Annotated in this window: 60 protein-coding genes and 1 pseudogene (2 of these 61 only partly in view); 34 read left to right on the top strand and 27 right to left on the bottom strand. The window is 63.5% G+C overall.

Annotated elements, in window-relative coordinates; all coding sequences use genetic code 11:
* On the top strand, positions 1–106 hold the 3' end of the coding sequence (locus SLT36_RS11065; protein ID WP_432287432.1) for an agmatinase. 806 nt of this gene lie to the left of the window's left edge; only the last 106 of its 912 coding nucleotides appear in the window; its start codon lies beyond the left edge, outside the window; it ends in the stop codon at positions 104–106.
* 230 nt (positions 107–336) lie between these two features.
* Here SLT36_RS11065 and SLT36_RS11060 read toward each other — a convergent pair whose 3' ends face one another.
* Complete coding sequence (locus SLT36_RS11060; RefSeq protein ID WP_432287430.1) at positions 337–771, bottom strand: Kazal-type serine protease inhibitor domain-containing protein; 435 nt, start codon at positions 769–771, stop codon at positions 337–339.
* Between the two features lie 434 nt (positions 772–1,205).
* Here SLT36_RS11060 and SLT36_RS11055 point away from each other — a divergent pair, with 434 nt between their 5' ends.
* From SLT36_RS11055 to SLT36_RS11040, 4 genes are all read left to right on the top strand, one after another.
* Entirely contained in the window at positions 1,206–1,418 is a 213-nt protein-coding gene (locus tag SLT36_RS11055; protein ID WP_067959476.1) for a cold-shock protein, read from the top strand.
* Positions 1,419–1,625: 207 nt separating this feature from the next.
* On the top strand, positions 1,626–2,036 hold the full coding sequence (locus SLT36_RS11050) for a hypothetical protein (RefSeq protein WP_432287428.1): 411 nt from the start codon (positions 1,626–1,628) through the stop codon (positions 2,034–2,036).
* Positions 2,037–2,217: 181 nt separating this feature from the next.
* Positions 2,218–2,430, top strand: a complete 213-nt coding sequence (locus SLT36_RS11045) for a cold-shock protein (protein WP_018428999.1) — start codon at positions 2,218–2,220, stop codon at positions 2,428–2,430.
* Positions 2,431–2,634: 204 nt separating this feature from the next.
* A complete protein-coding gene (locus tag SLT36_RS11040; protein ID WP_067959472.1) occupies positions 2,635–3,075 on the top strand; it encodes a BA14K family protein in 441 nt (146 codons plus the stop codon).
* Between the two features lie 194 nt (positions 3,076–3,269).
* Here the strand turns inward: SLT36_RS11040 and SLT36_RS11035 are convergent, their stop codons facing one another.
* The 3 genes from SLT36_RS11035 to SLT36_RS11025 all read right to left on the bottom strand — a co-directional run bounded on the left by SLT36_RS11035 (position 3,270) and on the right by SLT36_RS11025 (position 5,500).
* Positions 3,270–3,911 (bottom strand): MBL fold metallo-hydrolase, encoded by a 642-nt coding sequence (locus SLT36_RS11035; RefSeq protein WP_432287427.1) that lies wholly within the window; start codon positions 3,909–3,911, stop codon positions 3,270–3,272.
* A gap of 253 nt (positions 3,912–4,164) precedes the next feature.
* Entirely contained in the window at positions 4,165–4,455 is a 291-nt protein-coding gene (locus SLT36_RS11030) for a hypothetical protein (RefSeq protein WP_154384769.1), read from the bottom strand.
* Between the two features lie 151 nt (positions 4,456–4,606).
* Entirely contained in the window at positions 4,607–5,500 is an 894-nt protein-coding gene (locus SLT36_RS11025) for a branched-chain amino acid aminotransferase (RefSeq protein ID WP_067959464.1), read from the bottom strand.
* Between the two features lie 238 nt (positions 5,501–5,738).
* On the opposite strand from SLT36_RS11025, the gene SLT36_RS11020 reads away from it, so the two are divergent.
* From SLT36_RS11020 to SLT36_RS11005, 4 genes are all read left to right on the top strand, one after another.
* Complete coding sequence (locus SLT36_RS11020) at positions 5,739–6,269, top strand: MarR family winged helix-turn-helix transcriptional regulator (protein ID WP_067959459.1); 531 nt, start codon at positions 5,739–5,741, stop codon at positions 6,267–6,269.
* Positions 6,259–6,978 (top strand): response regulator, encoded by a 720-nt coding sequence (locus tag SLT36_RS11015; protein WP_067959456.1) that lies wholly within the window; start codon positions 6,259–6,261, stop codon positions 6,976–6,978. The genes SLT36_RS11020 and SLT36_RS11015 overlap by 11 nt, the downstream gene beginning before the upstream one ends.
* Before the next feature lie 108 nt (positions 6,979–7,086).
* On the top strand, positions 7,087–7,326 hold the full coding sequence (locus tag SLT36_RS11010; protein WP_432288305.1) for a hypothetical protein: 240 nt from the start codon (positions 7,087–7,089) through the stop codon (positions 7,324–7,326).
* A gap of 375 nt (positions 7,327–7,701) precedes the next feature.
* Complete coding sequence (locus SLT36_RS11005) at positions 7,702–9,114, top strand: ATP-binding protein (RefSeq protein ID WP_432287425.1); 1,413 nt, start codon at positions 7,702–7,704, stop codon at positions 9,112–9,114.
* On the opposite strand, the gene SLT36_RS11000 is transcribed toward SLT36_RS11005, so the two are convergent.
* The 3 genes from SLT36_RS11000 to SLT36_RS10990 all read right to left on the bottom strand — a co-directional run bounded on the left by SLT36_RS11000 (position 9,115) and on the right by SLT36_RS10990 (position 11,742).
* Positions 9,115–9,771 (bottom strand): methionine ABC transporter permease, encoded by a 657-nt coding sequence (locus tag SLT36_RS11000; RefSeq protein ID WP_286291178.1) that lies wholly within the window; start codon positions 9,769–9,771, stop codon positions 9,115–9,117.
* A complete protein-coding gene (locus SLT36_RS10995) occupies positions 9,752–10,819 on the bottom strand; it encodes a methionine ABC transporter ATP-binding protein (RefSeq protein WP_432287423.1) in 1,068 nt (355 codons plus the stop codon). Before SLT36_RS10995 ends, SLT36_RS11000 begins: the two co-directional genes overlap by 20 nt.
* A 74-nt stretch (positions 10,820–10,893) precedes the next feature.
* A complete protein-coding gene (locus SLT36_RS10990) occupies positions 10,894–11,742 on the bottom strand; it encodes a MetQ/NlpA family ABC transporter substrate-binding protein (RefSeq protein ID WP_432287421.1) in 849 nt (282 codons plus the stop codon).
* 393 nt (positions 11,743–12,135) lie between these two features.
* Here SLT36_RS10990 and SLT36_RS10985 point away from each other — a divergent pair, with 393 nt between their 5' ends.
* A complete protein-coding gene (locus tag SLT36_RS10985) occupies positions 12,136–13,140 on the top strand; it encodes a glycosyltransferase family 4 protein (RefSeq protein WP_067959444.1) in 1,005 nt (334 codons plus the stop codon).
* Positions 13,141–13,277: 137 nt separating this feature from the next.
* On the opposite strand, the gene SLT36_RS10980 is transcribed toward SLT36_RS10985, so the two are convergent.
* The 3 genes from SLT36_RS10980 to SLT36_RS10970 all read right to left on the bottom strand — a co-directional run bounded on the left by SLT36_RS10980 (position 13,278) and on the right by SLT36_RS10970 (position 14,778).
* Positions 13,278–13,637 (bottom strand): tRNA-binding protein, encoded by a 360-nt coding sequence (locus SLT36_RS10980; RefSeq protein ID WP_432287420.1) that lies wholly within the window; start codon positions 13,635–13,637, stop codon positions 13,278–13,280.
* Positions 13,638–13,646: 9 nt separating this feature from the next.
* Positions 13,647–14,147, bottom strand: coding sequence for a YbjN domain-containing protein (locus SLT36_RS10975; RefSeq protein ID WP_067959436.1), 501 nt, complete (start codon positions 14,145–14,147; stop codon positions 13,647–13,649).
* Positions 14,148–14,463: 316 nt separating this feature from the next.
* Positions 14,464–14,778: an accessory factor UbiK family protein gene (locus SLT36_RS10970; RefSeq protein WP_432287418.1), complete on the bottom strand. Its 315-nt coding sequence runs from the start codon at positions 14,776–14,778 to the stop codon at positions 14,464–14,466.
* 202 nt (positions 14,779–14,980) lie between these two features.
* Here SLT36_RS10970 and lgt point away from each other — a divergent pair, with 202 nt between their 5' ends.
* From lgt to SLT36_RS10940, 6 genes are all read left to right on the top strand, one after another.
* Positions 14,981–15,835, top strand: a complete 855-nt coding sequence (lgt, locus tag SLT36_RS10965; RefSeq protein ID WP_432287417.1) for a prolipoprotein diacylglyceryl transferase — start codon at positions 14,981–14,983, stop codon at positions 15,833–15,835.
* Entirely contained in the window at positions 15,832–16,917 is a 1,086-nt protein-coding gene (locus SLT36_RS10960; RefSeq protein ID WP_432287416.1) for a class I SAM-dependent methyltransferase, read from the top strand. Before lgt ends, SLT36_RS10960 begins: the two co-directional genes overlap by 4 nt.
* Before the next feature lie 105 nt (positions 16,918–17,022).
* Complete coding sequence (gene pgeF, locus SLT36_RS10955) at positions 17,023–17,814, top strand: peptidoglycan editing factor PgeF (protein ID WP_432287414.1); 792 nt, start codon at positions 17,023–17,025, stop codon at positions 17,812–17,814.
* 4 nt (positions 17,815–17,818) lie between these two features.
* Positions 17,819–18,970: a M24 family metallopeptidase gene (locus SLT36_RS10950; protein ID WP_067959425.1), complete on the top strand. Its 1,152-nt coding sequence runs from the start codon at positions 17,819–17,821 to the stop codon at positions 18,968–18,970.
* A 43-nt stretch (positions 18,971–19,013) separates the two neighbouring features.
* On the top strand, positions 19,014–19,634 hold the full coding sequence (locus SLT36_RS10945; RefSeq protein WP_432287412.1) for a hypothetical protein: 621 nt from the start codon (positions 19,014–19,016) through the stop codon (positions 19,632–19,634).
* A 113-nt stretch (positions 19,635–19,747) separates the two neighbouring features.
* A complete protein-coding gene (locus SLT36_RS10940; protein ID WP_067959419.1) occupies positions 19,748–20,683 on the top strand; it encodes a ribose-phosphate pyrophosphokinase in 936 nt (311 codons plus the stop codon).
* A gap of 77 nt (positions 20,684–20,760) precedes the next feature.
* Here SLT36_RS10940 and chrA read toward each other — a convergent pair whose 3' ends face one another.
* The 3 genes from chrA to SLT36_RS10925 all read right to left on the bottom strand — a co-directional run bounded on the left by chrA (position 20,761) and on the right by SLT36_RS10925 (position 23,783).
* Positions 20,761–22,092: a chromate efflux transporter gene (gene chrA, locus SLT36_RS10935; protein ID WP_432287411.1), complete on the bottom strand. Its 1,332-nt coding sequence runs from the start codon at positions 22,090–22,092 to the stop codon at positions 20,761–20,763.
* 1 nt (position 22,093) lies between these two features.
* On the bottom strand, positions 22,094–22,897 hold the full coding sequence (locus SLT36_RS10930; protein ID WP_432288303.1) for a chromate resistance protein ChrB domain-containing protein: 804 nt from the start codon (positions 22,895–22,897) through the stop codon (positions 22,094–22,096).
* A gap of 121 nt (positions 22,898–23,018) precedes the next feature.
* Positions 23,019–23,783 (bottom strand): sulfite exporter TauE/SafE family protein, encoded by a 765-nt coding sequence (locus SLT36_RS10925; RefSeq protein WP_067959410.1) that lies wholly within the window; start codon positions 23,781–23,783, stop codon positions 23,019–23,021.
* Positions 23,784–24,052: 269 nt separating this feature from the next.
* On the opposite strand from SLT36_RS10925, the gene SLT36_RS10920 reads away from it, so the two are divergent.
* The 10 genes and pseudogenes from SLT36_RS10920 (at position 24,053) to SLT36_RS10875 (ending at position 31,608) form a co-directional block, all read left to right on the top strand.
* The gene (locus SLT36_RS10920) at positions 24,053–24,664 is read left to right on the top strand and encodes a 50S ribosomal protein L25/general stress protein Ctc (RefSeq protein ID WP_067959407.1); all 612 of its coding nucleotides are present in this window, start codon (positions 24,053–24,055) and stop codon (positions 24,662–24,664) included.
* A gap of 27 nt (positions 24,665–24,691) precedes the next feature.
* Positions 24,692–25,429, top strand: coding sequence for an aminoacyl-tRNA hydrolase (pth, locus tag SLT36_RS10915; RefSeq protein ID WP_432287410.1), 738 nt, complete (start codon positions 24,692–24,694; stop codon positions 25,427–25,429).
* A 66-nt stretch (positions 25,430–25,495) separates the two neighbouring features.
* A complete protein-coding gene (locus SLT36_RS10910) occupies positions 25,496–25,906 on the top strand; it encodes a hypothetical protein (RefSeq protein ID WP_432287408.1) in 411 nt (136 codons plus the stop codon).
* A gap of 67 nt (positions 25,907–25,973) precedes the next feature.
* Positions 25,974–26,395, top strand: a pseudogene (locus SLT36_RS10905) (aminoacyl-tRNA hydrolase); the annotation flags it as partial.
* A gap of 92 nt (positions 26,396–26,487) precedes the next feature.
* Positions 26,488–27,030, top strand: coding sequence for a dihydrofolate reductase family protein (locus tag SLT36_RS10900; protein WP_432287406.1), 543 nt, complete (start codon positions 26,488–26,490; stop codon positions 27,028–27,030).
* A 74-nt stretch (positions 27,031–27,104) separates the two neighbouring features.
* The gene (gene ychF, locus SLT36_RS10895; protein WP_432287404.1) at positions 27,105–28,208 is read left to right on the top strand and encodes a redox-regulated ATPase YchF; all 1,104 of its coding nucleotides are present in this window, start codon (positions 27,105–27,107) and stop codon (positions 28,206–28,208) included.
* 459 nt (positions 28,209–28,667) lie between these two features.
* Positions 28,668–29,465, top strand: coding sequence for an APH(3')-II family aminoglycoside O-phosphotransferase (locus SLT36_RS10890; RefSeq protein ID WP_432287402.1), 798 nt, complete (start codon positions 28,668–28,670; stop codon positions 29,463–29,465).
* Positions 29,466–29,632: 167 nt separating this feature from the next.
* Positions 29,633–30,607 carry a magnesium/cobalt transporter CorA gene (gene corA / locus SLT36_RS10885; RefSeq protein WP_432287400.1) on the top strand — a complete coding sequence of 325 codons (975 nt, stop codon included), beginning with the start codon at positions 29,633–29,635 and terminating at the stop codon, positions 30,605–30,607.
* Positions 30,608–30,688: 81 nt separating this feature from the next.
* A complete protein-coding gene (locus SLT36_RS10880) occupies positions 30,689–31,153 on the top strand; it encodes a MaoC family dehydratase (RefSeq protein WP_432287398.1) in 465 nt (154 codons plus the stop codon).
* Positions 31,150–31,608 carry a MaoC family dehydratase gene (locus SLT36_RS10875; protein ID WP_432287396.1) on the top strand — a complete coding sequence of 153 codons (459 nt, stop codon included), beginning with the start codon at positions 31,150–31,152 and terminating at the stop codon, positions 31,606–31,608. Before SLT36_RS10880 ends, SLT36_RS10875 begins: the two co-directional genes overlap by 4 nt.
* A gap of 441 nt (positions 31,609–32,049) precedes the next feature.
* Here the strand turns inward: SLT36_RS10875 and SLT36_RS10870 are convergent, their stop codons facing one another.
* The 10 genes from SLT36_RS10870 to SLT36_RS10825 all read right to left on the bottom strand — a co-directional run bounded on the left by SLT36_RS10870 (position 32,050) and on the right by SLT36_RS10825 (position 44,603).
* Positions 32,050–33,432 (bottom strand): FAD-binding oxidoreductase, encoded by a 1,383-nt coding sequence (locus SLT36_RS10870; RefSeq protein WP_432287395.1) that lies wholly within the window; start codon positions 33,430–33,432, stop codon positions 32,050–32,052.
* 357 nt (positions 33,433–33,789) lie between these two features.
* Complete coding sequence (locus SLT36_RS10865) at positions 33,790–34,335, bottom strand: adenine phosphoribosyltransferase (RefSeq protein WP_432287393.1); 546 nt, start codon at positions 34,333–34,335, stop codon at positions 33,790–33,792.
* A gap of 179 nt (positions 34,336–34,514) precedes the next feature.
* The gene (locus tag SLT36_RS10860) at positions 34,515–35,378 is read right to left on the bottom strand and encodes a cytochrome c1 (protein WP_432287391.1); all 864 of its coding nucleotides are present in this window, start codon (positions 35,376–35,378) and stop codon (positions 34,515–34,517) included.
* Positions 35,379–35,407: 29 nt separating this feature from the next.
* Positions 35,408–36,709 (bottom strand): cytochrome b, encoded by a 1,302-nt coding sequence (locus tag SLT36_RS10855; RefSeq protein WP_432287390.1) that lies wholly within the window; start codon positions 36,707–36,709, stop codon positions 35,408–35,410.
* A 19-nt stretch (positions 36,710–36,728) separates the two neighbouring features.
* Positions 36,729–37,232 (bottom strand): ubiquinol-cytochrome c reductase iron-sulfur subunit, encoded by a 504-nt coding sequence (gene petA, locus SLT36_RS10850; protein ID WP_245432124.1) that lies wholly within the window; start codon positions 37,230–37,232, stop codon positions 36,729–36,731.
* A gap of 382 nt (positions 37,233–37,614) precedes the next feature.
* The gene (locus tag SLT36_RS10845) at positions 37,615–37,926 is read right to left on the bottom strand and encodes a DUF6665 family protein (RefSeq protein WP_432287388.1); all 312 of its coding nucleotides are present in this window, start codon (positions 37,924–37,926) and stop codon (positions 37,615–37,617) included.
* A 9-nt stretch (positions 37,927–37,935) separates the two neighbouring features.
* The gene (locus SLT36_RS10840; RefSeq protein ID WP_432287387.1) at positions 37,936–39,804 is read right to left on the bottom strand and encodes an ABC transporter ATP-binding protein; all 1,869 of its coding nucleotides are present in this window, start codon (positions 39,802–39,804) and stop codon (positions 37,936–37,938) included.
* A 364-nt stretch (positions 39,805–40,168) separates the two neighbouring features.
* On the bottom strand, positions 40,169–42,046 hold the full coding sequence (locus SLT36_RS10835; protein ID WP_432287385.1) for an ABC transporter ATP-binding protein: 1,878 nt from the start codon (positions 42,044–42,046) through the stop codon (positions 40,169–40,171).
* Between the two features lie 202 nt (positions 42,047–42,248).
* On the bottom strand, positions 42,249–44,129 hold the full coding sequence (locus SLT36_RS10830) for an ABC transporter ATP-binding protein (protein WP_432287383.1): 1,881 nt from the start codon (positions 44,127–44,129) through the stop codon (positions 42,249–42,251).
* 156 nt (positions 44,130–44,285) lie between these two features.
* Positions 44,286–44,603 (bottom strand): hypothetical protein, encoded by a 318-nt coding sequence (locus SLT36_RS10825; RefSeq protein ID WP_432287382.1) that lies wholly within the window; start codon positions 44,601–44,603, stop codon positions 44,286–44,288.
* 280 nt (positions 44,604–44,883) lie between these two features.
* Between SLT36_RS10825 and SLT36_RS10820 the strand changes: the two genes are divergently transcribed.
* Together SLT36_RS10820 and soxR are read left to right on the top strand one after the other, a co-directional pair.
* Complete coding sequence (locus SLT36_RS10820) at positions 44,884–45,342, top strand: tRNA (cytidine(34)-2'-O)-methyltransferase (protein WP_432287380.1); 459 nt, start codon at positions 44,884–44,886, stop codon at positions 45,340–45,342.
* A 164-nt stretch (positions 45,343–45,506) separates the two neighbouring features.
* Positions 45,507–45,944, top strand: a complete 438-nt coding sequence (soxR, locus tag SLT36_RS10815; RefSeq protein WP_432287378.1) for a redox-sensitive transcriptional activator SoxR — start codon at positions 45,507–45,509, stop codon at positions 45,942–45,944.
* 50 nt (positions 45,945–45,994) lie between these two features.
* On the opposite strand, the gene SLT36_RS10810 is transcribed toward soxR, so the two are convergent.
* Positions 45,995–46,768 carry a DUF4394 domain-containing protein gene (locus SLT36_RS10810; protein WP_432287377.1) on the bottom strand — a complete coding sequence of 258 codons (774 nt, stop codon included), beginning with the start codon at positions 46,766–46,768 and terminating at the stop codon, positions 45,995–45,997.
* Between the two features lie 167 nt (positions 46,769–46,935).
* Between SLT36_RS10810 and SLT36_RS10805 the strand changes: the two genes are divergently transcribed.
* Together SLT36_RS10805 and SLT36_RS10800 are read left to right on the top strand one after the other, a co-directional pair.
* Positions 46,936–47,487 carry a sigma-70 family RNA polymerase sigma factor gene (locus SLT36_RS10805; protein WP_432287375.1) on the top strand — a complete coding sequence of 184 codons (552 nt, stop codon included), beginning with the start codon at positions 46,936–46,938 and terminating at the stop codon, positions 47,485–47,487.
* Positions 47,484–48,206, top strand: coding sequence for an anti-sigma factor (locus tag SLT36_RS10800; protein ID WP_432287374.1), 723 nt, complete (start codon positions 47,484–47,486; stop codon positions 48,204–48,206). Before SLT36_RS10805 ends, SLT36_RS10800 begins: the two co-directional genes overlap by 4 nt.
* A 6-nt stretch (positions 48,207–48,212) precedes the next feature.
* Here the strand turns inward: SLT36_RS10800 and SLT36_RS10795 are convergent.
* Together SLT36_RS10795 and SLT36_RS10790 are read right to left on the bottom strand one after the other, a co-directional pair.
* Positions 48,213–49,161 (bottom strand): IS630 family transposase gene (locus SLT36_RS10795; protein ID WP_432283321.1). Its coding sequence is split into 2 segments (ribosomal slippage): positions 48,213–48,824 and positions 48,826–49,161, totalling 948 coding nucleotides; the frame shifts between segments, so codons are not numbered across the junction.
* Between the two features lie 188 nt (positions 49,162–49,349).
* Positions 49,350–49,607, bottom strand: a complete 258-nt coding sequence (locus SLT36_RS10790) for a hypothetical protein (RefSeq protein WP_184766810.1) — start codon at positions 49,605–49,607, stop codon at positions 49,350–49,352.
* A 78-nt stretch (positions 49,608–49,685) separates the two neighbouring features.
* Here SLT36_RS10790 and hemF point away from each other — a divergent pair, with 78 nt between their 5' ends.
* The 4 genes from hemF to SLT36_RS10770 all read left to right on the top strand — a co-directional run bounded on the left by hemF (position 49,686) and on the right by SLT36_RS10770 (position 53,497).
* Positions 49,686–50,600 (top strand): oxygen-dependent coproporphyrinogen oxidase, encoded by a 915-nt coding sequence (gene hemF, locus SLT36_RS10785; RefSeq protein ID WP_432287372.1) that lies wholly within the window; start codon positions 49,686–49,688, stop codon positions 50,598–50,600.
* 122 nt (positions 50,601–50,722) lie between these two features.
* On the top strand, positions 50,723–52,540 hold the full coding sequence (locus tag SLT36_RS10780; RefSeq protein ID WP_432287371.1) for a DEAD/DEAH box helicase: 1,818 nt from the start codon (positions 50,723–50,725) through the stop codon (positions 52,538–52,540).
* Between the two features lie 275 nt (positions 52,541–52,815).
* Complete coding sequence (locus tag SLT36_RS10775; RefSeq protein ID WP_432287369.1) at positions 52,816–53,076, top strand: DUF1344 domain-containing protein; 261 nt, start codon at positions 52,816–52,818, stop codon at positions 53,074–53,076.
* Between the two features lie 235 nt (positions 53,077–53,311).
* Positions 53,312–53,497 carry a DUF1059 domain-containing protein gene (locus tag SLT36_RS10770; protein WP_067959336.1) on the top strand — a complete coding sequence of 62 codons (186 nt, stop codon included), beginning with the start codon at positions 53,312–53,314 and terminating at the stop codon, positions 53,495–53,497.
* Between the two features lie 59 nt (positions 53,498–53,556).
* On the opposite strand, the gene SLT36_RS10765 is transcribed toward SLT36_RS10770, so the two are convergent.
* A protein-coding gene (locus SLT36_RS10765) for a CCA tRNA nucleotidyltransferase (RefSeq protein ID WP_432287367.1) crosses the window boundary here: on the bottom strand, positions 53,557–54,516 show its 3' portion. Its footprint extends 297 nt past the window's final position; 960 of the gene's 1,257 nt are visible here — the last part of the coding sequence; its start codon lies off the right edge, out of view — the gene reads right to left on this strand; it ends in the stop codon at positions 53,557–53,559.

Genomic DNA, 54,516 nt, shown 5'->3' with positions numbered 1-54,516 from the left:
CGACCTTGTCGAATTCTACGCGCCCGCAGACATCGACGGCCTGACGGCAGAGACCGCGTCTCGCCTGATCGTCAATGCGATCGGCACGATCGTCCGTCAGCGCTGAACTGGGCTGTGCGTGCAACCAGCCTACTAAGCCGGTCTGGGCTCGACATAGCATTGCCGAACAGCCGCGTGGGCGATGTGCGCGCGCAAGGCAATGACATGAAGCTTCAAGCATCGCCATGTCGGCGACGATTGCCGCATCCGCAAGATTATGTGTTCGTCGGTTGGCGACTGATGCCACGCGAAGATAACTCCCGGCATTGGCTGCCGGGAGATACCAGCTCGATACGCTCAGCAGGGGCCACGGTCGTCGATGACGCGATAGCCCGAGGAATCGGCTTCGCAGGCATTCGGGAAGGTCCGAAGCGTGTCACCGCGGCGGCCGCAGACAGGGCGATACTCCCTGGTGCAGAACTGGTCTCCCCGGCCACCGCCGCCACCACCGCCCCAGCCATCGTCACCGCCACCACGGCATTCGCCGCCACGGATGATGCGGTAGCCGGCGGCCTCCGCCATGCAGGAATTGGCGAAGGTCTGACGGTCGCCGCCACGGCGCGCGCAGACCGGGTCATACTCGCGGGTGCAGAATTGCGGGCCCGGATCGGGGCGCGGCGGGCGCGGGCCGGGACCCGGGCCGTCCTCGACGACCACGCAAGAGGCCAGCATCAGCGACAGCAACGAGGCGACAGTTGCTTTTCGCGCAAAGGTCTTTGCCGAAAAAACCATGAAAACAGCTCCCTCTCATCCCCGCCCGTGCGGGAATTGTTCCAGCCCCTGCCCCGATCCTGGCGATTCTGTCAACGAATGCAATCGGGATCGGCGAAACTGGCGCCAACAGGCGCGGCAATCTGGCCAATGGCGCCTTTAGAAATGTCGTATATTTATGCGACGCTGCGAAGTGCCTACCGCCCTTGCCGCGACATCTTGCAACCTACGCGTTTCCATGCAATATCAGTTTCAGTTCGGGCGTTTGCTGACCCGGAGACTGGAACGTTTTGCACGACCCTTTCCCCGATACTGTGAATCTCTGACGACCCCGTGACTCGGCGGGGGGTTTAATCGTGCGCAAATGCATGACCGCCAAGCAAAACCACCGACGTGCCGCCGACGCCAGGCGGTCGGCATGTCCAGACCACTGAACGGGTGAAGGAGTTCTCCCAATGACCCAGACCGGTACCGTAAAGTTCTTCAACGCAACCAAAGGCTTCGGCTTCATCACGCCGGATGGCGGCGCGAAGGACGTGTTCGTCCATATCTCCGCTATCGAGGCTTCGGGCCTGCGCACGCTCGTCGACGGCCAGAAGGTCAGCTTCGACGTCGAGCCCGACCGTATGGGCAAGGGTCCTAAGGCGGTCAACCTCCGCGCCGGCTAAGCCGCGCAAGGTTTTTTGCTTTGAAGAGGGGCGCGGTGGATCACCATCGCGCCCTTCTTCTTTGGTGGGTGGCTCCGCAATTATCCGTCGCCAAATCAACGAGATAGTCTCTGCGTCCAGCCGGCGCCACTCTGGCGAGCCACAGCCAACCGTGGCATAGTCTTGCCGCGGAGGCAGTATCTGCTTCCCACGCAGAGGAGGCAGACCATGAAGTTGCTGAAGTCTCTGGGCGCAATGCTCCTGGCAGCAGGACTAGGATATGGCGGGCCGGCCGAGGCGATGCCGGCGGGCGATGCGCCGCAGGCCGATGGCGGGTTGGTGATCCAGATCCGTGGTTGCCACGGCGACCCGCAGCGCCATTTTGTTCCTCAGTTCGGCCGTACCGAGTGGCATGTCCACCGCCGCCCCGACTGCCGGCCGATCCGGGTCCGCCCGCCGGTCCAGGTGCGCGACTGCCATCGCGAGGTTCGCCGCCACTTCCTGCCGCGCTACGGCAACGTGCCCCACCGCCATGTCGGCCCCAATTGCCGCGTGCGTGTCTATTCGAGGTTCGATCCGCTGCGTCCGCGGCCGCCCTCCTGCATCCAGATCGGCCCGATCCGCTACTGCGAATACTAAGCCGCGAAACGCCTTGCATTTGGCCACTTGGGCCCGGTAATTGCCGGGCTTGAGCGGTCTTTGGACAGGTATCGGCAGGCAAAACTTTTGCTTGCCGATGACCCAAAAATGAACGACAAATTTCCACTTCGGGCATTTGCCGGCCCGAAGACTGGAATTGATGGGATCAGAGGAGTTTCCCATGCCGCAGACCGGCACCGTCAAGTTCTTCAATCATGCCAAAGGCTTCGGCTTCATCACGCCGGACGACGGAGCGAAGGATGTCTTCGTTCATATTTCGGCCGTGCAGGCGTCGGGTCTTCCCGGTCTTGAGGATGGGCAGAAGGTTTCTTTCGACACCGAGCCGGACAAGCGCGGCAAGGGTCCGAAGGCCGTCAATCTGACCGTCGGCTAGAACCTTCAAGGCGGCCGGAGTTCGTGCTCCGGCCAAGCATGCTGCTGTATTCGCCGCAACGCATATTGGCGTTTGTCGGCGGCAGTCTCTTTGACCCTTTGCGCCTGAAATTCCGTTCAGGCTGCGTTCAGGCGGGCTCCCCTAGACATAGGGTCGACGCTAAATTCTGGCCTTGATACGGGCCGGACGGCGAAGGAGACCGACATGAACCGTATTTTCAAGACCCTCGTCCTTTCGGCGGCCGTTGCCGCTACCACGTTGACCGCCCTGCCCGCGGCCGAGGCCGGCGAGCGCTGGCGCCGTCACAACCGCCACGACAACACCGGCGCGATCGTCGCTGCCGGTGCGCTCGGCCTCATCGCGGGCGCCGTGATTGCTGGCAACGCCAACCGTTCGCAGCCGGTCTATGACGACTATTACGACTACGAGCCGCAGCCGCGTCGCGTCTACCGCCAGGATTATGGCCAGGACTATTATCGCCCCGCCCCGGTGCAGCGCCGTGTGGTCTATCGTGAGAGCTACGCCATCGAGCCGTGGACGCCCGAATGGTACAGCTACTGTTCGGACCGCTACCGCAGCTTCAAGCCGCGCAGCGGCACCTTCACCGGCTATGACGGCGTCGAGCGCTTCTGCGAAGCCAACTGACCGCAGCCACGGGCATGGACTGTGGCGGCCCTCCCTGCCCGGCCGCAGCAGCCAAACCTGAAACAATGACAAAACGGCGCCAGCCTTGCGGTTGGCGCCGTTTTTCATGTGAGGCAGTCCGTTGGGCGAAAGGCTGCTTCGGAGCAGACCGACAGCGGCCGCCTCAGATCAGGCAGACGGCCTGATCGATCCAATCAAACCAGATAGGGATTGCTGCGGCGTTCGTCGCCGAAGCGGCTGCCCGGGCCGTGGCCACAGATGAAGCCGATCTCGTCGCCGAGCGGCAGGAGTTTCTCCTTGATCGACCGGATCAAGGTGGCGTGGTCGCCGCCATAGAGGTCGGTGCGGCCGACAGAGCCCTGGAACAACACGTCGCCGACATGGGCGAATTTCGCGTCACGGTTGTAGAAGACAACGTGGCCGGGCGCGTGGCCGGGGCAATGCAGCACCTCGAACACATGAGTTCCGAAGGACACGGTTTCGCCCTCGGTGAGGAACCGGTCAGGCACGCAATTGCGCACCGAACTGTCCATGCCAAATTTCTGGGCCTGGGTCACCAGATTGTCGAGCAGCGGCTTGTCGGCCTCGTGCGGGCCGATGATGTCGACGCCGAGCGCATCCTTCAACTCCATCGCGCCACCGGCATGGTCGATATGGCCATGGGTCAGCCAGATCGCGGTGATCGTGATGCCGTTTTGCTTGAGCACCGACAGGATGGTGTCGACATCGCCGCCCGGATCGACAACGACGCCGGTCTTGTCGTCGGTATCGAACAGGATCGTGCAGTTCTGCTGGAAGGGCGTAACCGGCACGATCCCGGCATTGAGCTGTCCCATGGCGGGTCCTTTCCTTGGAGCGCCGTGCGCCCGAATGGACGCACAAAGGACGCTCCAACTGTGTGAATCTGCGCATCGTGCTTTCCGAAGATCGACACCGATTTTCGGGCCGATGCGCCAAGTTCGCCCCGACATAAGGACTGATGCGCACTTCGTCCATGCACATTCTGGTGGCTGGCAGGCAGCGCCTCTGATCCAGAAAATGAAAGGGGCGGCCGTAGCCGCCCAATCCGAATTCCAATCTGTAGCGGGATTATTTCTTCATGGCACCCATGATCGCGCCGACGATGGCCGTCACGATGGCGCCGCCGCCGGCACCACCAACCACATCGCCGAGAATGCCGCTGAGTGCACCTGCCGTTGCCGGATCAGCCGCGCCGCCGAGAAGGCTGCCGAGGATCTGTCCGCCCGCGAGACCGCCGACGCCACCGGCGAGCAATTTCGTCACCTGCCCCATCGCCGCCGTCTTGATCGCCGCGCCGACGGCCTGTCCACCGATAACGCCGGTTACAATTTGTATGATGATAGGAAGAAGCGATTCCATAACAATTCCCTCCAAATTGCATGCCGGCCCTCAGTATGCCGACAGCAACATCAGACCCTGAAATCGGGGAATGTCAAATTGGACGAGGAAGACGCAAAAAGGGCGGTCCGAAAACCGCCCTTCTGCAAGGTCAATTAATTGATTCTGCTTGTTATTCAGCAGCAATCGCGTGCTTGGGCTGAACCGCCGCAGAATAGTCGTTCATCAGCGTCTTGGCGATTTCGCCGACCTCGAATCGGTACTGCCCGATCTCCGAAACCGGCGTCACTTCAGCCGCCGTGCCGGTCAGGAAGCATTGCTCGAAGCCTTCCAGTTCCTCCGGCATGATCACCCGCTCGACGACTTCGAGGCCGCGATCCTTGGCGAGGCCAATGACAGTGCGGCGCGTGATGCCATCGAGGAAGCAGTCTGGCTTCGGTGTATGCACCTTGCCGTCCTTGACGAAGAAGATGTTGGCGCCTGTGGCCTCGGCGACCTGGCCGCGCCAGTCGAGCATCATCGCATCGGCATAACCCTTGGCCTCGGCCGCATGCTTGGACAGCGTGCAGATCATGTAGAGGCCGGCAGCCTTGGACTTCGACGGTGCCGTACGCGGGTCGGGGCGGCGCCATTCGGCGATGTCGAGGCGGATGCCTTTCAGCTTCTGCGCCGGGTCGAAATAGCTCGGCCACTGCCAGATCGCGACGGCGACATTGATGCGGTTCTTGTGGGCCGCGACGCCCATTTCCTCGCTGCCGCGCCAGGCGATCGGGCGCACATAGGCGTCCTTGAAGCCCTGCTTCTTCAAGAGCTCGCGGCAGGCATCGTCGATCACCTCGACCGAATAGGGAATGGTGAAGCCCAGGATGCGGGCGGACTCGTGCAGGCGCTCGGTGTGCTCGGTCAGCTTGAAAATCTCGCCGCCATAGGCGCGCTCACCCTCGAACACCGCGCTTGCATAGTGCAGACCATGGGTTAGTACGTGAATCTTGGCGTCGGCCCATTGGACGAACTCGCCGTTCATCCAGATGAATCCATCGAGCTTGTCGAAAGGAACGGATGCCATGGTAAACCTTCCCGCAGGCGGGAGCCTGCCTATCGTTTCGTATCGTTCTTGATGGCCCGAAGGGGCCTGATGGATAAAGCGTAGGCGGGCCAGAATACCAAAGCAAACTCACGATGTTTCGGAAAAAACCACCGCACCTTGCCTTTTCGTTCGCAATCCGCCGAAAAGCTTGGCAAAAATTACCATCGCACCTAATTTATGTCAACAGTGCTGACATAAATTGACGAACAGGAATTCTATGGCACAACGCAGCGGCGCAACCGCCCAACCGATCCGCACCGCCGTGACGGCAGACGAAGGCATCGATTTCTCGATCATCGAGCTGATGTATTTCGCCTATCGCGACTTCACTTCCGACCCCGACCAGATCCTCGCCGAATACGGTTTCGGCCGCGCCCATCACCGCGTGCTGCACTTCGTCAACCGCCTGCCCGGACTGACGGTCGCCGAGCTGCTCGACGTGCTCAAGATTACCAAGCAGAGCCTCGCGCGGGTGCTCAAGCAGCTCATCGACGCCGGCTACATCGTTCAGGTGCAGGGGCCGCGCGACCGGCGCCAGCGCGAACTCTACCCGACGCCCAAGGGCCGTACATTGACACTGGCGCTGGCGCGGCCACAGTCACGCCGCATCCATGCGGCACTGGAGGGCGCGGGAGAGACCGAGCGCGCCTGGATCGAAAGATTCCTCAAGGCGATGGTCAATCCCGAATTAAGGGCGCAGATTGATCATCTGCCCGGAAACACGCCGGGGAAAGACCATGGAGAATAACGACAAGACGGCCAGCCAGGCCACGTTGGGCGACGATGCTCCGCATCTGCTCGTCGTCGACGACGACACGCGCATCCGCAACCTGCTCAAGCAGTATCTGACCGAAAACGGCTTTCGCGTTACTGTCGCGGGCAATGCAGACGAAGCGCGGCGCAAGCTTGCCGGCCTCGACTTCGACCTTCTCATCCTCGACGTGATGATGCCGGGCGAAAACGGCATCGAATTGACCAAGTCGCTGCGCGACCAGAAGGACGTGCCGATCCTGATGCTGACGGCATTGTCGGAGACCGACAGCCGCATCACCGGCCTCGAGGCCGGCGCCGACGACTATCTGCCCAAGCCGTTCGACCCGCGCGAACTGATCCTCAGGATCAACAACATCCTGCGCCGCGGCGGCCCGGCGGCAACACCGAAGGTCGAGCAGTTGGTGTTCGGCCCCTACACCTTCCAGATCGCCCGCCGCGAACTGAAGCGTGGCGGCGAAGCCCTCAAGCTCACCGACCGCGAGCAGGAAATCCTCGCCATCTTCGCCGCGCGTGCCGGCGAGACCATCCCGCGCCATGAACTGGTCACCGGCGACTCGGAAGTCGGCGAGCGCACCATCGACGTCCAGATCAACCGTCTGCGGCGCAAGATCGAGCGCGATCCGGCCAATCCCGTCTGGCTGCAGACGGTACGCGGTATCGGCTACCGGCTCAGCGTGGAGTAGCCGGAGCAGTTCCAAAGGGCCAGTTGTTGAAGCCGGTCACTCCGAGGTAACATGGCGCGCCGGCAACAACTCTTCCGCATCAAGCGGGCCGGCGCGGCAGAACCCGCCATGTTACGTGCTATCACGCTTGCATTTGCCCTGTCTGTCTTGCCTGCCACCGCATTCGCCCATTGCTGCCCGAGCATCATGGCGGCGATCGACGCCGCTCTGCCCACCTCCACGCTCGCCGAGGCGGACATGACGAAGGTCAAGGAACTGCGCGCCAAGGGCGAACAGTTGCACGCATCCGGCGACCACGCCGGATCGGAAGCAGACCTCAACCAAGCCAAGAAACTGCTCGGCATCTGACCGCCAGACGACTTCGGGCCGTGTCAGCGGCCCGAACCTCGTCATCCCCGTTCATCAACCTGCGTCGCAACGGCGGGCAATTTTGTTGTACCGTAACACGTGGGGCGCGCGCTCTGTCTGTCCGCGTCACGTCCCCTCATCGGGGCGCTGGCGACACAGTCTCGGCACAGTTCCGGGTGATCGTCTCCAGGCATCGGTAAATCCAGAGCCATTTGGCGCTGTAGGAAAAAGCCCTATGTTTTCAGCATCGGGCAAGACGGAGTTTGACAACGTAAGCTGTTGAACTTCAAAGACAGTTTCAGAATGATCCGGCGTGGGCTAGGATCGAGGCGAGCCGGCCGGAACCTGACCGGTTGGCGACAAGTGGAAGGGCGGATGGCAACCACCGACATGGAACGGCCCGGCGGAGGCAGGCTCGGCACACGCATGTGGCGTGCGCTGACCGCTGTGCCGCGCAGCTGGAACCGCTTCTGGCGTCGTGTCTCCATCTACATGCCGAAGCGGCTCTACGCGCGCTCGCTGCTCATCGTCATCACGCCGATGATCCTGCTGCAGTCGGTCGTCGCCTTCGTATTCATGGAGCGGCACTGGCAGACGGTGACTGTGCGCCTGTCGCAGGCGGTGACGCGTGACATCGCCGGCATCATCGACCTGCTCGACACCTTCCCTCAGCCCGAAAGTTATGCCCAGATCATCCGCATCGCCCAGGAGCGCATGTCGCTGAAGATCGACCTGTTGCCGGCCGAACCCCTGCCCCCGCCTGGCCCGAAACCGTTCTTCTCGATCCTCGACCAGGCGCTGTCGTCGGAAATCCGCAAGCAGATCAACCGGCCGTTCTGGCTCGATACCGTCGGCAACTCCAACATCGTCGAAGTGCGCGTCCAGCTCGACGACAAGGTATTGCGCGTGTTCGTGCGCCGCAGCCAGGCCTATGCCTCGAACACCCACATCTTCCTGCTGTGGATGGTCGGCACGTCACTGGTCCTGCTGATGATCGCCGTTCCGTTCCTGCGCAACCAGATCCGCCCGATCCTGCAACTCACCGAGGCTGCCGAAAGTTTTGGCAAGGGCCGGCCGATGCCGGTCAACTTCCGGCCACGCGGCGCCGAAGAAGTGCGACGCGCCGGTTTCGCCTTCATCCAGATGCGCGAACGCATCGAACGCCAGATCGACCAGCGCACGGCGATGCTGACCGGCGTCAGCCACGACCTGCGCACCATCCTGACGCGCTTCAAGCTGCAGCTGGCTCTGTCAGGCAGCAAGGTCGACACCGAAGCACTCAGCCAGGATGTCGACGACATGCAGTCGATGCTCGAGGCCTATCTGGCTTTCGCCCGCGGCGAGGCTTCGGAGGATCCCGGCCGCTTCGATCTTGCCACCTATCTCGACAGGCTGGGTGACGAAGCCAAGCTGCGCAAGCGCAAGCTCAAGATCACGCTCGTCGGCGAGCCCGAGGTGCATGTTCGCCCCAACGCGTTCAACCGCCTGCTGCAGAACGTCGTCGGCAACGCCTTCCGCTATGCCAAGGAGGTCGAGGTCAAGGCGGTCCACGATCGCGGCATGCTGGTGGTGATGGTCGACGACAACGGCCCCGGCATTCCGGAAGAGAAGCGCGAAGAGGTGTTCAAGCCGTTCTACCGCCTCGACGAGGCGCGCAATCTCGATTCGACCGGCACCGGCCTCGGCCTGGCCGTCGCCCGCGACATCGCCCGCAGCCATGGTGGCGACATCAAGCTGAGCGACAGTCCGCTGGGCGGACTGCGCGCCATGATCCGCGTGCCGGCCTGATCAGGCGCGGCGATCGAGCCGCGTCACCAGCCTGTCGCCGATCCACTGGATGCCACAGACGAGCACGATCAGCACGGCCACGACCGCAACCATGACAGCCGTCTCGAAACGCTGGTAACCATAGCGAATGGCGAGGTCGCCGAGCCCGCCCGCACCGATGGCACCCGCCATGGCCGAGGCGCCGACCAGCGTCACCAGCGTAACGGTGAAGCCGGCAACGATGCCTGGCAGTGCCTCGGGTACCAGCACCTCGCGGATGATCGCCCAGCGACCGCCGCCCATGGCGCGCACAGCCTCGATCAGGCCGCGATCGACCTCGCGCAGCGACACTTCGGCGATGCGCGCATAATAGGGCGTGGCGGCAATCGCCAGCGGTACGATCGCCGCCCAGGTGCCGATCGACGTGCCGACGATCAACCGCGTCACTGGGATCAGCGCCACCAGGAGGATGATGAACGGTACCGAGCGGAAGCCGTTGACGAGTGCGCCAAGGATGCCGTTGACCCAGCGATTGCAGGCGATACCGCCACGGTCGGTGGCAACAAGCGCCAGGCCGAGCGGCAAGCCGAAGACGAGAGAGATCAAGCCCGATGCAGCCGTCATCAGCACGGTCTCCCACAACGAGCGCAGAAGAAGTTCAAGCATTGTCTGTGACATAACCAAGCACCTCGACCCGCGCTTTCCGGGCATTCAGGAATTCGATTGTTTCGGCAATACCGCGCGATGCAGTGTCGACGCCGAGGAACAGCGTGCCGACAGGCTCCCCCTGTATGGTGTCGATGCCGCCATGGACCAGCCGGAACCGGCCGGGAACCGACGTTGCCAGCTCCTGGAGCAGCGGCCGGTGCGCCGCTTCGCCTGCGATGTCGACGCGCAGGATGGCCTCGCGTCCAACGCCGGTTAGCCGTGTGGCGATCGCCTGCGGCAGCTGTGGCCGGATGCCGGCGAGCAGGCTGCGCGGGTCGGCGAAGATCGACCACACCGGCCCTTCCTCGACGATTCGCCCGGCATCGATGACGGCGACGCGATCGGCAATACTGCGGACCACCTCCATCTCGTGGGTTATCAGCAGGATGGTCAGGCCGAGCTTTTGGTTGATGTCCTTCATCAATGCCAGGATCGAGCGCGTCGTCTCTGGATCGAGCGCCGAGGTCGCCTCGTCGGAGAGCAGAACCGCCGGCCGCGCGGCGAGCGCGCGCGCGATGCCGACACGCTGCTTCTGTCCCCCCGAAAGTGCCGCCGGATAGGCCTTGGCCTTGTCGGCGAGGCCGACGAGTTCGAGCAGTTCGGCCGCACGCTCGAGACGCTCGGCCTTGGGCAGGCCCTCGATCTTGAGCGGCAGGGCGACGTTCTCCTCGACCGTCTTGGACGACAACAGGTTGAAGTGCTGGAAGATCATGCCGATACGTCGGCGCAGCGGCTGCAGATCGCGCTCGCTGAGGCCAGTGATTTCACAGCCCTCGACGAAGATCTGGCCGCTGTCGGGTCGCTCCAGTCCGTTCAGGCAGCGGATCAGCGTCGACTTGCCGGCGCCGCTGCGGCCGATGATGCCAAGTACCTCGCCCTTGCGCACGGCGAGCGAAACGCCGTCGACGGCCGGTGTCTGGCCGAAGCGCCGCCTGAGGTCGACGATGCGCACCACCGTCTCCGACAGCGCAGTATCGACAGGGGGCGCCCCTTCAATGGGTGCAAAATGCTGGGTCATGAAATTCCCTCGGCAATGCGGAAGGCGGCCCGCCATTCATGGCGGGCCGCCTCCATTGTAATCAGTCGTCAAGCTCAGTAGGCGGCGACGCCGGTGCCCTTGTAGACGCGGTCGAACTCGGCCTTGACGGTCGGGTTCTGATAGGCGGCGATAAGCTTCTTGACCCAGCCTTCGTTCTCGCTGCCGGTCTTGACGGCGATGAAGTTGCGGTACGGATTTTCTGCGACCGGCTCCTGGGCGATCCGGTTCTCGGGCGTCAGCCCGCTCTTCAGCGCCCAGTCGGTATTGACCACCGCGGCGTCGAGATCCTCGACCGAACGGCCGACGATGCCGGCGTCGAGTTCCTTGATCTCGAACTTCTTCGGATTATCGACGACGTCGGCGACGGTTGCCAGGATGCCGGTGCCGTCCTTGAGCTTTATCAGGCCGGCGTCGGCGAGCACCCGCAGGGCTCGGCCTTCGTTGGAGGGATCGTTGGGAACGCCGATGACGGCGGCTTCCGGCAGCGCCTCGACCTTGGCGTGCTTCTTCGAATAGAGCCCGATCGGCCACAGGCCGGTGTAGCCGACTGGGGTAATATGGTAGCCCTGCGTCTTGATCTGGTTGTCGAGATAAGGCTGGTGCTGGAAGGCGTTGGCGTCGATCTCGCCGCGCTCCAGCGCCTCGTTTGGCTGGGTGTAGTCGTTGAACACGACGGTTTCGATGGCGAGGCCCTGCTTGGCGGCCTCGGCCTTCACCACGCGCCAGACATCCTCGTCCTCGCCCGAGATGATGCCGACCTTGATCGCGGTCTTAGCCTCGGCGAGCGCCTGGTGCGGAACGGTGAAGCTGATGACGGTGACGACGGAGGCGAGCAGCGCGGCAAATGCCGTGCGGCGGCTGATCGTGTTGCGGTTGGAAAGGGACTTGGTGATCTCGGTCATTTCGAATTCTCACTGAGAGCCGTTGGGAGGATGGCTCGCCCCGCTAATGCGAAGCTTGGCCATATCCTCGGCAAACGCCCCTCTCCAGGCAAAGGATCGGATTTCACACCGAGCCCCGCCCCGGGAAAAATCGTCACAAAGAAAATGCCGGTTCGGGCAGAACCGACCTCGCCCGCGCATGACCCGAAAATCCAAGTCAATTTTCGCGTCATGCATCACTTCAAATCGGTACAGCGCCCTGCGGGCATCCGACTGGACGCGCGGCGCTGCAGCCGTTGCGAACAAAGCCGTCGTCATTCCAGCGTCATGCAATGCTGCTCAAAGGCGCCTCGCAACGAATGGAGGACCGCTGATTCCCGGCAGGCCGGGACGCGGACAACGGGGAAGACGCCCTTGCGCATCCTGATGGTCACCGACGCATGGCGTCCGCAGATCAACGGCGTCGTCCACACGCTCGAACGGCTGGCCGAAACCCTGACCGCCTTCGGTGCCGAGGCCGACTTCCTGACGCCAAACATCTTCCGCACCTTGCCGATGCCGACCTATCCCGACATCCGGCTGGCGCTGACGACACCCGGCAACGTCGCGCGGATCATCGAGCAACGGCGTCCCGATCACATCCATCTCGTCACCGAGGGACCGCTCGGCATGATGGCGCGGCGCTATTGCCTCGCCAATAAGCGCCCCTTTACCACAAGCTACCACACCCGCTTTCCCGAATATGTAAGCGCCCGTCTGCCGCTGCCGGAGAGCTGGACCTACGGCCTGCTGCGCAATTTCCACAACTCCGGCCAGGGCTGCATGGTCGCAACGCAGTCGCTCGCCGACGACCTGGCATCGCGGGGCTTCGAAAAACTCCGACCATGGACGCGCGGCGTCGACATCAACCACTTCCATCCCGACAAGAAGGTCGAGATGGACCTGCCGCGGCCGATCTTCCTGTGCGTCGGCCGCATCGCGGTGGAGAAGAACCTGCCAGCCTTCCTCGACCTCGACCTGCCCGGCACCAAGGTGCTTGTCGGCGACGGGCCAGAACTCGAAAGGCTGAAGGCAAAATATCCTGAGGCGCATTTCCTCGGGCGCCGCCCGAGCGACGAACTGGCCGAGATCTACGCCTCATCAGACGTTTTCGTCTTCCCGAGCCGCACCGACACCTTCGGCAATGTCATCATCGAAGCGCTGGCCAGCGGCACGCCTGTTGCCGCCTATCCGGTGACGGGGCCGATCGACATCGTCGGCGACGGCATCGGAGGCGTTGTTTCGGAAGACCTGCGCGAGGCAGCACTGGGCGCACTCAAGGTCGACCGCACCGAGGCCCGCGAACGGGCCATGCGCTACACCTGGAATGCCTGCGCCGAAATGTTCCTGGACAATGTGAAGGCGGCTTACGCCGCGTGATGCCCAGCGCATCCGCGATTCAGGTCAGGCCGAGTCGAAAATGGTGGGTTCCGAGAACCGGAACGGACCGTACATTTGGGTAGGTGAGCACCGGAAACGCAGGGAGCGGCCATTTGCAGGCCGGCCTCACCTGAATCCTAGAACAGGCGGCCGCCGTCCGGCACCTTGCGCTCTATGGCGCCGAGCACGACGTCGCCATCCTTGTCGGGGAAGCCAAGGGTGAGCACTTCCGACATGAATGGGCCGATCTGGCGCGGCGGGAAGTTGACGACGGCGAACACCTGCCGACCCAGCAGCGTCTCGGGCGTATAATATTTGGTGATCTGCGCCGACGATTTCTTGACGCCGATTTCGGCGCCAAAATCGATCTTCAGTTTGAACGCCGGCTTGCGCGCTTCCGGGAACGGCTCGACCTCGACGATCGTGCCGGTGCGGATGTCGACTTTGTCGAAATCGGCAAAGCTGATCTCAGCTTTCAGCGCTTTGTGCGAACTCATCCGACAGTCTCAGGCGTTGCCGTGCGTCTCGAACAGCACGCTGGCCAGTGCGTCCTTGGCCGAGGTGCCCGACCAGACGACGAACTGGAAAGCCTGGAAATAGCATTCGCAGGCTTCAAGCGCCGAGGACAACAGCACTTCGACCTGCTGGCTGGTCGGCTCGACGCCGCCGGCGAGCAGCAGCGACTGGCGGAACATGATCGCGCCTTCGGTTTCCCAAAGGTCGAAATGCCCGAACAGCATCTGCTCGTTGATCAGCGACAAGAGCCTGAGGATCTCAAGCGTACGGCTTTCCGGCACCTTGACATCGAAGGCGCATGCCAGGTGCAGGGCCTCGAAGTCTTCCATCCAGGAAAACGACACCTGGTACTCGGTCCAGTTGCCGACAACCGAAATCGAAATCTCGTCGTCGCCGGCACGTTCGAACGCCCAGTCGTTGTTATGAGCCACCTGCTCGATGACATCCACCGGATGGATTTCGCGGGAGAACTCGAGTTCGAGAAGTTCCATAAATGCTTCCTGTCGTTCCGGGCGCGTCATCGCGCTCCGCGCGGGGGACACACACGACGAACTTATTCCTGAACTCGGACGACCAGCGCTGCCGGACTCAATACCCCCCAGCCGGACCGCGCCATCCGGTGCACGACGCTGTTTCGAATCGTGCAGTAAATTCAGTGTATTGATCGTGACTCTCGTGAACAGCCCAATTTTTCGCAACGTCCCATTCGGATGTGGAAACAGGCTGCGGCGCAGATTCACAAAGCGCCGGTAAGCGATTCACGACAAAGCACTTTTTCGGATGGCGCTTTGTGGAAAAGTTAACGAATTATTTCTTTGTACGGGGCTTTGGCGAGGCCGCCGGTGAGGCCGTGTCGGCATCTTCACCGCCGCGGCCGGCGAGTTGAGCCTCGAGCGCCTCGATGCGGGCAACCAGCGCCTTGTTTTCGGCACGTGCCTTGATCGCCATGTCGCGAACCGCCTCGAACTCCTCGCGCTGGACCAGTTCGAGCGAATTCATCGCCCGCTCGGCCTGCGAACGGAACGCGGTTTCGACCTCGCGCCTGACGCCCTGGGCGGCACCCGCGGCATCGGTCATCAGCTTGGCGAATTCATCCAGAATGCGGTTCGGTCCGGTCGTCATGGCTAACCCTCGCGTTGTCCATTCGACGTAGTGGGGCAAGCCCCGGAATGCAAGGATATCGTGGCCCGACAGGGTACCAAATGCTGCGGCAAAGATGCCCGCCTGCTCGCAATGACTTCTCGGTTACTGCGGGGTTGCCTGCCTTGACCGTGCCAAAAGCCTGCCGCATGGTCCGCCGCGATTGCCTGCCCTGGAGACTGACTTGAGCGAATACCTTGCCTTGCCGCTGGCTGCCCTGCCCTTTCCGAACATCGATCCCGTCATCTTGCAACTCGGGCCGCTGGCCATTCACTGGTACGGGCTGGGCTATATCGTCGGCATCCTGTTTGCCTGGTGGTACGGCAAACGGCTGGTGACCAACACCCGTCTGTGGCCGAACGGCGTGCTGCCGATGAAGCCCGAGGCCCTCGACGATTTCCTGGTCTGGGCAGCGGCTGGCGTCGTGCTCGGTGGCCGCATCGGCTACATCCTGTTTTACGACCTCGCTCGCTACATCTCCAATCCGCTCGACATCTTCGCGGTCTGGCAGGGCGGCATGTCGTTTCATGGCGGCCTGCTCGGCGTCACCCTTGCCATGGTGCTGTTCGCCCGCAAGCACGGCATCCTCGTCTGGTCGCTGATCGACGTCGTTGCCGCTGGCGTGCCGGTCGGCCTCGGCCTGGTGCGCCTCGCCAACTTCATCAATTCGGAGCTATGGGGCCGGGTGACCGACGTGCCATGGGCGATCGAGTTTCCCACCGGCGGACCTTTCTTGCGTCACCCGAGCCAGATCTACGAGGCCCTGCTCGAAGGCCTGGTCCTGTTCCTCGTGCTGCGTTTCCTCACCCATTCCAGGCTCAAACTGAAAACGCCGCGTTTCATCGCCGGCGCCTTCGTCTGCGGCTATGGCCTGTCGCGCATATTCGTCGAGTTCTTCCGTGAGCCCGACCAGCAGATCGGCTATCTCCTCGGCGGCTGGCTGACCATGGGCATGGTGCTGTCGGTGCCGATGGTGCTGATCGGCCTGTGGGCGATGCTGTCGGCCAAGCCGGTCACGCAGACCGCAAGGCCGGCATGACTGCGCTCAGGACGCGCATCGCAGGCCTGATCGCGGCATCGGGCCCGATCAGCGTCGCCGACTACATGGCGCTGTGCCTGTTCGATCCAACTGACGGCTATTACACGACGCGCGAGCCGTTCGGTGTCGAGGGCGATTTCACTACGGCGCCCGAGGTCAGCCAGATGTTCGGCGAACTCGTCGCCGTCTGGCTTTATGCCGCCTGGCAGGCGGCAGGGTCTCCAACCGGCGCGACGTTGGCCGAGATCGGCCCTGGGCGCGGCACGCTGATGAAGGACGTGCTCAGGGTTCTGCAAAAACTCGACAGCGCTTTCGTCGCCGGCGCCTCCATCGCCCTGGTTGAGACGAGCCCGAAGCTGCGTGGGGTGCAGAAACAGACGCTCGCCAGCAACGGCATCCGGATCGACTGGCACGACACGGTGTCGACGCTGCCCACTGCGCCACTGTTCATCGTCGGTAACGAACTGTTCGACGCCATCCCGACCCGCCAGTTCGTCAGGATCGGTGCCGCTTGGCACGAGCGCGCCGTTGGCCTCGATGAAACCGGCGAGCTTGGCTTCGTTGCCGGCCCGGCAACGATCGAGAGGGCGCTGCTGCCGGTTGCCGCCGCGACCGCGCCAGAGGGTGCGATCTTCGAATTCGCCCCGGCGCGCACCGGCACGATGGAGCAGATCGCCACCCATCTCGCCACCTTTGGCGGCGCCGGCCTGTTCTTCGACTACGGCCATGTCGAACCAGGTATCGGCGACACGCTGCAGGCGCTGCGCAAGCACCAATATGACAACGTGCTCGCCCATCCCGGCGAGGCTGACCTCACCTCGCATGTCGACTTCGCGGCCCTTGCTTTGGCAGCCCGGGCACATGGGCTTGATGCGCATCTGGCAACCCAGGGCGCGTTCCTGCTCGCCATGGGGCTGCTCGAACGCGCCGGCAAGCTCGGTGCAGATGCGGACGCCGCCGGGCGTGAAAAGATCCGCGGCGAGGTCGAGCGGCTGGCCGGCCCCGATGCCATGGGAACACTGTTCAAGGTGCTTGCGGTTGCTCCGCGTGGCACAAGAATTCCCTTCCCCGCCGTCAGTTGACAGCACGCTTGCGCCTGCCCCACTGTCCGGCCTCGAGATGGCGAGGCGACCTGTGGCGGCTGGTCCGGCCTTGACGAAATCGCTGACGAGGATGACAAGGCGGCAATGCTGAACGACTCGAAGCCGGATCCGATCCGGTCCAACTTGCTCGCCAGCGCGGAGGCCAATGGCATCCGCCACGGTTACTTCACCCGCACCGGCGGGGTCTCCGAAGGCATCTATCAGGGCCTCAACATCGGCGTCGGCTCCGACGACGACCAGACGCGCGTGGCCGAGAATCGCCGCCGCGTCGCCAGTTGGATGGGTGTGCCGGCCGACCACCTGCTCAGCCTTTATCAGGTCCATTCGCCCGACGTCGTTGTCGCCACCGGCCCCTTTGCCGACGGCCGCCCCAAGGCCGACGCGCTGGTGACCGACAGGCCCGGCATCGCGCTCGGTGCCTCTTCGGCCGATTGCGGCCCCGTGCTGTTTGCCGACCCGCAAGCACGCATCATCGGTGCTGCCCATGCCGGCTGGAAAGGCGCCTTTACGGGCGTGCTCGAAAACACAGTTGCCGCGATGGAGGGCCTAGGCGCCAGGCGCGAGCGCATCCTCGCCGTGCTCGGCCCGTCGATCAGCGCCGCCAATTACGAGGTCGGCCCCGAATTCGTCGCCCGCTTCGTCGAAGGCGACGCCGACAATGCCAGGTACTTCACACCGTCGGCGAATGCCGGCCACCACATGTTCGACCTCAACCTCTACACGGTCGACCGGCTGCGCAAGGCCGGCGTTCAGGCGGAAGCTCTGAACCGCTGCACCTATGCGGAAGAAGAGCTGTTTTACTCCTACCGGCGCACCACGCACCGCAAGGAAGCTGATTACGGGCGGCAGATTTCGGCAATTGCATTGGAGGACTGACAGCATGGCGCTGCATTTCGAACGAACCGAATTCGACGCCCGGCGCGACCGGCTGATGATCGAGATGGCCGAAAAGAAGCTCGATGCCGTCGTCCTGTTCGCGCAGGAAAGCATGTATTGGCTGACCGGCTACGACACGTTCGGCTTCTGCTTCTTCCAGTCGCTGGTGGTGATGGCCGACGGCTCGATGACGCTGTTGACCCGTTCGGCCGACCTGCGCCAGGCACGCCACACCTCGATCATTGAAAACATCGTGCTGTGGACCGACCGCGACAATGCGAATCCGACGCTCGACCTGCGCAACCTGCTCAACGATCTCGGCCTGCTCGGAGCGCGTGTCGGCGTCGAATACGACACCCATGGCCTGACCGCGTTCAACGGCCGCCGCCTCGACGAGCAGTTGCAGACCTTCGGCCAGATCGTCGATGCGTCCGGCATCGTCGGGCGTTTGCGCCTGTTCAAGAGCCCGGCTGAAATCGAAAAGGCGGAAAAAGCGGCGAGCCTCGCCGACGATGCGCTCGACGCGGCCCTGCCGCTGATCAAGCAGGGCGGTGACGAAGCCAGGATCCTGGCCGCCATGCAGGGCGCGATCTTCACCGGCGGCGGCGACTATCCCGCCAACGAGTTCATCATCGGCTCCGGCGCGGATGCCCTGCTCTGCCGCTACAAGTCCGGCCGCCGCAAGCTCAACAAGAACGACCAGCTAACGTTGGAATGGGCCGGCGTATTCAACCACTACCATGCGCCGATGATGCGCACGGTGCTGACCGGCAAGGCCTCCAGGCGCCACCAGGAGCTCTACGATGCCTCGCTGGCCGCCCTGCTGGCGGTTGAAAAGGCGATGACGCCGGGCAACACCTTCGGCGACGTCTTCGACGCGCATGCCCGCACGCTGGAAGCACATGACCTGACCAAGCATCGGCTCAATGCTTGCGGTTACTCGGTCGGCGCCCGCTTTACCCCGTCCTGGATGGACATGCCGATGTTCTACCAGGGCAATCCCGAACCGATTGCCCCCAACATGACTTTGTTCGCCCACATGATCATCATGGATTCGGAAACCGAGACCGCGATGACGTTGGGTCGTACCTATCTGACCACTGAATCCGCACCCAAGCCGCTGTCCCGCCATGATCTCGACTTGATCGTACGATGAGTGCGCAGAGCGCTGAGGGGCGTTTGCCAAGGAGTTCGGGCAAATGAGACGTTGGATTTTTGCGGCAGCCTGCCTGTCCGCCTCTGCCGCCCTGTCCGCTTGCAACAGCGCCAAGGACGTCCTTGAACCGTCTGCCGTGGCCCCCACCGAGCAATCGACGGCACTTGCCCGGACTGAAGGCACCGATGTCGCAGCACCCGCCGTGACGGGCGCGGCAACCGCGGCCGCAGCAGCGGGTCCTGCACCGACTGCTGCAGCGGCCGCTCCGGCACAGACCGCCGCCATCGTCGGCAAAGCGCGCGTGCAGTTCGCCCCGATCGTCGGCGCCACCGTCGAAGCGGCGACGCCGCTGACCCAGCGCCTCGGCATCAGGGCCCGCGAACGCGGCATCACGCTCGCCGGCAGCACCGACACCACGCCGCCCGGCATCATCATGCGCGGCTATTTCTCGGCAATGACCGAGGGCAAGGACACGACGGTCGTCTATGTCTGGGACGTCTACGACCCCGCCGGCACCCGGCTGCACCGCATCAACGGCCAGCAGACCGCGCCGTCGATCGGCGGCGGTGAAGGATGGCCAACGGTAGCGCCCGCGACCATGCAGACCATCGCCGACAACACCATCGACCAGTTGGCCCAGTGGCTGGCGGCAAAACCAGGCTAAGCTGCGGCATTCCGTTCCGATATGTCGCTTTTTTGGGATTCAATGGCGACTCCGCTTGCAATACGAGCCAAGGCCGCTAAAAGCCCGCTCATATTCACTTCCAGGATCGGCGTATGAAACTCTTCGCGGGCAATTCCAACCGGGTGCTAGCAGAAGCTGTCGCTCGCTATCTCAACATTCCCCTGGGCAAGGCCAGCGTCAGGCGCTTCGCCGACCAGGAAATCTTCGTCGAAATTCAGGAGAACGTGCGCGGCGAGGATGTCTTCATCCTGCAGTCGACCGCCTTCCCGACCAACGATCACCTGATGGAACTGCTCATCATGATCGATGCCTTCATGCGCTCGTCGGCACGGCGCATCACGGCCGTCATCCCCTATTTCGGCTATGCACGGCAGGATCGCCGCGCCTCCGGCCGCACGCCGATCTCGGCCAAGCTCGTCGCCAACATGATTGCGCGTGCCGGCGCCAACCGCGTGCTGACGCTCGACCTGCATGCCGGCCAGATCCAGGGCTTCTTCGACATCCCGACCGACAATTTGTTCTCGGTTCCGGTCATGGCCCGCGACGTCAAGGCCAAGTACAAGCAGTTGGGCAACGTCACGGTGGTTTCGCCTGACGTCGGCGGCGTGGTGCGTGCACGTGCGCTGGCCAAGCGCATCGACGCCCAGCTTGCCATCGTCGACAAACGCCGTGAGCGCCCCGGTGAATCCGAAGTGATGAACGTCATCGGCGAAGTGCACGGCAAGGATTGCCTGCTGATCGACGACATCGTCGATTCCGGCGGCACGCTGTGCAACGCGGCCGACGCGCTGCTCGCCAAGGGCGCCACCTCCGTCACCGCCTACATCACCCACGGCGTGCTCTCGGGCGGTGCCGCTGCCCGCATCGCCGGCTCGCAGTTGCAGGAACTGGTCATTACCGACTCGATCCAGCCGACCCAGGCTGTCATGGACGCACACAACATTCGCGTCGTCTCGATCGGCGACCTGATCGGCGAAGCGATTTCGCGCACGGCGACCGAAGAATCGGTGTCGAGCCTGTTCGACTGATTCTTTGCCGCAAGCAGACATTTCAAAGCCCCGCCTGGCATGCCGAGGCGGGGCTTTTTCGTCCCGGCAGCACTGTTTCAGAACATCCGCCAGGCCATGCCGGCGAGCGCCGCGACGGCGAGTACGGCGATCATGTTGGCCTTGAAGTGGATCAGCGCCACGCCGGCGGCGACCGCGATGACCGCTGCAACCGCGTCGAAGCTGCCGATTTCAGGTGCCGGCAGCACGAACGGCCCCCAACCCACCTCGTCGACCTTACCGAACAGGACGTGGAGCCCAAACCACACGGCGAGATTGGCGATGATGCCGACCACTGCCGCCGTCACCGCCGACAGCGCGCTCGCCAACCAGCGCACATGGCGTACCGTCTCGACATAGGGCGCGCCGACGAAGACCCACAGGAAACACGGCACGAAGGTGAACCACAGCGTCACCAACGCCCCGCCAATGCCACCGGCCAAGGGCGCCAGCGCCGCAAGCCGAGCGCCGCCGAGGAAGCCGACGAAGACCAGCACCAGGATCAACGGCCCCGGCGTCGTCTCGGCAAGGCCGAGGCCGGTCAGCATCTCGTCGGGCTTCAGCCAGCCATGCACCTCGACCGCCTGCTGGGCGACATAGGCAAGCACGGCATAGGCACCGCCAAAGGTCACCGCTGCCATCTTGGAGAAGAAGGTCGCTTCCGCCGTGTAGACATGGGCCGGACCGAGCGCCTGCCACAGGATGATCAGCGGCACGAACCAGATTGCCAGCCAGACGGCGAGCGTGGAGAAGAGCCGCCGCGCGCTGGGCCTTGTCCATTCCGGCATGGCGTAGGCGACGTCATCTTCGTCAGCCGCCTTGGCGCCGCTCTGTTGCAGCCCGGCGAGGTGCAGCACCGCGCCGATTGCCGCCGCCGCGACGACGATCAGCGGAAATGGCAGCTTGAGGAAGGCAATGGCAATGAAGGCCACAATCGCCAGTGCGACCATCGCGCCACCCTTCAGCGCCCGCCTTGACACCTTGATCAACGCCTCGAGCACGACGGCAAGCACTGCCGCCTTGAGCCCGAACAGCAGCCCTTGCACCAGCGTGACATGGCCGACGGTGAGGTAGATCGCCGACAATGCGGTGATGACCAAGGCACCGGGCAGCACGAACAATAGTCCGGCCACCAGACCGCCCCTGATGCCGTGCAGCAACCAGCCGGAGTAGGTCGCAAGCTGCATTGCCTCGGGTCCGGGCAACAGCATGCAATAGTTGAGCGCATGCAGGAAACGCGGTTCGTCGAGCCAGCGTTTCTCGTCGACGAGGATCCTGTGCATCAGCGCGATCTGGCCGGCCGGCCCACCGAACGACAAAAGCCCGATCCTGGCGAAGGTCCTCGTCGCCTCTCCGAAGGAAGGGTTGGGGCTTGGCAGCGTGGCATCCATGTCAAACCGCCTTCGCTGGCCAGTTGTGGGTTTCCTGGGTGGCGTAACGGCACCAGCCATAGAGCGCATCATAGAGCGTCATGCCTCTTTCGAGCTGGGCATGATCGTCGCCTTCGATGGCCGACAGGCCGAGCGACATGGCGAGAAGTCCTGCAGCCTCGGGCTCCATGTCAGGCCGCGCCGTATCCGCAGCCCTGACGATGCGGGCGAGATGCAGCAGCGGTGGATCCGACAGGCCGAATTTCGCTATCAGTGTGTCGAAGCTGCAGTCGTCGCCACGGTGCGAATAATGCACGTCCTTGATGTCGAAGGGGATGGCGCCGGTCTCGTCGGCGACGTCCTTGACCCATTCGGCCGAGACGAAGTGGAAAATGGCCAGCGGGTCGATGAAGCGCCTGATCAGCCATGGACAGGCGATGCGGTCGATCTTCGGCCGCGCCCGCGTCACCCATTCGCTGGGCCATGGCAGCCCCGGCTCGAGGCCTGGTGCCTTGCGCGCCACGACAGGCCCGCCAGCCGCAAGCCAGGCATCGATGCCACCTTCCAACATCAGCGCATCCGCACCGGCGGCGAGCAGCTTGGTCCGCCCGATCTCGCTGACATTGTGGCCATGCGCACAATAGACGACGATGCTCCTCCCCGCCGGAAACTGCGGCAGCCACTCCCCTACCTTCATGTGGTCGCGCCACAACGCACCGGCGATCCGCGTCGGCGCGGCAGCAAACGCGGCGCGGCGACGCACGTCGACAATCAAAGGACACTTCTCGGTACCGATGAGATGGATCAGTTCTATTGCTGAGATCATTCCGGGCATGGTCTTTCCTCCGCACAACATCGCGAAGGCGGAGCTTGGGCCCTTCGGCCTCACGGGGAGTCCACCATGCCCCCGATATGTGAAGTCTATTTGAAAGCGTCGACCGGTTCAATCATCGCAGCACACCGTCGAGTGCCGGCAGGCCGATGATCGCGGCGGTGGCGATCAGGCCGTAGCAGATGCGCCGGAAGGTTGCCTCGTTGGCGCGACTGAACAGGCGCGAACCGATATAGAGGCCGATTGCGAAGGTCGGCCCGATGGTCAGCGACAGCCCAACCGTCTCCCAGGTCAGCAGGCCGGCAATGAGGTAGCTGGTGATCGACAGCACACTCGATATGGCGAAATAGAGCACGATGTTGGCCCGCACCGTCAGCGGCGGGATGGCGCCGCCGAGCCAGTAGGCGACGACGGGTGGCCCGCCGACCTGGGCAGCGCCCGAAAACACCCCCGAGGTCATGCCGACCGCCGCCGTCAGGCTGGCATGCGGGCGGCCATGATAGCGCCAGCCCGACATCAGGAGCGCCAGCAGCCCGGCAACGATTGCGACGATCGCCCAGCGGATCATGACGCCGTCGACATGGGTGAGCAGGTAAGTGCCGCTGGGCACGCCAATCATCGCCCCCAGCGCCATAACCCCGACATTACCGCGGTCAGCGCTGCGCCACGCCTTGGGGATCAGCCCCGGCGTCAGCACCAGGTCGACGATCAAGAGCAACGGCACGGCAAGCTTGGCGCCAATCAGCGCGCTTGCCACCGGCACGAAGATCAGCGCCCCGCCAAAACCCGAGAAGCCCCGCGCGCAACCGGCAACGAAGGCGGCAATGACCAGCACCACGATGGTACCAGTCGAAAGCTGGAGCGGGAGAATTTCGTACATGATGAACTTGTCGGCTTAGTTAGTTGAGCTCGGCCTGATACAGGCTTGGCAGCATAAGTGCGAGCAGCCACAGCGGCGCCAACAGCGAGCCAGCCCCAAAACCGGTGCGGCGGTTGCACTTTTTGCCGCCTTCCGATATAGAGCCGCCACCCGCGTAGACACCCTTGGAGGCAACGCGGCGGAAGGCCGCCTCACCCGGCGGCTTTCGACGTTTACGGATCAGGCTTCATGCCCGCCGTAGGCGCTCCATACAACCGAAAGGAAATGCCATGAGCGAAACATACGAGCTCAAGGCCGAAGCACGCGAACTGGTCGGTAAGGGGTCCGCCCGTGAAGTTCGTCGCAACGGCAAAGTGCCTGCAGTCATTTACGGCGACAAGCAGCCTCCCCTGGCCATCGCCCTGTCCTACAAGGACATCTTCTACAAGATCCATGGCGGCGGCTTCCTGACCACCGTGGCGACGATCGACGTCGACGGCAAGAAGATCAAGGTCCTGCCGAAGGACTACCAGCTTGATCCGGTCCGCGACTTCCCGATGCATGTCGACTTCCTGCGCGTTGGCGCAAACACCGAAGTCAACGTCCAGGTTCCGGTTCACTTCATCAATGAAGAGAAGTCGCCAGGCCTAAAGCGCGGTGGTGCGCTGAACATCGTCCGTCACGAGGTCGAGTTCCACTGCCCGGCCAACGCGATCCCCGAGTTCATCACCGTCGATCTCGACGGCGTCGACATCGGCGATTCGATCCACATCTCGGCCGTCAAACTGCCGAAGGGCGTGAAGCCCGTCATCTCCGACCGCGACTTCACCATCGCAACGATCGCCGGCACCTCGGCATCGAAGTCGGAAGAAGGCGCAACCGAGGCTGCCTCCGAGGCATAATCGGCGCATACCCGGAGATCCCGACACATGCTGCTCTTTGCAGGTCTCGGCAATCCGGGTACGCAATACCAGAACAACCGGCACAATGTCGGCTTCATGGCGGCGGACGCAATTGCCCGCCGCCATTCGTTTTCGCCCTGGACGAAGAAGTTCAAGGGCATGGTCGCTGAGGGCAACATCGCCGGCGAAAAGATCGTCCTGATCAAGCCTCAGACCTTCATGAACCTGTCCGGCCAGTCGGTCGGCGAGGCCATGCGCTTCTACAAGCTCGCCCCTGCCGATCTCACCGTCTTCTATGACGAACTCGACCTCGTTGCCGGCAAGGTGAGGGTCAAGGTTGGCGGCGGCGCCGGCGGCCACAACGGCATCCGCTCCATCGACCAGCACATCGCCAGGGATTATCGCCGCGTCCGCATCGGCATAGGCCATCCCGGCGTCAAGGAGATGGTCCACGGCCACGTGCTCGGCGACTTCGCCAAGGCCGACAAGGAGTGGCTCGACGTCCTGCTAGACCTGCTGGCCGACAGCGCCGACCTTTTGACCAAGGGCGACGACAACGGCTTCATGAACAAGGTGACCGTCGGGCTACGCGACAAGCTTCAGCCGACTGGTACGAACGACGCGCCACCGCCGAAGGCCGCCAAGCCGCAGGCGCCCAAGGCCCAGAGCCACATCCGCCAGGCCCGCCCGAACCAGCCCGCCGTCAAGGTTCCCGAGACCGGCCCGATGGCCGCGATGCTGAAGAAGCTGCTCGGCAAGGAATAGACTGCACCTCCAACGAGCGTTAGACTCGATGGTCGCCGCCATCGAGAGGCGCCTGTGGGATATGATGTGGGAATTTATGCCGGCCCGCTCAGCGCGGACGATTCAACCGCCTGGGACGAATTCGAAACTTACCTCGATTCACTCGATGCAGATGGGGGCGATTGGCTTTCGGATCCCGCTCCGCCTGAACCAGGCTCCAAAATGCATACGCTGTATCTGAAACTGATAGAGCGGTTCCCATGTCGGACTACGCTGCCAGAACAGGAGCAAGAAACAGCGTTTTCTCCTTGGCGATCCGAGGTTTGGGCGATGTTCGGCAGGAATCATGCCTGGCTCGATATGAATTTTTCCAGCAGCCCCGAGGTTATGCCTCACATGGTGGAGTTGGCATCTGAACTTGGACTTACCATTCTTGAATTTCCCACTGGCCACATCCATCGCCCGGGTGCCGGCGGCACGTACGGGATCGCCAACTAAAGCAAAGCAACTTTTCGAGCTACGCTCTGAATTAGGAAGCCCGCCGATCACGGCGAAGCTGGCGCCACGCGTCAAGGTTGGCGGCGGCGCCGGCGGCCACAACGGCATGCGCTCCCTCGACCTGCACATCGCCAAGGATTATCGCCGCGTCCGCATGGCATCGACCAGATGGTGCACGGCCGTGTGCTCAGCAACTTCGCCAAGTCCGACAAGGAATGGCTGGAGGTATTGCTCGACCTCATGGCCGACAGCGCCGACCTTTTGACCAAGGGCGACGACAACGGCTTCATGAACAAGGTGACGGTGGGCCGGCGCGACAAGCTGCAGCCGACAAGTGCTGATGACACCCCGCCGCCGAAGGCGCCCAAGCCGCACGCGCCGAAGGCCCAGAGCCACATTCGCCAGGCCCGACCGAACCAGCCTGCCGTCAAGGTTCCCGAGACCGGGCCGATGGCCGCGATGCTGAAGAAGCTGCTCGGCAAGGACTGAGGGGCCACCGGATTCGCCCGGCCAGTGAAAGTCCCCTGACACAAGACGACCAGCCGCAATGATAGAACCCATCCCACAACAGGGAGCAGATCATGGCGACAACAGGCATTGACGACGTCATCTACATGTTCGCGATGTCGCTTGACGGCTTCATTGCCCGCGAGGACGGCTCGTTCGACTGGCTCGACAACTTTCCACCTGATGACGATTACGACTTTTCCGGCTTCATGGCGTCACTGAGCGGCATCGTCATGGGCCGCGCCACCTATGATGTCGTCCGCCGTGAACCGGAATGGACCTACGCCAAATACCCTTCCCTGGTTGCTACCTCGCGCCCGCTCGACAATCTGCCCGAGAACGCAGCAGCCATGGTCGGCGCGCCAGCCGAAATGCTTGCCAATCTTCGCGCTCGGGGTGCCAAAGGCCGCATCTGGCTGCTCGGCGGAGGCGATTTGGCCCGCCAGTTCATGGATGCCGGCCTGCTCGACACAATCGAGATCGGCACCATCCCCATAATCCTCGGATCAGGCTTACGGGCTTTCGGCGGCAGACAGGCAGATCGCTGGCTTGATCTCGCCTTTGCGAAGCCCTTGGCCAACGGCGCAGTGCATGCGCAATACCGCGTGCGACGCTGAAAGACTTGACGATCTTAGGCCCTATCGCCCATAGCCCTGAGCAAATTCCGATTTCCCGATAGGACCAAAAGACCATGGGTTTCAAATGCGGCATCGTCGGCCTGCCCAACGTTGGCAAATCGACGCTTTTCAATGCGCTGACGCGCACGGCTGCCGCGCAGGCGGCCAACTACCCGTTCTGCACCATCGAGCCAAACACCGGCGAGGTCGCGGTGCCGGATCCGCGTCTCAAGCAGCTGGCGAACATCGCCAAGTCGAAGGAGATCATTCCGACCCGCATCTCCTTCGTCGACATCGCCGGCCTGGTACGCGGCGCATCGAAGGGTGAAGGCCTGGGCAACCAGTTCCTGGCCAACATCCGCGAGGTCGACGCCATCGTGCATGTGCTGCGCTGCTTCGAAGACGACGACATCACCCATGTCGAGGGCCGCATCGACCCAGTCGCCGACGCCGAGACGGTCGAGACCGAGCTGATGCTCGCCGACCTTGAAAGTCTCGAGCGCCGCATCGTGCAGTTCCGCAAGCGCGGCGCCAGTAAGGACAAGGAAGCGACAACCGTGCTGCCGATGATGGAGCAGGCGTTGGCGCTGCTCCAGGACGGCAAGCCGGCGCGCCTGCTGCTCAAGGGCATCGCCGCCGAAGACCTCGCCATCCTGCAGGGCCTGAACCTTCTGACTTCGCACCCGGTGCTCTATGTCTGCAACGTCGCCGAAAGCGATGCCGCGACCGGCAACGAACACACCGCAGCCGTCCAGAAGATGGCCGAGGCGCAGGGCGCCGGCGTCGTCATCATCTCGGCGGCCATCGAGGCCGAGGTGGCGCAGCTGCCCGACGAGGAAGCTCAGGAATTCCTGGCCGACATGGGGCTCGACGAGCCGGGCCTCGATAAGCTCATCCGCGCCGGATACGAACTGCTGCACCTGATCACCTACTTCACCGTAGGGCCGAAGGAGACGCGCGCCTGGACCGTTCACAAGGGCGCCAAGGCGCCTCAGGCGGCAGGCGTCATCCACACCGACTTCGAACGCGGTTTCATCCGCGCCCAGACCATCGCCTTCAACGACTTCGTCACCCTCGGCGGCGAAGTCCCTGCCAAGGAAGCCGGCAAGGCGCGCGACGAAGGCAAGGAATACGTCGTCCAGGACGGCGACGTGATGCTGTTCAAGTTCAACACCTGATCGCCTGGCTCCACCGCATGCGCCTTCGAAAAGCCCCGCATTGCGGGGCTTTTCTTTTGGCAATGAGACCGTCCGGTCACCCGGCCTTTGCGAGCCCGGCTTTCAGTCTGTGCCCTCGCAGCGTTAACCTTTTGCTAACCAAGTCTGGCTACGGTCGCCTCAGAGATTTGCAGATCGTCTCCACCTTTGACCACGGATGTACTGGCACTGGATGTTGAGACGCTAGAGAAAGGTCGGGGGCATCCCGGCCTTTTTTGTTTGTCCAGGATGGCGACATCATACGGCCAAATCCAGCACTTGGACCGGCTCGAGGCTCTCTCCTCTTCAGGCAGCCTCATCACCAGCGTTACACACGATCAACCGGATTGTTCTCGACGGTTCCGCTGCGAATACCTATCTGCGCCCCAAGCGACACGGCGGCGATGCTGCCCGCGCAGCAATTGTATCTTGAGGGGCCGGATGACACAGCACGCACATGTCGAGATGGATCTTCCCGCGTTGCTGCGCGAGGCACTGGCTAGTTACAGCTGGGACCGGCAGACCATCGGCCATTCGAATGCCGGCGTGTTCAAGCTTGCGGCTGCCGGCAAGCCGACACTGTTCCTCAAGACCGAGGCGACAGGCGACTTCGCCGAACTGCCCGACGAGGTGGCGCGTCTGCGCTGGTTGGACGGCCAGGGCATCCCCTGCCCTCAGGTCCTGGCTTTCGAAACCCACGATGGAGTCCACTGGCTATTGATGACAGCCGTCGCCGGACAAGACCTCGTTTCGCACGAGGTTCCCCCCGAGCAGGCTGTCGCCATCATGGCCAACGCCCTGCGCCGGCTGCATGCACTCGACATCGCCTCCTGCCCCTTCGACCACAGGCTTTCGGCACGCATCGAGGTTGCCCGGACGCGCTTGGTAGCGGGTGTGGTCGACGTCGAGGACTTCGACGAAGAATGGCTGGGTCAGCCCGCCGAAGCCGTGTTCGAGCAACTGCTGGCGCGCCGGCCCGCCGGCAAGGAAGACCTTGTCGTCACCCATGGCGACGCGTCGATGCCCAATTTCATCGCCGATGGAGGCCGCTTCTCCGGCTTCATCGACTGCAGTCGGCTCGGCGTCGCCGACCGCTGCCAGGATCTCGGCATTCTCTGCTGGAGCATCCACTTCAATCTCGGCGAAGAGTGGATCGTACCTTTCCTCGCGCTCTACGGCCTGCCCGACGCCGACGCAGCCAAGCTGTCCTACTACCAGCTTCTCGACGAGTTCTTCTGATCGGCTGCCGGCCCGGCATCACCTTATCGATTTGCAACTTGACGTCGCAGCCGCTCGGGTCTATCGCGCCTAGGCGCTGGCCCGGCCCTTTCGTGACCCGCCGGCGCAATCCTTTAACCCCGCCCGCGACCGGGCACGATATCAGCTCCAAATGTGGGAGACCGGCGATGATCAAGGCATTCGTCGTGGAAAACGATCGTCTGCGCCTTGCAGACTCCATTGCGGCCGCGAAAGACAGCATTGTCTGGGCGGACCTGCTCAACCCGACCCGAGAAGAAGAGGCCGAGGTCGAGCAGTGGCTTGGCGTCGGCGTTCCGACGCGCGAGGAGATGGAGGAGATCGAGATCTCGTCCCGGCTCTATGTCGAGGACGGCGCCTACTTCATGACGGCGACGCTGCCGTCGCAGGCCGACAGCGACGACCCGGTGATGTCGCCGGTCACCTTCGTCCTGCGCCGCAACCTGCTGGTCACCATCCGCTATCACGAGCCGAAGGCGTTCCTGTCATTCCCTGTGCGCGCCGAGAAGGCGGCAATCGGCTGCACGTCGGGCGAGACCATCCTCGTCGGGCTGCTGGAGGCGATCGTCGATCGCCTCGCCGACGTGCTGGAACGGGTGTCGCGCGACATCGAGCTGCAGTCGAAAGACATCTTCAACCCGACGGCGACCAAGGCATCGAAGCGGGACCGCGACTTTCAGCAGGTCCTCAAGACCCTCGGCCGCAAAGAGTCTCTTACGTCGAACATCCGCGACAGCCTGACCTCGCTGCAACGCCTGTCCGGCTTCCTCGCCAACGCGCTGGCACAGGGCAAGAACGGCAAGGACGCCAAGGCACGGGTCAAGACGCTGTCGCGCGACGTGTTGTCGCTGACCGACCACGCCTCGTTCCTGTCGCAAAAGATCACCTTCCTGCTTGATGCCACGCTCGGCATGATCAACATCGAGCAGAACGGCATCATCAAGATCGTCTCGGTGGCGGCCGTGGTGTTCCTGCCTCCGACGCTTGTCGCCTCGATCTACGGCATGAACTTCGACCTGATGCCGGAGTTGCGCTGGATGCTCGGCTATCCCATGGCAATCGGCCTGATGGTCATTTCGGCCGTGCTGCCGTTCTGGTGGTTCCGCCGCCGCGGCTGGCTCTGAGCCAATGATTGCCTGTAGCCGGCCTTGCGCGTCCCGCGAGGCCGGTCCAAGGTTATCGTACAAGCTTGAACAGGATAACCGATGCGCAGCAGCAAGACATGGGCCTATGAGGACCTTGCCGAGGGCGTGATCATCGACCTCGGCAGCAAGACCGTCGTCGCCGAGGAGATCATCGAGTTTGCCTCGGAGTTCGACGCCCAGCTCTTCCACCTCGACGAGGAAGCCGGCAAGGCGAGCATTCTCGGCGGGTTGGCGGCCTCGGGCTGGCACACCTGCTCGATGTTCATGCGCATGCTGTGCGACGCGCTGCTGCTGAACTCGACCTCGCAGGGCGCGCCCGGCATCGACTACGCCAAGTGGAAGAAGCCGGTGCTTGCAGGCGACATGCTTTCCGGCAAACTGACCATCCTGTCGAGCCGCCTGTCGAAGTCGAAGCCTGGGCTCGGCTTCGTCAGCTGGCGCGCCGAACTGGCCAACCAGAAGGGTGAGCCGGTCTTCGAGCTGGTCAACACCTGCATGTTCCTGACCCGCGAGGCAGCACAATGACCCTCGACGAGTATCTCGGTATCGGTGTCACCATCACGCTTGGCAGCCATCATTTCAGCGCCGAGGCGATCAAGGACTTTGCCCGCAAATACGATCCCCAGCCGTTTCACACCGACGAGGAGGCAGCCAAGGCAAGCGTCTTCGGCAGCCTTTGCGCCTCGGGCTGGCACACCACGGCGGCGTGGATGAAGCTCAACCTCGCCCATCGCGGCCGCGCTTGGGACGGGCCCGGACCAAAGCCCGAATTCGGCCCCTCGCCCGGCTTCAAGAATCTGAAATGGCTGAAGCCGGTGTTTGCCGGCGAGACCGTCATCTTCACCCGCCGTGGTATCGACCACCGGCCGCTCGCCACGCGCCCCGGCTGGCGGATGATGACGTTGCACTCGGAGGGTTTCGACAGCACGGGCGACAAGGTCATCGAGTTCGACAGCGCCGTCCTGGTGAAGGTGGAGTAACGCTGGACATTCCCCTCGCCCCGTCTACGGGGAGAGGGTGGTCCCGAAGGGCCGGATGAGGGGCAGAGCCAAGATCTCTCAGTTATGATCTGCCCCCAATCTACCCTGGCTCGGAGGGTGCCGCACGAAGCCAATGTTCCACCTCTCGATGCTTCGCACCCCCTCTGGCCTGCCGGCCCTCTCCCCCACAAGGAGGGAGATCAGGCCTTCATAGACGCCTCGCCCAGTCACCGACGTAGCTGCTCCCCCCTTGCAACCTCTCAGAAAGGGCGCCGCCGGCGACGCGACTAATCTCCCTCCTTGTGGGGGAGATGGCCGGCAGGCCAGAGGGGGGGCTACGGATCACGACGCTGGCGACTAGAATCGGACACGCGCCGCAAAAAGAATCTGCCACCCGCGGAGAACGTCTCCATGGGTGGCGGCATGCCGAAGGCCGCTCGCTCACGGCCGGATGTTGTGGTTGACCCGGAACAGGTTTGCCGGGTCGTAGCGGCGTTTGACGGCGACGAGGCGCTGGTAGTTGTCGCCAAAGGCGGCGCGGACGCGTTCTTCGCCCTCGTCATCCATCATGAAGTTGATGTAGGCGCCGCCATGTGGGTTGTGCTTGTGCACCGCGGCCCAGTAGGCACTGGCCCAGTGCTTCAGCTCGGCCCCTTTTGCCGGGTCGGGGTCGATGCCGGCGATGACCATCGACCAGCGGGCACGACGTGCGCCCCAGGCGGTCGCATCGGGGGCCACGTCGTGGACGGCGCCGTCGATGGGGTAGAGATGCATCAGCGACAGCTCGCTCGGGCTCTTCGAGCCATGCGCGACATGGGCGGCGATGGCCGCATCCGACAGTTCGTCGACATAGTCGCCCTTCCAGTACCAGTGCAGCCCCTTGGGCAGCAGCGGGTCGAACAGCCCCTGCAGGTCGGCGAAGCCTATCGTCATCATGCCATCCATCAGCGGCTCGGGGAGTGCTTCGCGCATCGGCTGCATCGCCCTGATGCCGTCCGCCTCGGTGCCGTTGTAGCAGCTGATCAGCGCGCAGATGCGCCGCCCCCAGATCTCGCGCGGGAACGGATCGCAGGAAGGCACCGTCTTCATGCCGAAGAACATGCCGAGTTCGCGTGGCGCCCTCGGAAGGAAGTCGCGGTACCAGCGCATGATCTCGGCAGCATGGGCGATGTCGTAGAAGATCGGCCCGGCAAAGACGTCCTTGGCCGGATGGGCCTGGAAGGTGAAGCGGGTGACGACGCCGAAATTGCCACCGCCGCCGCGCAACGCCCAGAACAGCTCAGGATGCTCTTGGGCATTTGCGGTGACGACGCTGCCATCGGCCAGAACGACCTCGGCTGCGAGCAGATTGTCGATGGTGAGACCGTGCTTGCGCGTGAGATAGCCGGTACCGCCGCCAAGCGTCAGCCCGGCGATGCCCGTGCTCGAGACGATGCCGGCCGGCACCGCCAGGCCATGCGCACTGGTCGCCCGGTCGACGTCGCCTTGGGTGCAGCCGGCCTCGACACGCACGATGCGGCTGATCGGATCGATATCGATGCGCTTCATCGGCGACATGTCGATGACCATGCCGCCGTCGCAGCTGCCCAGGCCCGGGCCGTTGTGGCCGCCGCCGCGGATGGCGACGAGCAGCTGCCGGTCGCGGGCATGATTGACCGCCGCAACCACGTCGCCGACGTCGGCGCAGGGCACGATCCAGCGCGGCCTTTTATCGATCATGGCGTTGTAGAGGCTGCGCGCCGCCTCATAGCCGGGATCATCCTGGCCGATGAGGCTCGCGCGCAGCCGCTCGGGAAACTCGTGCGAAGCAGTTGACTTCAGCATTGTTGAACACTCGTGTTGGGGAACAAGACGCGCTCGCGCCTCTGCCGCGATCTTGGGTTCGGGCAATGGAGGGCGCGCTTGGCCGGTTGAACCTGCCGCACTCGCGGCACGTCCAGTCCTACGCCGCGTCGATTTCAGCTGTTTTTCTGAACTGGCACCGGAGTGTTTCGATTGTTTCAGGCTGGCGGCCTAGACGGCACCGCTATGAAACGAAAGCGTCAGGCTCCGCATGCCGTCAAGACGACATGCGGCAGAGCCGGCGCAAGCAGCCTCAGGGTTCGCTGCGAGGCAAAGTGTGCAGCAACAGATTGGAAAAGTGCAGAGGCGTCGAGACAACGCCTCAAGGAGCAGTGGCGCTCAATGCCCGTCGAACGAAATCAGCGTACGGACGTCGACGCCGAGTGCTTCGAGCTTTTTGCGGCCGCCGAGCTCGGGCAGGTCGACGATGAAGCAGGCGGCAACGATGTCGGCGCCGATCTGGCGCAACAGCTTGACGGCCGCTTCGGCGGTGCCGCCGGTGGCAATGAGGTCGTCGACGAGGATGACCTTCTCGCCTGCCTTGACCGCGTCCTTGTGCATCTCCATCTCGTCGAGCCCGTATTCGAGGCTGTAGGCGATGCGCACGGTCTCGTGCGGCAGCTTGCCCTTCTTGCGGATCGGCACGAAGCCGGCCGACATCTGGTGGGCGATGGCGCCGCCGAGGATGAAGCCGCGCGCCTCGATGCCCGCGACCTGGTCGATCTTGGCGCCGGCATAAGGATGAACGAGCTCGTCGATGGTACGGCGGAAGGCGCGTGCATTGCCGAGCAGTGTGGTGATGTCGCGGAACATCACACCGGGGCGCGGATAGTCGGGGATCGTCCTGATGGTGCCGAGCAGCGTCTGTTCGAGCGAGGTATTCATCGGCGGGGGCTCCGTTGCCGGCGGCGCCGCGGGGGCCTCCCCGCAATCAACGCCCTGGCGCTGTGGTTCGCGCATCGTCCCGGTTCGGCACCGGAGATGCAGCGGAAGTTGTGACGGTTTGGAAGGCAAAAGAAAAGGGCGCCTTGTGAGCGCCCTTCACTATCAGTCTGCGGTGCGGCTTAGTGGGCGACGTTGGCCCAGACCCTGCGCTTGGTCGCGTAGACCAGGCCAGCGAACAGCACCAGGAAGATCATGACCGCGAAGCCGGTCTGCTTGCGTGCCTCGAGATGCGGCTCGGCAGCCCACATCAGGAAGGCAGCGACGTCGCGCGAATACTGCTCGACGGTCTCGGGCGAACCATCCTCGTAAGTCACCTGGCCGTCCGAAAGCGGTTTGGCCATAGCCAGCGACTTGCCGGCGATGAAGAACGGATTGTAGTGCGTACCCTCGGCGATTTCCATTCCGGCCGGCGGCTGTTCGTCATAGCCGGTGAGCAGCGCGTGGATGTAGTCGGGGCCGTTCGACGCGTACATCGTGAAGATGTCGAAGACGAAGGTCGGGAAGCCGCGTTCGACGCCGCGCGCCTTGGCGATCAGCGAGAAGTCGGGCGGTGCAGCGCCACCATTGGCAGCAGCAGCAGCGGCCGTGTTCGGGAAGGGCGACGGGAAATGATCGCCCGGCAGCGCCTTGCGGGTGAACATTTCGCCTTCAGCGTTGGGACCGTCCTGCACTTCATACTCGGCAGCGAAAGCCTTGACCTGCGCTTCGGAGTAGCCGAGGTCCTCGAGCGTGCGGAACGCCACCAGGTTCATCGAGTGACAGGCCGAGCACACTTCCTTGTAGATCTTGAGGCCGCGCTGCAGCTGGCCCTTGTCGAAGGTGCCGAACGGGCCGGCAAAGGTCCAGTCCATTTCCTTCGGCTTGTGGATCGGGAAGTGCGTCGGCTCGGCAGCGTGGTTCGCTTCCTCGGCTGCGACCGCCGCGCCGGCGGAGCCGACGAGGAGGAAGCCGATGGCCGCCAGACCGTTGAGAATCTTTTTCATTCCAAAATCCCTTTCAGATTCTCGTTGGTTCAGCCGCGGGTTTCGGGCGCAGCGGTTGCACCGGCCGGATGAGCCGAGCCGCCCTTGTTCTTCTCGAGCACCGCTTCGGTGATCGAATTGGGCAGGCGGCGCGGGGTCTCGATCAGGCCAAGAACCGGCATGATGACCAGGAAGAATGCGAAGTAGTAGAGCGTGGCCAGCTGCGACATGATCACGTAGGCACCTTCAGCGGGGCGTGAACCGAGCCAGCCAAGGAAGATCGCGTTGATGACGAAGAGCCAGAAGAACAGCTTGTACCACGGACGGTAGACGGCCGAGCGGACCTTCGAGGTGTCGAGCCACGGCACGACGAACAGCACGGCGATCGAACCGAACATGGCGAGCACGCCGCCGAGCTTGGAGTCGATGGGTCCGATGTTGAAGGTGACGGCGCGCAGGATCGCGTAGAACGGCAGGTAATACCATTCCGGAACGATGTGCGCAGGCGTCTTCAGCGAGTCGGCCTGAATGTAGTTGTCGGGGTGGCCGAGGAAGTTCGGGATGTAGAAGATGAAGTAGGCGAACACGGCCAGAAACACGACCATGGCGAAACCATCCTTGATGGTCGCATAGGGCGTGAAGGCGACGGTGTCGGTCTTCGACTTCACTTCGATGCCGGTCGGGTTGGTCTGGCCGGTGACGTGAAGGGCCCAGACGTGGAGCACGACGACGCCGGCAATCATGAACGGTAGCAGGTAGTGCAGCGCAAAGAAGCGGTTCAGCGTCGGATTGTCGACGGCGAAGCCGCCGAGCAACAGCTGCTGGACCCACTCGCCGACCAAAGGAATGGCGGTGAAGAAGCCGGTGATGACGGTGGCGCCCCAGAAGGACATCTGACCCCAGGGCAGAACGTAGCCCATGAAGCCGGTCGCCATCATCAGGAGGTAGATGATGCAGCCGAGAATCCACAGCAGCTCACGCGGCGCCTTGTAGGAGCCGTAGTAGAGACCGCGCATGATGTGGATGTAGACGGCGATGAAGAAGAACGACGCACCGTTGGAGTGCATGTAGCGCAGCAGCCAGCCGGAGTTGACGTCGCGCATGATCTTTTCGACCGACTGGAAGGCCAGCGTCGTGTCGTTGGCATAATGCATGGCCAGCACGACGCCGGTGATGATCTGCGCCACCAGCATGATCGAGAGGATGCCGCCGAAGGTGTAGGCGTAGTTCAGGTTGCGCGGAACCGGATAGGAGACGAACGAGTCGTGCACCAGCCGCGGCAGCGGCATGCGTGCATCGATCCAGCGGCCGATGCCGGTTTTGGGCGAATAGGTCGAGTGTCCACCGCTCATGGAATTATGTCCCCCTGCCTCAGCCTATCCGGATCGTCGTGTCGGAAAGAAACTGGAAATTCGGTATGTGAAGGTTTTCCGGCGCCGGTCCTTTGCGGATGCGGCCCGCCGTGTCGTAGTGGGAGCCGTGGCACGGGCAGAACCAGCCACCGAAATCACCCTGCTGGCCGAGCGGGACGCAGCCCAGATGGGTGCAGACGCCAACCATGACCAGCCAGTTTTCCTTGCCTTCGCCGGCGGTGCGATCGATGTCTGTCGCCTGGGCGTCGCTGGAAATGTTGGCGTTGCGCGCGACCGGATCCTTGAGGTCGGCCATCGGCACTTCCTGTGCCGCCTTGATCTCTTCGGGGGTGCGGTTGCGGATGAAGACAGGCTTGCCGCGCCACTTGACGGTCAGCGACATGCCTGGCGTGAGCGACGAGACGTCAACTTCGACCGACGAAGCGGCGAGCGTCGAGGCGTCCGGGCGCATCTGGTCGATGAAGGGCCAAGCCACGGCGGCAGCGCCGACTGCACCGGCCATGCCGGTAGCGACATAGAGAAAATCGCGGCGATTTGGCTCGCTCGTATCGGTTGCGCTCACGGGACTGATCCTTTTGCCTCAATTCCAACCAGAGGCTGAGCAATTGTCCCCGCTCAACGATGCAAGCCCGACAGCGCATGGCAACCAGGCTAGCGAATTCCTCCGGCATTTGGACTTCGGTTTATGCGTGAAGGCCCTTTTTGTCCAGACGCCATACGGCACATGGGCAGATTGTCGCGGGGTCGATGCAAAGCAGTGGAAAACCTCTGCCAAAGCGCTCGCCGCAGCGGGTTTGCGGGTTGTTCAGCAGTCCCTGACATGAGCGCGGTTTGAGGTCGGCGACGGCAGGCTGCGCAGGCGCTGGCAAAGCATCGCCAAAGGCTCAACTCGCGCCGAGTCGCACCAGCACCTCGCGCGGGATCGCATAGTCGCGGATGGCATCGTCATGCCTGCGCAGGCCGCACAGTTCGCGCTGGATGAAATAGGCATAGACCGCGTCCGCCGCAGCCTTGACGAGCACACGGCGCTGCTCGGCATCGCCTTGATGCTTATTGAGCTTGCCAAGCGCTTCGCCGACCCGCTCGCCGGCACGGCCAAGTGCGGCCGCCTTTTCGGCGAGCAACTCGTATTCGAGAACGTTGAGCGTCTGCTCGGAACGGTTGGACAGAATGGAGGGCGGACGAACGGAGGACATGGCGCGATCCTACTCCGCCGCGAGCCTGTCGGCCAGGAAGCCGCCCGACTGGCGCTTCCACAATTGCGCGTAGAGCCCGCCCTTGGCGATCAATGCATCATGGCTGCCTTCCTCGACGATGCGGCCCTCGTCGAGCACGATCAGCCTGTCGAGGGCGACAATGGTCGACAGCCGGTGGGCGATGGCGATGACGGTCTTGCCTTCCATCAGCCGGTCAAGATTGTCCTGGATCGCCGCCTCGACCTCCGAGTCGAGCGCCGAGGTCGCCTCGTCGAGGATAAGGATCGGCGCGTCCTTGAGCATCATACGGGCGATCGCCACGCGCTGGCGCTGGCCGCCCGACAGCTTGACGCCGCGCTCGCCGACATGGGCGTCGTAGCCGCGGCGGCCGCGTGGATCGGCGACGTCGACGATGAAGTCGTGGGCTGCGGCGCGACGGGCGGCATCGACGATCTCGGCTTGCGACGCCCCTGCCCTGCCATAACCGATGTTGTCAGAGATCGAGCGGTGCATCAGCATCGCATCCTGGCTGACGACGCCGAACTGGGCGCGCAGCGAGGCCTGGGTGATGTCGCGAATGTCGCGACCATCGATCATGATGCGGCCCTGCTCGACGTCGAACAGGCGCAGCGCGAGGTTGACGATGGTGGTCTTGCCGGCACCTGAAGGACCGACGAGCGCCACGCGCTCGCCCGGCCGGATATGCAGATTGAGGTTTTCGATGACGCCGCTGCCCTTGCCGTAGTGGAAGGAAACGTTGTCGAACAGGATGTCGCCGGAAGCGCGCGGCAGGACAGCGGCATTTTCAGCATCGCGGATCGCCGGCCGCACTGAGATGGTGCGGGTGGCGTCCTGGATGGTGGCGTAGTTGCGGACGAGCCCGTTGATGTTGAACATCATCCAGCCCGACATCTGGTTGAGCCGGAAAACGAGGCCGAGGGCCGCGGCGATGGCGCCGGTGGAGATGTCGCCACGCGACCAGCTGACGATGCAGATGGCAGCCACCGCCGTCATCATCACGCCGTTGATCAGCGCCACCGCCGAACGCACGGTCGTGATCGAGCGGGTCAGCCTGAATACCGCGCCGAGATAGCTTTCGAGCCCGTCGCGGACATAGGCATGCTCGCGCCGGCCGCTGTCGAACAGCTTGACCGCCATGATGTTGGTGAAGGCATCGACAAGGCGGCCATTGAAGATCGAGCGCTGGTCGGCGGTGGCACGGCCGGCCCGGCGCATCTCGGGCAGAAGGAAATAGACGATCGCGGCGTAGCCGAGGAACCAGGCGAGCACCACCGCCCCCATCAGCGGGTCGAGCGAGACAAGGATGGTCAAGGACAACAACACGAAGGTGAGGAAGGCCCACATGGTCTGCAGCACGTTGACGATGAAGTCGCCGACGGCCTCGCCGCCCTGCACAATCTTGGTGGCGATACGGCCGGCGAAATCGTTCTGGTAGAAGTCATAGGGCTGTTCGATGACACGCCGGAACGCCTGCCAGCGCACCATGGAGAAGAAGCCAGGCACCACGATCTGCTGTTCGACGATCGCCGAGCCGATGATGATGACGGCACGGACCACAAGGATCAGAACGAGCAATCCGGCAAGCTCGGGCCAGTGGTCGGCGAACAGGCGCTGCGGGGTGGTGGCGTCGAGCAGGTCGATGAGCCAGCCGACCGACCAGTAGAGGGCGGCGTCGATGGCGCCGGCCAAAAAGCCGCTGATCAGAAGCAGCGTGAACGGACCCTTCGCCTGGCGGGCGAAGTAGAGGATGAAGGCCCAGGCGCTCTCCGGCAGGACTTCGCGGTCGGTGTCCTGGAACGGGTCGATCGCGCCTTCGAGGCGGCGCCAGAGTTTTTCGCGGAGGGGGTCGGGGGTCATGGCGTGCTCCGCGCGGGCTGGCGGGAGGTGCCCGGCGCGGGGTAGCGCGAGACGCTTCGCGCAGATTGGCACCAGATGCTCAGCTGAGGTTGGCATGAGGCACTATGCCGAGGTCGGTGCGAGGCCCGTCGCAAATATTCCTGTCGCAAATATTGGCGCGAGGCACCCCCCTCTGGCCTGCCGGCCATCTCCCCCGCAAGGGGGGAGATCAGGCGCGTCGCCGTCGTGCCATTTTCTGCAGCGTCGCACGAGACTTCGTTTCGACCTCTGCATTTGGGCGCGGCGCGGATGAAGGCATGATCTCGCCCCTTGCGGGGGAGATTGCCGGCAGGCCAATGGGGGGTGCCTCGCACGACAGTAACCATCACGCTGGCCTCGATTCGTCGAGCACGCCATCCTCGTTGAACAGGAAGCCGCCGGACTGGCGTTTCCACAGGCGGGCGTAGAGGCCGTCGAGCGCGAGCAGTTCGTCATGGGTGCCCTGCTCGGCGATGCCGCCCTTGTCGAGCACGACCAGCCGGTCGAGGGCTGCGATCGTCGACAGGCGGTGAGCTATGGCAAGCACCGTCTTGTTCTGCATCAGCGCATGCAGGTTTTCCTGGATCGCCGCCTCGATGTCGCTGTCGAGCGCCGAGGTCGCCTCGTCGAGGATGAGGATCGGCGCATCCTTGAGGAAGACGCGGGCGATCGCCACGCGCTGGCGCTGGCCGCCCGACAGCTTGACACCGCGTTCGCCGACGAAGGCATCGTAGCCTTGGCGGCCACGATTGTCGGCGAGCGTCTGGATGAAGTCGTGCGCCTCGGCCTGGCGTGCGGCGGCAACGACCTCGTCGTCCGATGCATCGGGTTTGCCGAGCTTGATGTTGTCGCGCAGTGAACGGTGGAACAGCGCCGTGTCCTGGCTGACGACGCCGATCTGGCCGCGCAGCGAATTCTGCGTGACGGTTGAAATGTCCTGACCGTCGATGAGGATGCGCCCGCCCTCGAGGTCGTAGAGGCGCAGGATGAGATTGGCGAGCGTGGTCTTGCCGGCGCCCGACGGGCCGACGATGCCAACCTTCTCGCCCGGCTTGACGACAAGCTCGATGCCGTCGAGCACGCCGCCGCCCTTGCCATAGTGGAAGACCACCTTGTCGGCGCGGATTTCGCCGCCCTTGACCGCCAGTTCTCCGGCATCGGGCCTGTCGACAAGCCCAAGCGGCTGGCTGATCAGCGCCTTGGAGTTTTCAAGCACACCGAGATTCCTGAGGATTCCGTTGAGCTGCATCATCAGCCGGCCGAGCAGCATGTTGAGGCGCAACACGAGGCTGAGCGTGAAGGCGACGGCGCCGACAGTGATCGCACCCTCGATCCAGAGATGGATCGAATACCAGGCGATGGCCGTAATCATGACGCCCGACAGTGCCGTCAGCGCCAGGCGCACACCGGTGAGCCTGCGGGTGAACGGCCGCAGCGCATCGAGATAGATGTCGAAGCCGGAGCGGATGTAGCGGTCGTCGCCGTCGGCAGCGAACAGCTTCAGCGTCTGCACGTTGGAATAGCTGTCGACGATACGGCCGTTGATCATCGAGCCGGCCTCGGCGGTCGCCTCTGCATGCTTGCGGATCGACGGCAGGTAATGGTTGGCGAGGAAGCCGAAGGCGACGATCCACACGACGACAAGTGCCGCGAGCCGCCAGTCGAGGCCGGCGACCACCGCAAGCGTGGTGACGGTGTAGACCAGCATGAACCAGACAACCTCTATGAAGCTTTCCATCAGGTCGCCGGTCGCCTGCCCAGCCTGCCAGACCTTTGTCGCGATGCGGCCGGCAAAGTCGTTCTGGAAGAAGGAATAGGACTGGCGCGAGACATGGCGATGCGCCTGCCAGCGTACGAGGTTGTAGAAGCCAGGCGTGATCGTCTGTTCGTCGACGAGCGCAGACAAGCCGACGACGAACGTGCGGATGACCAGCACGACGAGCGCCATGAACAGCACTTCGGGCCCCGCGACATCCCACAGTGCCGCCCAGCTACGATCGGCGGGCAAGCCGTCGAGGATATCGACGAGGCGGCCGACGAAATAGAACAGCCCGGCCTCGACAAGAGGGGCGATGCCGCCGATGACCAGCATGGCGAAGAAGGCAACTTTCGCCTGACCGACATAATGCCAGAGGAAGCCCCAGACTGTCGCCGGCGGCCTGAGATTCCTAGGTTCCCGGAAGGGATAGACCCAGCTTTCGAACCATTTGTAGATTCTGTTCATCAGCTCTCTGGGCTATCCGGCTGCAACGACTCACTATTTTCGGCCCAAACCGACCATTGAGGCAACCGTGACTTGGCAGGAGAAACGTGCCGCCAAGCCAGGCGAATCTTGGGCGGCATGTTCACAAAATGAGGAGGGCTGGCCCCCATCCGAAATGAAAGAGGCCTTCCGCACCGGCGGAAGGCCTCGATAACGATCCACACTACTCTGCTGCCTGGCTCTTGGCCTCGCCGTCGTTTGCCGCCGCATCGACAACGTCGTCGAGGAGGAAGCCGCCGGATTGGCGTTGCCAGAGGGCTGCGTAGATGCCGCCCTTGGCAACCAGTTCGTCATGCCTGCCCTGTTCGACGATGCGGCCTTTGTCCATGACCACCAGACGGTCCATCGCGGCGATGGTGGACAGCCGATGGGCGATGGCGATGACGGTCTTGCCTTCCATCAGTCGATAGAGGTTTTCCTGGATCGCCGCCTCGACCTCGGAGTCGAGCGCCGACGTCGCCTCGTCGAGGATCAGGATCGGCGCGTCCTTGAGCATTACACGGGCGATCGCGATGCGCTGACGCTGGCCACCCGACAGCTTGACGCCGCGCTCGCCGACATGCGCCGCGAAACCCTTGCGGCCCTTGGGATCGGCAAGAGTGGCGACGAAGTCGAGTGCTTCGGCGCGCCGCGCCGCCTCGATCATCATCTCTTCGGTGGCGTCGGGACGGCCGTAGAGGATGTTGTCGGCGACCGAGCGGTGCAGCAGCGAGGTGTCCTGCGTCACCATGCCGATGCGGGCGCGCAGGCTGTCCTGCTGGACGGCCGAAATATCCTGCCCATCGATCAGGATGCGGCCGCCCTCGATGTCGTAGAAGCGCAGCAGCAGGTTGACCAGCGTCGACTTGCCGGCACCCGAGCGGCCGACGATGCCGACCTTCTCGCCAGGACGAACGTTTAGCGTGAGATCCTCGATGACGCCTTTCTTCTTGCCGTAGTGAAAACGCACATTTTCGAAGGCAATGCCGCCCTTGTCGACCACGATCTCCTTTGCCTCGGACTTGTCTTCGACCAGGCGCGGCATGGCGATCGAGGTGATGCCATCCTGGACGGTGCCGATGCTCTCGAACAGGCCGGAGACCTCCCACATGATCCATTGCGACATGCCCCAAAGGCGCAGCACCAGGCCAAGCACGACCGCGACCGCGCCGATGGAAACGGCGCCGTTGAGCCACAGCGAGATCGACAGGATGCCAACCGACAGAAGCAGCGTCGAGTTGAGCAAATAAAGCACGCCGTAGAGCGAGGTCACCAGCCGCATCGAACGGTAGACCGTATCCATGAACAGCGACATGCCTTCCCTGGCGAAGGTCGCCTCGCGGCGTGAATGCGAAAACAGCTTGACGGTCTGGATGTTGGTGTAGCTGTCGACGACGCGGCCGGTCATTGTCGAGCGCGCGTCGGCCTGCTCTTCAGCCAGCTTGCCGAGACGCGGCACGAAGTAGCGCAGCAACAGCACGTAGCAGACGAGCCAGACGATCAGGGGGGCGGCAAGGCGCAGGTCGGCCGAGCCGACGATGATCAGCACGCCAATGAAATAGACAATGACGTAGTTGAGCACGTCGATCAGCTTGACCACGCATTCGCGCACGGCGAGTGCGGTCTGCATCAGCTTGGTGGCGATGCGGCCGGCGAACTCGTCCTGGTAGAAGCTCATCGATTGCTTGAGCAGGTAGCGGTGCACCTGCCAGCGGATGCGCATGGGATAGTTGCCCATCAGCGTCTGCTGGTTGACCAGCGACTGCAGCACCACCATGCCCGGCAGCACGACCATGACGATGAAGGCCATGCCGGCGAGCTTCCAGCCTTCGTTCTGAAGGAAGGTCTCGCGGTTCTGGGCCGACAGCCAGTCGACGATGTTGCCGAGGAAGCCGAACATCCACACTTCCGCAAGCGCGATCAGCGACGTCAGCACGGCGGCGATGACGATGTAGAGCCAGGCACCCTTGGTGTAGTGCAGGCAGAAGGCGACGAGCGTCTTCGGCGGCTCGACCGGTTCCTCAAGCGGGAACGGATTCAGTCTGTTTTCAAACCAGCGGAACATTTCAGTCTCTCAGTTCGGTATGCTGCACGCGGCGAATTCCGCGTGGGACGTATCTTGGAAGGTCACTGGCACGGCCATATTACGCCGGATTCTTGGAGTTAAGAGCCGGCGGGGGGCTTTCGAAATGTAGGGGGCCGCTGAGGATTCGGCGAATCCTCAGCTATTGCCTCCTGACATCGTTCCGGCAGCAGGCCGGGTAGCACCCGGCCGGCCGGCAAGCCGGCCGATCAGGGCAGCGATGCGGCCGAACAGCGGCCTGTAGCTGGGGTCGACGACGACATTCGACATGTCGACATCGGGCAGCATGCCGCGATGCGGCCGCTGGCGTACCGGAGGGTGCGCCTTGGGCTGATGCGCGCCGAGCGCCAGCATCATGGCATGGCGCCTTGCTTCAGCTAACTCGTTGCGGTGGGCGAAAAATGCAGAGTCGTGTTCGTTACGGGCGTTGTGCCCGGTGGGGATGTTGACAAACATCGGAATTGTCCTTCGAAAACCGGATAAGGGCTTCTGCGGACCGCGATGCGAATATGCCTGGAATTGTCAGGAAAAGTCGTCGAACCGGTCCGCCCTCAGGCAGTACGTCGCCCACAGTCGGGGCGGTGTGTGTCAAGCAGCATCATGTACCCCTCCATCGGTTCGGGTTGACAATGCAGGCCGTATACTCCCCTTCGCGGCAGAACGCCACAGCATCATCTTCACTTTTTGCTTGGGCACGACTTGCTGTGGCCTTGCTGCCACAGATTAGGACATCAACATGAACGGCCCATTCCGCATCGCGCTCTACCAGCCCGACATCGCCGGCAACACCGGCACCATCCTGCGCATGGCGGCCTGCCTTGGCGTCGCCGTCGACCTGATCGAACCCGCCGGCTTCGACATCTCCGACCGCTCGCTGAAACGCGCCGGCATGGACTATCTCGAAATGGCGGCGCTGACCCGGCACGTCGACTTCGACCGCTTCGAGGACTGGCGCCGAGGCGAAGGCCGTCGCCTGGTGCTGCTGTCGACGAAAGCCACCCTGCCCTACACGGATTTCCGCTTCGAACCAGGCGATGTCGTCTTGGTCGGCCGCGAATCGGCCGGTGTGCCGGATCACATCCACGATCTCGCCTTCGAGCGGCTGCTCATCCCGATGCCCGGCGGCGGTCGCAGCCTCAACGTCGCGCTGGCTGCTGCGATGGTTTCCGGCGAGGCGATGCGCCAGCTCGGCTGAAATGGCTGCCGCGAGTCGCAGTGCAGCCGCGGCGAAACAGCCTCCTGGCAAACCGTCGTTCCAGTCGTCGGCAGCGGGTCTCGCCATGTCGTCATCCTTCCTTGCACGGTGAAGGATATCCTCGTACAACCTCAACTAATATTGAGGTCAAGCGGGAATTTTCGATGGCAAGCGAACTGACTGTCGGCGAGGTGGCAAAACGCAGCGGCGTTGCGGTTTCGGCGCTGCATTTCTACGAGACGCGCGGGCTGTTCCACAGCCACCGCACGGCTGGCAACCAGCGGCGCTACTCCAGGGACGTGCTGCGTCGGGTAGCGGTGATCAGGATCGCCCAGGATGTCGGTATCTCGCTCGCCGACATAGCCGCCGCCTTCGCCGCCCTGCCGGACGGGCGCACGCCGACGCGTGAGGATTGGAGTCTGCTTTCAACGGGTTGGCGCCACGACCTCGACCACCGCATCGAACAGTTGAAGAAGCTGCGTGACGGCCTGACCGACTGCATCGGCTGCGGCTGCATGTCGATCGACAAGTGCCCGCTGCGCAACCGCGAGGACCGGCTGGCACGCCAGGGCCCAGGGCCGCGGCGACTGCTGGTGGAGTAAAAACGGCCGATCCGGGGCGTTACCGTCCCGGATCGGTAGTGTTCGAAGCGTCAGCGCAGGATAGCCAGGTCGCGCAAGCCGGCATCGAGGCCCTCGCCCGCCTTTTCAGCTGCACCGCTCTCCATGTTGACCTTGTAGAGCATGCCGCCTGCGGCCAGCCACGCGGTGTTGGCGCCATCTTCCGATGTCTGAATATCGAAGCCGACGGCGTCGCTGGGCTCGATGCCGAGCTTGCCGATCGTCTTCAGCGTACCGTCATTCGGCTTGGTCTGCTGCAGGAACAGCCCGCCGGCATGGATGTCGTACATCGCCGTTTTTTCGGGCTTGCCGAAGGAATTGGTATAGGCGGTGGCAATGACCTCGGTCGGCATCTCGGCACTCGCATCACCAGCCTCGAAGGCGAGCTTGCCGTCTTCGGTTACCGCGCCGGTCGCGGGATCGGCACGCAGATTGGTGCCGTCCGACGCAATGACGCGCAGCTTGTCGGCTGCCGGGTTGAAGTCGACGCTGACCTTGGCGCCCTCGGGCGGCAGCTTGGATAGCTTCGACACCGCCGTAGCCGCACCGGTATCGAGGTTGATGGTGACCAGCGAGCCGTCGCCGGCCAGGCCATAGACCAGGTTATCGGACGAACGCAGGTCGATACCATGGAGCTTGTCGACCCCGGTCACCTCGATCTTCCTGACCTCGCCGGGCTTGTCGGTGTCGAACCAGATCAAGGTCTTGTCGCCGGAAAGTCCAAGCGCCGGAGCGGCCACTGCCATTGTGGAAAAGCCGGCGAGCATTGTGCCCGCAAGGGCGATATGCAGTGCGATGCGGTTCATGTCGGTCTCCTTCTCGTTGGTCGGTGAGCGCTGGTGATTTCGCGTCGCTCGCCGGCCTTACCCACGGGATCGGGTTCTGGATGCAGAACGCCGCAAATTTCTCAGAAGGGCTTGCATCCCGTGATGCATCTGGCGTGTATCGTTGCAAACGGGCGAGAAGGGACCGCATGTCGGCTGTCGAACGAAGCGACCAATTCTGTGACGGCCTGATGCTTCGGGTCGCGAGCGGCGACCGCGAGGCGCTAGGTGACCTGTTCGCCAGCGAGGCCGGCAGGCTGATCGCCATCGCTCGCCGCATCCTGCGCCGCAAGGATCTCGCCGAGGAAGCAGTGCAGGAAGGCTTCATCGCGGCCTGGAAGCATGCGCCGCGCTTCGATCCGGCGCGCGGCAGTGCCCGCGCCTGGCTGACCACCATCGTCCGCAATCGCGCGCTCAACATGCTGCGCGACGGCCAGCGCCTGCATCTGACAGGCGACGACATGGCCAGGCACGGTGAAAGCGACAGCAGCGCCGACGCGGCCTTCGAGGCTCTCGACGAGGCCGATGCGCTCAAGCATTGCCTGAGCCAACTGGACGAGCCGCGGCGCAGGTCGATCCTTCTGGCCTACGTGCTGGGCTACACACATGGCGAGATCGCAGCAAAACTGAACGCGCCGCTGGGCACAGTCAAAGCCTGGATCCGCCGCGGAGTCATCGCCTTGCAGGAGTGCCTGTCATGAGCAGCGACAGCGAACACCTTGCCCACGCCGGCGACTATGTGCTCGGTCTGCTGGATGATGACGCCCGCGCCGAAGCGGAGCGCGAGATGGAGCGCGACCCGGAATTTGCCGAAGCCGTGCGACGGCTCGTCGAACGCATGTCCAGCCTCGACCACACGGTGAAGCCCCACGACGTGCCTGCCGGCATGTGGGACGAAATCCTGGGCAAGATTGCAACGCTGCCGCAGGACCACGGCGCCTCGCCGCCGGAACAAAGCGCTGCCAACCAGAACAGCGCGACCCAGATGCCCCCCTGGCGCAAACTGGCCTTGGCAGCGTCGCTCGCGGCCGCTTTCGGCCTCGGCTATGCTGGCGGCTTTGTCATGAAGACGACGCCGGAGCCGGTTGTGCTCGTGGTGCTGCAGACACCCGACAACACCACGGGGGCGGTGTTCGAGGCCTTTGCCGACAACAGCGTCAAGATCATCCCGCTCGCCGATTTCGAGGTGCCGCAAGACAAGATCATGCAGGTGTGGACGCTCTACGACGCTGCAGTCGGTCCGGTTTCGCTGGGCACGCTAATCAGCGCCGAGGTGACCACGCTGAAGGGCCAGGCGCTGCCTGTGCCTGCGGCTGACCAGCTCTACGAGATCACGCTCGAACCCCGCCCCGGCTCGCCGACCGGCAAGCCGACGGGACCGATCCTGGTCAAGGGGCTTGCGAAACGGCCGGCCGGCTAGAGCCTTTCACGTTTTGACGGAAGCGTATCCGGCGTTTGCGAAATAGTTCTCGCATTCGCCGGGTTCGATGGTCGCAACGAGTTGACCGACGTGCCGCCACGTTTCTTCGACGGTGCGCTTCTGGGCTTGGCGCATCCAGTGTTTGATCTTGGCGAAGGCCTGCTCGATCGGATTGAGGTCGGGTGAGTAGGGCGGCAGGTACCAAAGCCTGGCGCCAGCGGCCTTGATCATCTGCCTGATGGCGACCGATTTGTGACTTCCCAGATTGTCCATGATGACAATATCGCCGGGTTTCAGCACGCCAACGAGTTGCTGCTCGACATAGGCGCGGAAGCACTGGCCGTTGATTGGTCCGTCAAAGACACAAGGTGCCGCAAGCCGGTCCCAACGCAATGCCCCCAGGAAGGTCAGGGTTCGCCAATGGCCGTGCGGGGCCAAGCCGCGCAGGCGCTTGCCCCTTGGCCCCCAGCCCCGAAGTGGAGCCATATTGGTCTTGATCCAGGTCTCATCGATGAAGACCAGGCACCGCGGATCCAGGCTGGCCTGCCAAGACCGCCATCGCCGACGCCTGCGAGCAATATCGGCTCGGCCCTGCTCAAGAGCGAGCAGTGTTTTTTTTGAAGCTCAGGCCCTCGCGCCTCAAGAACATCCAGACCGCATTGTGCGAGACCATCACCCCGCGTGCGGCCAACTCGTCCTTCAGCCGATGCAGCGTCAGTTCAGAGGTCTGGTTGATCCGCTCCACGATGAAGGCACGATGCGGCTCCAAAATCCGCTTGCGGTGTCCGCCCATCTTGCCCGGCGCAACCGACCCGGTGGCACGGTAACGCTGCGACCACTTCACAACCGAGGAAACGGCAACGCCGAAGCGCGACGCCACCGCACGGCAGTTCTCGCCGGCGCAAACCGCTTCGACAACACGCTCACGAAGATCGTTCGAAAGGGCTCGCGTCATCAGATGCTGGCCTCCATCCAGCCAGCATCTTGAATCACAAACGCCAATCTTTGGGAATCCTACGATTCTCTCAAAAAATGAAACGCTATAGTCAGCGCACCGAAGGTAGTTTTGAATCCCGCGCCAATGGCTTGCAGCCACCAGTTGCGGTTCCGCGGCAGCCCGACTCACTGTCGGCCCAGGGAAGATCAATCCGACGTCGGCAGGCGCCGGATGGTGAACTCGATGACGTCGCCGGGGCGTTCGAACCAGCTTTCGATCTCGGTCCAGTAGGCTTGCTTGGGCCAGCGCGAGAACCACTCCTGCGCCTTGAGCCGCGCGTCATTGCGCGGCAACACGAAAGTCTCGCGCAGGAACCCGTCGCGCGGCCTGCGCTCACGTTCGGCCCGGCTGCGCTGAAGCCTCTTGGCGAGGTCCTCCAGCGGCGGTCTGGTCGGTGTGCCCATAAAGAACTCCTTGACCCATGCCAGAAGGAGATTAGGGATCGCGCCGGACAATTACGAGTCATTTGTGCGGAGCCTAAATTGCAGCGTCCTGAAATCCCGGCGGGACTGCCGGCCGACATCGAAGACAGGAAGGCGCGCGCCCGCGCCTGGTTCGAGGAGCTGCGCGACCGCATATGCGTCGCCTTCGAAGCACTCGAGGACCAGGTCGAGGGACCGCTGGCGTCATGGGCACCGGGCCGTTTCGAGCGCACGCCCTGGCAGCGCGACGACGGCAAGGGCGGCGGCGGCATCATGTCGATGATGCATGGGCGCGTCTTCGAGAAGGTCGGCGTGCACACCTCGACCGTGCATGGCGAGTTCTCGCCGGAATTCCGCAAGCAGATGCCGGGCGCCGAAGAAGACCCGCGCTTCTGGGCCTCGGGCATCTCGCTGATCGCCCACCCGCAGAACCCGAACGTGCCCGCCGTGCACATGAACACACGCATGGTGGCGACCTCGCGCTGGTGGTTCGGCGGCGGTGCCGATCTCACGCCGGTGCTCGACCGCCGGCGCACGCAGGAAGATGCCGACACCGTCGCCTTCCACAAGGCGATGCAGTTTGCCTGCAACAAGCACCCTGGCGTTGCCGACCACCAGAAATACAAGGACTGGTGCGACGAGTATTTCTTCCTGCCACACCGCAACGAACCGCGCGGCACCGGCGGCATCTTCTTCGACTGGCAGCATTCGCCTGAGGAGAAGGGCGGCTGGGACGCCGACTTCCGCTTCGTCCAGGATGTCGGTCGCGCCTTCCTCGTCACCTACCAGCATCTGGTCAGGCAGAACTTCAACACCAACTGGACCGACGGCGACCGCGACGAACAGCTGGTGCGCCGTGGCCGCTACGTCGAGTTCAACCTGCTCTACGACCGCGGCACGATCTTCGGCCTGAAGACCGGCGGCAACATCGCCTCGATCCTGTCGAGCATGCCACCTGAGGTCAGGTGGCCCTGAGCCGGACGCATGGCTGCCCTGCCCGCCGTCGCATTGACGTGCGGGCAGCAAAGCTTTAGAGAGCGCGCTTTCCTTGGCCCTCGTCCTTTGGTGACGGGCCTTGCTCTCATTGGAAGATTTTCGTGACGATTTTCGACAACATGGTTCCGGCGCTGGCCGGAGCGCTCGCCGCGCGTGGCTACGAAACGCTGACCCCGGTGCAAACCTCGGTGCTGGCTCCCGAGGCCAGCGGCGTCGACCTCCTGGTCTCGGCCCAGACCGGCTCGGGCAAGACGGTGGCCTTCGGCATCGCCATCGCGCCGACCCTGCTTGACGGCCGCGAGCGCTTCACGCCCGGCGCAGCACCTTCGGCAGTGATCATCGCGCCGACGCGCGAGCTCGCCATCCAGGTGCGCCGCGAGTTCGAATGGCTCTATGCCGCGACCGGCGCCCGCATCGCCTCCTGTGTCGGCGGCATGGACATGCGCAAGGAACGCCGCGCGCTCGACGAAGGCGCCGACATCGTCGTCGGCACGCCGGGCCGCCTGCGCGACCACATCACCCGCGGTTCCCTGGACATTTCCGGCCTGCGCGCCGTGGTGCTGGACGAAGCCGACGAGATGCTCGACCTCGGTTTTCGCGAAGACTTGGAGTTCATCTTGGCGGCAGCACCGCAGGAGCGCCGCACGCTTCTGTTCTCGGCAACAGTGCCGCCGCAGATCGCCCAGATGGCCAAGCGCTTCCAGCGCAACGCGCTGCGCATCACCGCAGCAGGCGAAAGCCGCCAGCACGACGACATCGAATACCGCTCCGTGCTGGTCGCTCCGTCCGAGCGCGAGAACGCCATCATCAACACGCTGCTTTACTTCGATGCCCAGAGCACAATGGTGTTCTGCGCGACGCGCGAAGCGGTCAAGCACTTCTCGGCGCGCCTTGCCAATCGCGGCTTCGCCGTTGTGGCGCTGTCGGGCGAGCTGAGCCAGGCCGAACGCAACAACGCGCTGCAGGCAATGCGCGACGGCCGCGCCCGTGTCTGCGTGGCGACCGACGTCGCCGCCCGCGGCATCGACCTGCCGAACCTCGACCTCGTCATCCACGCCGACCTGCCGACCAACCCTGATACGTTGTTGCACCGCTCGGGCCGTACCGGCCGTGCCGGTCGCAAGGGCGTGTGCGTGCTGATCGTGCCGTTCCACCGTCGTGGCAGCGCTGCCCGCCTGCTCAAGCTGGCAAAGCTCGAGGCAACGACGCAGGCAGCACCGGGCCCGGCAGAGATCGACGCCCGCAACCGCGAGCGCATGCTGGCCGAACTCACCGACATCGAGGCTGCCGCCGAGGACGAGGCAACGCAGGTCGCCGAAATCCTCGCCGCCCACTCGCCTGAGACGATCGCGCTGGCCTGGCTGCGCCAGCAGATGGCCTCGCGTCCCGCCGCCGAAGAGCTCTCGGACCGCCCTGTACCGGTGTTCGACGCCGCCAAGGTGGAACGTCCCGACAACCGCTTCGAAAGCGGCGTCTGGTTCGCCGTCTCGGTCGGCCGCAAGCACCGCGCCGAACCACGCTGGCTGTTGCCGCTGATCTGCAAGGCAGGCCGCGTCACCAAGCGCGAGATCGGCTCGATCCGCATCTTCGAGAACGATTCGCATTTCGAGATTATCTCCGAGCGTGCCGACGCCTTTGCCGCGGCCGTCGAGGAACAGGGCACCGGCGAAAAGGGCGTGACCATCACCCGTACTGGTGCCGCGCCTGCATCCGACCACGGCGCCAAGCCGAAGAAGCAGCACCGCAAGGGCCAATTTGATCCCGCCGACAAGCCGCCCTTCAAGAAGAAGGCTTTTGAAAAGAAGCCCTACGAGAAGAAGCCGTTCGAAAAGCGTGCGGGTGACAAGCCGGCCTACGACAAGCCGGCGGGTGCTGGCGCGGCCAAGAAGTACAAGCCGAAGAAGAGGTTCGGCGAGTGATCGCCAAGCTCTCACTGGGTCTTACTTTTTCGTAAGGTTCGCGCTTGCCACATTCGGCGCCACAAAGAGAGTTTTGGGCGCCGAATGTGGCTAAGTGACCGTTTGAAAATATGTTTTTCGTCTAATATGCCCCTGGCAAAGCACGGCTATTTCTATCGCCGGGGCCGGGAAACGCCGGCGGCTCGATCTCTTGGGCCGCGACGCGACGTGACTGGACGGCCCCTCATCAGGCGGGTCGGTCCATTCGGGCGCCCGCATTCGTCGGAGAGCATGCCATGCGCAAGCTTCTTGTTCCGGCAGCCGCAGCTGCCATTTTTGCAACCTCTGCCGTAGCCTTCGCCGCCGTCCAGCATACGGACGGGACGATCAAGACCTTCGACGCCAAGGCGATGAGCCTGACGCTCGCCGACGGCACATCCTTCATGCTGTCGAAGAAGTTCAAGGATCCCGGCCTGAAGGCAGGCGAAAAGGTTTCGATCACCTGGGACATGAGCGGCACAAACAAGGTGGCTGAATCCGTCAAGATCGTGAAGTAGCGCCCAAGCCGCGCGCTGCAAAAAAGGGCGGAACACGAGGTTCCGCCCTTTTCATTGCGAGCCGGCGGAATCATTTTTTCAACCTGCAGCGTCAACCCACTGACAAAGCGGGACTTTTCCACGAATGCTCGGGCGGACCATCTCAATCTGTCGACTGGCCCACCACCAAGCGCAACCAATCGCCCGATTGCGTGTTATAGTGCACCCCCGAAACGGACGAGGAAGGAGACATCCGATGAAGGAATTTCAATGCGGGTCGCTTGTCCCCGGCTGCCAATGGCACACCCGCCACGAGGACGAAGCTGAAATCATTCGCCGCGTCGCCGAGCATATGCGCGAGACCCATGGCGAAACCATCATCCGCGAGACGATGATAGAAGCCATTCGCTCGCGCATCGAGAAGGTCCGCAACGCGGCCTGACCTCTGAATCGCACGCATAGTGCCTTCCGAAAATCGACACCAATTTTCGGGCCTATGCGCTAGGCTTTCAGCCTCTTGGCGGCGCGCTCGAGCAGCGCGTCGCGGTCCAGCACAAAGCCGCTGTCGACCCACTCTCCTTCCAATGCCTTGAGCAACGAACCGAGTGCGGCGCCCTCGACGCCAAGCGCGGCAAGATCGCCGCCGCGCAAGGGAACGTCGGGCTTTTGCCATGTGCCGATGAAGGACAGCAGGCGGAAATAGCCGCCGGCTTCGATCAGCGCCTTGTCGTCCTGCTCGGCGCGACCGCGCGCTGAGGCGAGATCGAGGCGCAGGCGATCGGCGATGGCTTCGACATTGCCGCGATAGAGCCGCTTGGCCAATTCGCCCTCGGTAACGGTTGGCTCAACCTTGGCGGTTGCCGCCCAATGGACCAGCCTGTCGGTTTCGACATTGGCAAGCCTCAGCCGGTCGCCAAGGGTTTTCATGCGCGCCGCATCCGGTGGCACGATCGATTCGAGCCGAAGCAGCGGGTCGGCTTTCCAGCCGAGATCGTTCTCTGCGCGGACCAGCGCGTGGATGGCATCGATGCCCCATTTTTCGCTCTCGGGCAGAGCGGCGGTCAGCACGCCGGCCTGGCGCATCCACAACATGGCACGCGACGGATCGGGTGCGCCGAGCAGCCGCTTGAGCTCCGACCAGACGCGTTCGGCGGACAGCCGCGCGATGCCGTCCTTGAGCCGGGCGCAGGCCTTCAGCCCTTCGGCATCGGGACGACCTTTGCCGTACCAGGCGAAGAAGCGGAAAAAGCGCAGGATGCGCAGATAGTCCTCGCGAATGCGGGTCTCGGCGTCGCCGATGAAGCGCAACGTCCGGCTGTCGAGATCGGTCAGCCCGCCAACGAGGTCGATCACGCTGCCGTCGGCACTGGCATAGAGCGCGTTGATGGTGAAGTCGCGTCGCTCGGCGTCAGCCTTCCAGTCGCTGCCGAAGACGACCTTGGCGCGGCGACCGTCGGTCTC

Source organism: Aminobacter sp. BA135 (assembly GCF_050859125.1).
Taxonomy (GTDB): domain Bacteria; phylum Pseudomonadota; class Alphaproteobacteria; order Rhizobiales; family Rhizobiaceae; genus Aminobacter; species Aminobacter ciceronei.
Note: the sequence above shows the minus strand (reverse complement) of the source record. Positions and strands in the feature narration are given on the sequence as shown.

Bases quoted from the DNA above. Each gene is read 5' to 3' on its own strand.
- SLT36_RS11060 (WP_432287430.1), bottom strand. From the start codon at position 771: ATGGTTTTTTCGGCAAAGACCTTTGCGCGAAAAGCAACTGTCGCCTCG.
- SLT36_RS11055 (WP_067959476.1), top strand. From the start codon at position 1,206: ATGACCCAGACCGGTACCGTAAAGTTCTTCAACGCAACCAAAGGCTTC.
- SLT36_RS11050 (WP_432287428.1), top strand. From the start codon at position 1,626: ATGAAGTTGCTGAAGTCTCTGGGCGCAATGCTCCTGGCAGCAGGACTA.
- SLT36_RS11045 (WP_018428999.1), top strand. From the start codon at position 2,218: ATGCCGCAGACCGGCACCGTCAAGTTCTTCAATCATGCCAAAGGCTTC.
- SLT36_RS11040 (WP_067959472.1), top strand. From the start codon at position 2,635: ATGAACCGTATTTTCAAGACCCTCGTCCTTTCGGCGGCCGTTGCCGCT.
- SLT36_RS11035 (WP_432287427.1), bottom strand. From the start codon at position 3,911: ATGGGACAGCTCAATGCCGGGATCGTGCCGGTTACGCCCTTCCAGCAG.
- SLT36_RS11030 (WP_154384769.1), bottom strand. From the start codon at position 4,455: ATGGAATCGCTTCTTCCTATCATCATACAAATTGTAACCGGCGTTATC.
- SLT36_RS11025 (WP_067959464.1), bottom strand. From the start codon at position 5,500: ATGGCATCCGTTCCTTTCGACAAGCTCGATGGATTCATCTGGATGAAC.
- SLT36_RS11020 (WP_067959459.1), top strand. From the start codon at position 5,739: ATGGCACAACGCAGCGGCGCAACCGCCCAACCGATCCGCACCGCCGTG.
- SLT36_RS11015 (WP_067959456.1), top strand. From the start codon at position 6,259: ATGGAGAATAACGACAAGACGGCCAGCCAGGCCACGTTGGGCGACGAT.
- SLT36_RS11010 (WP_432288305.1), top strand. From the start codon at position 7,087: ATGTTACGTGCTATCACGCTTGCATTTGCCCTGTCTGTCTTGCCTGCC.
- SLT36_RS11005 (WP_432287425.1), top strand. From the start codon at position 7,702: ATGGCAACCACCGACATGGAACGGCCCGGCGGAGGCAGGCTCGGCACA.
- SLT36_RS11000 (WP_286291178.1), bottom strand. From the start codon at position 9,771: ATGTCACAGACAATGCTTGAACTTCTTCTGCGCTCGTTGTGGGAGACC.
- SLT36_RS10995 (WP_432287423.1), bottom strand. From the start codon at position 10,819: ATGACCCAGCATTTTGCACCCATTGAAGGGGCGCCCCCTGTCGATACT.
- SLT36_RS10990 (WP_432287421.1), bottom strand. From the start codon at position 11,742: ATGACCGAGATCACCAAGTCCCTTTCCAACCGCAACACGATCAGCCGC.
- SLT36_RS10980 (WP_432287420.1), bottom strand. From the start codon at position 13,637: ATGAGTTCGCACAAAGCGCTGAAAGCTGAGATCAGCTTTGCCGATTTC.
- SLT36_RS10975 (WP_067959436.1), bottom strand. From the start codon at position 14,147: ATGGAACTTCTCGAACTCGAGTTCTCCCGCGAAATCCATCCGGTGGAT.
- SLT36_RS10970 (WP_432287418.1), bottom strand. From the start codon at position 14,778: ATGACGACCGGACCGAACCGCATTCTGGATGAATTCGCCAAGCTGATG.
- SLT36_RS10960 (WP_432287416.1), top strand. From the start codon at position 15,832: ATGACTGCGCTCAGGACGCGCATCGCAGGCCTGATCGCGGCATCGGGC.
- pgeF (WP_432287414.1), top strand. From the start codon at position 17,023: ATGCTGAACGACTCGAAGCCGGATCCGATCCGGTCCAACTTGCTCGCC.
- SLT36_RS10950 (WP_067959425.1), top strand. From the start codon at position 17,819: ATGGCGCTGCATTTCGAACGAACCGAATTCGACGCCCGGCGCGACCGG.
- SLT36_RS10945 (WP_432287412.1), top strand. From the start codon at position 19,014: ATGAGACGTTGGATTTTTGCGGCAGCCTGCCTGTCCGCCTCTGCCGCC.
- SLT36_RS10940 (WP_067959419.1), top strand. From the start codon at position 19,748: ATGAAACTCTTCGCGGGCAATTCCAACCGGGTGCTAGCAGAAGCTGTC.
- chrA (WP_432287411.1), bottom strand. From the start codon at position 22,092: ATGGATGCCACGCTGCCAAGCCCCAACCCTTCCTTCGGAGAGGCGACG.
- SLT36_RS10930 (WP_432288303.1), bottom strand. From the start codon at position 22,897: ATGATCTCAGCAATAGAACTGATCCATCTCATCGGTACCGAGAAGTGT.
- SLT36_RS10925 (WP_067959410.1), bottom strand. From the start codon at position 23,783: ATGTACGAAATTCTCCCGCTCCAGCTTTCGACTGGTACCATCGTGGTG.
- SLT36_RS10920 (WP_067959407.1), top strand. From the start codon at position 24,053: ATGAGCGAAACATACGAGCTCAAGGCCGAAGCACGCGAACTGGTCGGT.
- pth (WP_432287410.1), top strand. From the start codon at position 24,692: ATGCTGCTCTTTGCAGGTCTCGGCAATCCGGGTACGCAATACCAGAAC.
- SLT36_RS10900 (WP_432287406.1), top strand. From the start codon at position 26,488: ATGGCGACAACAGGCATTGACGACGTCATCTACATGTTCGCGATGTCG.
- ychF (WP_432287404.1), top strand. From the start codon at position 27,105: ATGGGTTTCAAATGCGGCATCGTCGGCCTGCCCAACGTTGGCAAATCG.
- SLT36_RS10890 (WP_432287402.1), top strand. From the start codon at position 28,668: ATGACACAGCACGCACATGTCGAGATGGATCTTCCCGCGTTGCTGCGC.
- corA (WP_432287400.1), top strand. From the start codon at position 29,633: ATGATCAAGGCATTCGTCGTGGAAAACGATCGTCTGCGCCTTGCAGAC.
- SLT36_RS10880 (WP_432287398.1), top strand. From the start codon at position 30,689: ATGCGCAGCAGCAAGACATGGGCCTATGAGGACCTTGCCGAGGGCGTG.
- SLT36_RS10875 (WP_432287396.1), top strand. From the start codon at position 31,150: ATGACCCTCGACGAGTATCTCGGTATCGGTGTCACCATCACGCTTGGC.
- SLT36_RS10870 (WP_432287395.1), bottom strand. From the start codon at position 33,432: ATGCTGAAGTCAACTGCTTCGCACGAGTTTCCCGAGCGGCTGCGCGCG.
- SLT36_RS10865 (WP_432287393.1), bottom strand. From the start codon at position 34,335: ATGAATACCTCGCTCGAACAGACGCTGCTCGGCACCATCAGGACGATC.
- SLT36_RS10860 (WP_432287391.1), bottom strand. From the start codon at position 35,378: ATGAAAAAGATTCTCAACGGTCTGGCGGCCATCGGCTTCCTCCTCGTC.
- SLT36_RS10855 (WP_432287390.1), bottom strand. From the start codon at position 36,709: ATGAGCGGTGGACACTCGACCTATTCGCCCAAAACCGGCATCGGCCGC.
- petA (WP_245432124.1), bottom strand. From the start codon at position 37,232: ATGGCCGGTGCAGTCGGCGCTGCCGCCGTGGCTTGGCCCTTCATCGAC.
- SLT36_RS10845 (WP_432287388.1), bottom strand. From the start codon at position 37,926: ATGTCCTCCGTTCGTCCGCCCTCCATTCTGTCCAACCGTTCCGAGCAG.
- SLT36_RS10840 (WP_432287387.1), bottom strand. From the start codon at position 39,804: ATGACCCCCGACCCCCTCCGCGAAAAACTCTGGCGCCGCCTCGAAGGC.
- SLT36_RS10835 (WP_432287385.1), bottom strand. From the start codon at position 42,046: ATGAACAGAATCTACAAATGGTTCGAAAGCTGGGTCTATCCCTTCCGG.
- SLT36_RS10830 (WP_432287383.1), bottom strand. From the start codon at position 44,129: ATGTTCCGCTGGTTTGAAAACAGACTGAATCCGTTCCCGCTTGAGGAA.
- SLT36_RS10825 (WP_432287382.1), bottom strand. From the start codon at position 44,603: ATGTTTGTCAACATCCCCACCGGGCACAACGCCCGTAACGAACACGAC.
- SLT36_RS10820 (WP_432287380.1), top strand. From the start codon at position 44,884: ATGAACGGCCCATTCCGCATCGCGCTCTACCAGCCCGACATCGCCGGC.
- soxR (WP_432287378.1), top strand. From the start codon at position 45,507: ATGGCAAGCGAACTGACTGTCGGCGAGGTGGCAAAACGCAGCGGCGTT.
- SLT36_RS10810 (WP_432287377.1), bottom strand. From the start codon at position 46,768: ATGAACCGCATCGCACTGCATATCGCCCTTGCGGGCACAATGCTCGCC.
- SLT36_RS10805 (WP_432287375.1), top strand. From the start codon at position 46,936: ATGTCGGCTGTCGAACGAAGCGACCAATTCTGTGACGGCCTGATGCTT.
- SLT36_RS10800 (WP_432287374.1), top strand. From the start codon at position 47,484: ATGAGCAGCGACAGCGAACACCTTGCCCACGCCGGCGACTATGTGCTC.
- SLT36_RS10790 (WP_184766810.1), bottom strand. From the start codon at position 49,607: ATGGGCACACCGACCAGACCGCCGCTGGAGGACCTCGCCAAGAGGCTT.
- SLT36_RS10775 (WP_432287369.1), top strand. From the start codon at position 52,816: ATGCGCAAGCTTCTTGTTCCGGCAGCCGCAGCTGCCATTTTTGCAACC.
- SLT36_RS10770 (WP_067959336.1), top strand. From the start codon at position 53,312: ATGAAGGAATTTCAATGCGGGTCGCTTGTCCCCGGCTGCCAATGGCAC.